We start from the raw sequence: 57,671 nt of genomic DNA on the forward strand, positions 1-57,671 counted from the left end.
TTATGGACGGCAACGGTCGCTGGGCCAAACAGCGGGGCTTGCCGCGCATCATGGGTCATCGCCGAGGTGTTGATACCCTCAAGGAACTGCTGCGCTGCTGCCGAGATTGGGGCATCGAAGCCTTGACGGCGTATGCCTTTTCGACAGAAAACTGGGGTCGTCCACTGGAAGAGGTGGACTTTTTAATGACTTTGTTTGAGCGGGTGCTGCGCCAGGAACTCCGCGAAATGATGGAAGAACAGGTGCGGATTCGGTTTGTGGGAGATCTGTCGAGGCTGCCTGCGTCGCTGCGGGCTGAGATTGAGCGGTCGATGGCAGAAACCAGCCAAAATCAAGGCATTCAGTTTTCTGTGGCAACGAACTATGGCGGGCGGCAGGAGATTGTGCAGGCTTGTCGAGCGATCGCCACTCAGGTCGAGCAGGGCAAACTGCACTCCGAAGACATTGACGAGGCGCTGTTTTCTCAGCATTTATATACACAGGGGACGGTCGATCCTGATCTGCTGATCCGCACCAGCGGCGAAATGCGAATCAGTAACTTCTTGCTGTGGCAGATGGCCTACGCCGAGATTTATATTACCGATACGCTGTGGCCCGACTTTGACCGGGCAGAGTTTCACCGGGCGCTGGTGGACTATCAACAGCGCGATCGCCGTTTTGGTCGTCTTTCTTCATAAGCACCCGCATCATAAGCTTCTGTAATAGATTGTTAATAGTTTTTAGTTTTTAGATCGTTTGCTGAGTTCACCTGTCCTACTGGCTTCCATCGCGCACTCGTTCACAGACAAATCGCCAACCAAACGCCCGCCGAGTCAGCGTCGGGGCAATTTGTTTTGATCTGCCATGCCGTAATTTTCTGGAGTGAACCATGTCAAACCTGCGCGGAATCCTTGGACGATTTTGGACAAATCTGAACTGGGAACTGGTGGATTTACTCACCAATCCAGCGAAAGTCACGCTCTTATTCGTCTTCTTGCTGGCGTTGCTGTGGGTTGTTCCCAAACTCATGCCCGGTTCAAAAAACTGGATTCGGCAGCGAAAATCTCTAAAGCGCCTGCTGATGGGCGCGTTGGTGCTGTATTGGCTGATGGTTTCGCCGCTGGGTGCTGCTGCGCTCACCTATCCACTGGTGACTGCCCTGCCATCGGATTCGGGGCAAACTGCCGATGCCATTGTGGTGTTGACGCGCAACCACCGAGATGAAGGACGACGCTATGAGACAGCTGTGGAACTCTACAAGCAAGGGCGATCGCCCCGGATCTTTGTAACAATGGAGCACAACATGGAGCAGATCGCGGAACTGCTTGAGCAACAAAACATTCCGTTGTCTGTTCTAGCAGCGACCCGGTGTGCCCGCACTACCAAGGACGAAGCCGAGTCAACGGCGACCATTTTGGGGCCCCAAGGCGTAGAGACGATTATCTTGATCACCGATCCGGCTCATCTGAAGCGAGCAACGTTGACCTTTGAGGGCTATGGCTTCTCGGTCATTCCCTATGCTGAAACTGCGCCCATTCCGTCTGCACGGCGATCGCTCTTGGCGCTGCGAGAATATCCCGCCCTGGTCAGCTACCTGTTGCTGGGACGGTTTCACCCAGATTCGCCCGATGCGCTGAAAAATCCGCCCGCTGAACTGCTGGAAAAAGTCCGGGAGCGGCGATGCGCGATCGCCCCAAACTAAGCCAGCTGTTGCACCAGCAGACTAAAGTTTTCGCCTTGCGCCGCTTAGAGCGCTGATTAACTGATTAATTAGATCGCTGATTAACTAGAGCGCCAATTACCGCGATGGGTTTGCAGAAGTCCGTCGCGTTTCCGTTTGCGTCGCCTTCGGCATCCTGCCTGCATCACAGCCTAATGCATCACCGCCAAACGCATCACGGCCCAACAAAAATTGCCTCATCCAGATCTCGACGGCTCAAAGAGTATTTGAACGATCGCATCAGATCCTGTCCGTTTTCGCCTGCACCAATGTAGCGAACGGCAATGGAGTCTACATCCATCACAATTTCTGCTTCCCACTGAGGCTTTTGTACATACCAGCAATGTAAATTGTCGCGATCTTGCTGGCAACCCTGGGAAATGAGCCACTGCTCAATTTCGGGCAGCGGATGATTGTAGAGCGGCGTATCGGCAGGGGGGAGGGACATAAGGGGGTGTGAGGTGTGGGGGATGAGAAACGAAAGGGACAAAGGGGATAAAAAGGCGAGAGAAATGCCTGCGTCAATCTATCACGGCATCACTCGTGGCTTCCGGGTCAAAGTCCACTGGCTCATCATGAGAGACTTCGGGGGGAGAGACCGCAGGGTGGGCTGTGGCCTGGTGAATAATTTCGACTAGGCGCTCAGACTTGAGGCTGGCGATGGTAAACTCGCCTCGCGAAACGCCCACCGCCAGCACCAGCAGCAGGCAGGCGACAAAGGTAACTCCTAGGATGAACAGGGCAAATAGCTCACCCGCAGACAGGGGGCGATCGCTCGGATCAAGATAAGCGCTTGATCGATAGCGGCGGGCTTCGGAAACGGGACGGTTGAAATTTGCTGGGGTCTGGATGACCGAAACGCGGGAATAGCCGTTTTTCAAGTCATAGGCGGCGCGGCGCTCTGGGCTGCTCAGCGTGGCGTAGGCCTCGTTGAGAGCGTGAAACTTGGCCGTAGCCACGTCGGGCGGCAGTTCCGTCGTATCTGGGTGGTAGAGCTTGCTCAAGTCTCGATAGGCGCGACGAATCTCTTGCACCGATGCCGTATGGCGCAGTCCCAAAACAGTGTAGTAGCTGGCGGATGGTGGCGTGGAATGGGTTGCATCGGGTGATTGCCCTGGCACTGTAAATCCTCCGGTTTTGGAGCAGCCCCTAATTTTTGGTTCGTATAGCTCTAGGACTTACGCACTTGCGATTAAACTTTTTGGGTTTTGGACGATTTCTCGCGGGCGCAGCCCGCGAGAAATCGTCCAACTGCGTAAGTCCTAAGCTCATATTTTTAACTAATTTTAACCAAATGTCTGGGCGATCGCGCTAGGGGAACGCTTTTGAAGCAGGTCACGGAACCACTGCTCCGTGCGATCGCCCATCGCCTGCATCGAGTAGTGGGCTTCGGCGCGGCGACGACAGGCCGCCCGATCGATTTGCCCCAGCTTGCCCACAGCCGCCACCAGTTCAGCAACCTGATCCGGCTCCACCAGCCAGCCCGTTTCTCCATTGGTGACAATCTCCGACGGGCCGCCCCGACGGTAGGCAATGACGGGTACGCCGCAGGCGAGCGCTTCCACAGCCACATTGCCAAACGCCTCGACCCATTTGGGAGTCATGACCAGTGCCCGACAGCGGCCCAAGTCTTGCTGCAATTCTTCGGTTGAAAGAAATCCCCGGTACTCGACCGGCGCATCAGGATAGCGCTGCTGGATTTGCTGCCAGTAGGTGGGATCGGGCATTGCCCCCCACACGGAGAGCGGAATTTGGGTTTGTGCGGCGAGGGCGATCGCATCTTCCAGTCCCTTTTCGGGAGCCAGTCGCCCCACCCAGCCCAGTCGATTCTCTGGCTCGGCACAAAACTCGTAGCGCGACAGATCCAGGCCGTTGCCCAGCACGCGGAATCCGCCCGCATCTGGAAAAGTATCCACCTGGGCGTGGCTGTGGGCAGCAAGCGTGCCCGGAAACGTGCGGGCAACTTGCTGAATGGCAGCATCCATCGCCGCCGACAGCGATCCCATGCTGATCAGATGCGCCACGGGACGCTGAAAAAAAGGCGTGAGGTACAGCGGCAGCCAGTCGTAGGCAAAGTTCACCAGCAAATCGAAGTCATACTGCACCTGACGGGCATAGTCCCACATATTGCCCAGCACAGACTCTGGCGGCAAGGTAATCGGATCGGTGTAGTGCTGGGTTTGGGCACTGGTTTGCAGCTTGCCAGGAATCTGGGCGATCGCCATTGATGCAGCATCACCCAACTCTGACAGTTGGGAACCCTGCGGCGCGACGATTTGCACCCGGTGGCCCCGCCGGGTCATCTCCATCGCCAGGTTGTACAGCGTCAATTCCACGCCGCCACCTAGCCCTGTGCCCAGCGGTGCAACTGGGGTGGAAAGAAACAGCAGCCGCAGAGCGGAACAGTCGGAAAGGATTTGGGAGGTCATGGGGACGTGGTGAGGAGCGATCGCGCTTGGTCGCAGTCTTGCTGAATTTGCGCCTTCAGCGCGTCGAGGGAATCAAACTTTTGCTCAGCGCGGAGAAATGCCTCTAGGCCGACCACCAGCGTTTTGCCGTACAGATCGCCTGCCCAGTCCAGCAGGTGAACTTCTACCTGGCACTGGCTACCGTCTACCGTTGGACGATAGCCCAGGTTCATCACGCCGGGTTGCGGCTGCCTTACTGAGTCTGCGGAGGGGAAGACTAGGGCGTTGGGAAAAGCCTCATTCTGAACCCAAACTCGAACCGCATACACACCCAGCCGGGGCAAAAACTTTTCTTCGGGCAGACGCAGATTTGCAGTGGGAAAGCCGAGCGATCGCCCCAACTGCTGCCCCTTCACCACTTCGCCGACGAGCATGTAGGGTCGCCCCAGCAGCCGCGCAGCGGGCCGCACAAGTCCTTGCTGCAAATAGTCGCGGATGGTGGAACTGCTGACTCGCTCGCCGTCCAGCGTATACATGGGCACGATGTGAACGGGAATGTCGTATCGAGCGGCGATCGCCCGCAAATCTTCCGCCGTGCCCGCCCGCTTGTGCCCAAAGCAAAAATTCTCGCCCACGCTAATTTCCTGCGCCACCAGCGATCGCACCAAAATCTGCTCGACAAATGCCTCGGGCGACAGACACGACAGGGCATGGTCAAACGGCAACCGCACCAGTTGCTCCACACCAAGCTGCTTGAGTTGCGCCACCTTCTCTGCCAGCGGAGTCAGCAGATCGCGACGCTTGCCCGTAAAAAACTCGCGGGGGTGGGGGTGGAACGTTACGACAGTGGGCACAGGGGCGATCGCGCTAGAACCCGCAGCGCAAGTTGCCCGAAACTGCTGCGCGGCCAGCCAAACAGGTTCAATCACAGTTTGATGTCCTGGGTGAACGCCGTCAAAGTTTCCCAGGGCAACGACTGTCGGGGTTTTTACCGTCTCTAAGCAGGAAGTAATCCACACGCTTTACATTCTGACATAGAGCGGTTGAGCGAGGTGGAACCTGGATTGTATCTGCTGCCAAAGGCTGGAGCTAATCCCGGACTCAGGCAGAAATGCTGGCTTGCGAAGCAGCAGGCTTGCCGTCAGTCGCGTCTGCTGATTCTGCGGATGCTGCTGCTTCCGCCAGCACGTCAATTTCTAGCCCTTCGTAGGCAACGATGCTGTTGGGAAAATGCTTGCGGGTGTCTTCCTGGATTCGATCCATAAACTCGTCGCTGTGCAGCGGGTCGTGGTGGAAAATTACGACTTTCTTCACGTTCGCTGCCTTCGCAACCTTCACCGCTTCCTGCCAGGTCGAGTGTCCCCAGCCAACCTTGCTAGATTTTTCGGAGTAATATTCTTCGTCGGTGTAGGTGGCATCGTAGATCATGACATCCGCGTTGCGACAGAGCCAGAGAACGTTTTCATCCAGCCGATCGGGAAAATGCTCGGTGTCAGTGATATAGGCAACCGCGCGATCGCCCCAGTTAACGCGATAGCCCACCGACTCGCCCGGATGGTTCAGCAGGGCGTTTTCTACCAGCACGTCCCCCACCTGCACCGACTCTCCAATCTCTAGATCGCAGAAGTTCATATCCGCCCCCATGATTTGCAGCGGCACGGGGAAGTTGGGATGCAGCATCTGGTCATTAAGCCGCTGCTCGATGGTGGAGCCGTTGGGGGCGATCGCCCCATAAATATTGAATTTGTTGCCCTTGACAAAGGCTGGCACAAAAAATGGAAAGCCCTGGATATGATCCCAGTGGGAATGGGTAAAGAACATATTGATCCGCAGCGGCATCTCTCGCAGCAAAGACTGCCCCAGCACCCGCAGCCCCGTGCCGCCATCAAAGATCAGCCGCTCTCCAGCGACGCGCATTTCCACGCAGGAAGTATTCCCCCCATAGCGCACCGTCTCTGCGCCGGGACAGGCAATACTGCCCCTCACACCCCAGAAATGGATCGTAAACTGGTTTTTCACGCTAGACATTTGTGGTTCTTACTGGACTGACATCGGCCTTGCTACACAAGACCTTCTCGTTGCGTGCGCTATCACCTATGAATGCTTCGGCTCTTGAGAGTTGGTAGTTTCTAGTTGTTCGGCATTTTGAGAATGCAGGTTCCAACAATATCAGTAGTATTAGCATCAGTAGTATCGGCAGTCTCGGCAATATCTGGCAAATATCCAGCAATACTCCTGTGCTACCTGCGCCAAAGTCTCAAAAAACAACTCACCCTGTTTGCGCCATAACTCTTCTTTTACCTTGAGCCATCAGGAGGTAGAGCTAGGCTCAACACACCATTCACCAACCTATGCCCTATTGTAAAGGGGAAAGACCGTCTGGCTGCATCCTTCATCCTAGAGTTCCCTCTTTATCATGACATTGCTCTAAATTTCACAAAAAATTTTGTTTACTCCAAATTCACAAGACCAAATTCACAAAAAACTTCCAACCTCAGCACAGCATCAGGATTCTGCCATTGCTGGCTGAAATTTGCGACCGGTTCGTTCATCATGATTCATTCAGCCGAAGCTGACATCCGCAATTCATAGAAAAAATTCAGATTCCACAACCTCTTGAAATTTGATTGAAATTTGTCAAGAAACAGATGCTGTTCTTAAACTGACCGATTATCGATCGCAGTTCCCTGCGGGGTAAGGTAGGCCCTGTCCCCAAGAGAAAAGGGGTTCATGACTACCTGCATACCCTACTCGTGTCAGAAACGCTGCGACTTCACTCCATCCTGGATTTGACCCCATACCTACCAGTTTGGTCTACAGACTAAGCTTGACTCCTTATTCAACCGATAATGTCCACTCCCGGAGATGGTGTAAGCCGTGGGCACAAGAGAGGTTATATTGCAGCGGCGTAATAGTGATGTAATGCTGGCGAATAGCCTGGACATCGGTCATCATTTGATTTAGCCATGTTCCGCTGGCTTCGCCGAGCCGAGTGGCTTTGCCGAACCGAGTTTGCGATGTGACCACTAGCTCTAGGTCTGGCTGCGGCACGTCTTCCAACAACTCGCCTGCCAGCCAATAGTAGGTTTTGCCCCTGGGGTCAATTCGCTTCTCAAACTGGTCAATGTAGCGCCGGAGTCCCTGTCGAGTTATAGCTACGCCCGCAATTTTTTCAACAGGCACAGCGGGCACATTGACATTCAGCAGCATCGGCTGAGGCAGCGGGTTGGCAGTCAGGTAAGCAACGAGCCGCTGGGCAAAGTTGGCAGCAGGCTGAAAATCTTTTGAGGAGAAGCTGGTGAGGCTGAAGGCAATGCCAGTCACACCTTCAATAACACCTTCCATCGCCGCCGAAACCGTCCCCGAATACAGCACATCTGTACCCAGATTGGAGCCGTGGTTGATGCCCGACAGCACCATGTCGGGGGGATTGTTGAGTAGCGCTCCCAGCGCCAGCTTTACGCAGTCAGACGGGGTGCCCGAACAGGCCCAGGCCGTGACGCTGGGCTGGAAAACGCCTTCAACCTGCTCTGCCCGAATCGGTTTGTGGAGGGTTAGCCCATGCCCAGTGGCCGACCGCTCTCGGTCGGGGCAGACGACGCTGATTTGATGCCCTGCTTGGGCAAGGGTGTTTGCCAGGGTGCGAATTCCTAAAGAAAAAATTCCGTCATCGTTGCTGATTAAGAGGTGCATAGTGGTTTGATTGAGGGTAGACCCATTCAGAATTATGAAAGCGATTGGCTGGCTTATCCATTACTATTCTTCCTCTGCTATTCTCCGCTTTCGCCATGCTTCTGCCATGCTGCTATCGTGGAGAGCAATTGTAAGGGATGAAGCTCGGTAAACTATCGGTAAACTAGGGTAAGAGGGATTTAGCGTCGTGCTGAGTAAGGCTCTTGAAGACTCTCGCGAAGAGATTGTTCTTCTGGATTGTTTCAGACGACTTTTCCCCGATCCTTTGTTAAATATCTTTTCCAGACAACCCGCCAGATAATCCGCCAGACAACCTGTATGACCACCCAGTTGGTAGAGCTAGAAACTCAGTTGACGACGTTGCAGCAAGAAGCCGAAGGGGCGATCGCCGCTGCTGCTTCCCTCGAAGATTTAGAACAACTCCGGATCAAGTATTTGGGCAAAAAGGGCAGTCTGTCGCAAGTGCTGGGCGGCATGGGGCGGCTGAGCGCTGAAGAGCGTCCCCGCATTGGGGCCCTGGCCAACGAGGTCAAGGAAGTCGTGCAGACGGGGCTGGATCAGAAAAAGGCGGCACTGCAAGCGGCCCAGATCGAAGCCCAACTGGCCGCTGAAACGCTGGACGTGACTATGCCCGGAACGTTCCGTCCCCAGGGGCGCAACCATCCCCTGACCAGTACTATCGACCGGGCGCTCGATATTTTTGTGGGTCTGGGCTATACCGTAGCCCAGGGCCCCGAAATGGAAACCGACTACTATAACTTTGAGGCCTTGAACACGCCCGCCGACCACCCAGCGCGGGACATGCAAGACACGTTCTATCTGCCGGATGGCAACCTGCTGCGAACCCATACGTCTTCGGTGCAGATTCGCTATATGGAGGCGAACGAACCGCCGATCCGCGTGGCCGCTCCGGGGCGGGTCTATCGGCGGGATACAGTGGATGCGACCCATTCAGCGGTGTTTCACCAGATTGAAATTCTAGCGGTGGATGAGGGACTGACCTTCACCGACCTACGCGGTACGATCAAGACTTTTCTGGAAGAAATGTTCGGCGAGATTGAGGTGCGCTTTCGCCCCAGTTTCTTCCCCTTCACAGAGCCATCGGCGGAGGTCGATGTGCGCTGGCGGGGACGCTGGCTCGAGGTGCTGGGCTGCGGCATGGTCGATCCCAACGTGCTAAAGGCGGTTGGTTATGATCCGGAAATTTACACGGGCTTTGCGGCCGGCTTCGGGGTGGAGCGGTTTGCGATGGTGCTGCACCAGATGACCGACATCCGCGACCTGTATAAGAGCGATCTGCGCTTTTTGCGGCAGTTTTAGTCTGGCAAGTCACGGTCTAAGTTGGCGGTTGAACCGTGCTTGCTCTGCCGAACTTGCGCCATCAAACTTGCGCCGTTGAACTTGTGCCGTCGAACTTGCTGTGCCTGCCATGCTGTCCAATTGTGCGGTCAGATTGTGCTGTTGCAGCGAGCTGTTGAAGTGGGCTGTTGAAGGGGGCTGCCAAAACATGGCGGCAGAATGTTACGTTTATTAACGTTGGGAGCGTAAATTTCTAAGACGACCATGCGTTTACTTCGAGCGTTGCTGGGTCTGGTATTTGGGCTGTGGGTGGGGCTGATGGGGCTGTCGCAGGGGGCGATCGCCGCCAGTTCTGCTGCCATCCGCGCCTACGACGACGTAGAAGCCACCACCAAAAACTTTGCAGGGCAACAGTTGATTCAAGCCGAATTTGCCAATGCTCAGCTGGCTGGAGCAGACTTCAGCGGTGCTGACCTGCGCGGGGCAGTGTTCAATGGCTCCACGCTTACGGGGGCCAATTTGCAAGGTGTAGACATGACCGATGGCATTGCTTACCTCAGCAATTTTGCAGGAGCCGACCTGAGCAATGCCGTGCTGACTTCTGCCATGCTGCTGAAAAGCAACTTCAAGGGCGCAAAGGTTGACGGGGCAGACTTTAGCTTCGCCATGCTGGATCGAGAGCAGGTGCTACAGCTCTGCAAAACGGCATCAGGCGTGAACCCTGTGACCGGAGCCGACACGAGAGAATCGCTGGGCTGCAAGTAAAATTCTCTAGCCGTCTTGAGCTTGCTATTCTACCGCATCCCTTGCCGACCAAATGCCCTTTAGCTTGGTCGATTGGGTGACTGAAAGAACCGCTGAAGATTGCTGCGGGGCTGGTTCTTTTGCAAAAACTGGGTTGCCGCGGCAGCCTCTAGCGGGCGACTGAAGAGATTGCCCTGCATTTCCTCGCACTGGAGCGATCGCAGCTTGGCAAGCTGGTCTACTGTTTCCACGCCTTCAGCGACGACGTTCAAGTTCAGCCCCTGGCCCAGGGCCACAATCGCCGCCACAATTGCCGCATCGTCTGGGTTGGCCGTCACATCTTTAACGAAGGATCGGTCAATTTTCAGCGTGTTGAGCGGAAATTGCTTCAGATAGCCCAGCGACGAGTAGCCTGTGCCAAAGTCGTCCATTGCAATCCGCACGCCCATATCCTGTAGCTCGTGCAGCAGTGTGGTGGTGAACTCCACATTCTGCATCGCAGCCGTCTCGGTAATCTCTAGCTCCAGACCGGTTGGCGGCAATCCCGTTTCTTCCAGGATGCTGGCGATCGCACTCACCAAGTTGGGCTGCTGAAACTGCCGCGCCGATAGATTTACCGCCACCCGCAGCGGGCCGAGGCCGGCTTCCTGCCACTGCTTGTTTTGCAGACAGGCTGTGCGGAGAACCCAAAACCCGATGGGAACGATCAGCCCATTTTCTTCTGCCAAACCAATAAAGGTCTGGGGTGAAATTAGCCCAAGTTTGGGATGAGTCCAGCGCAGCAGCGCCTCCATCTGAATGATTTCGCCCGTAAAGACATTGACTTGGGGCTGATAGTGGAGGGTAAATTCCTGCCGTTCTAGCGCGTAGTGCAGGCTGCTGTCGAGGGCGAGGCGCTCTGTAGACTGGCTGGTAATCGCGGGCGTATAGAACTGATGATTATCGCGTCCGTGCCCTTTGGCCACGTAGAGCGCGGCATCGGCATTTTTCAGCAGGGTTTGGGCATCGGTTCCGTGCTCTGGAAACAGGGCAATGCCCATGCTGCATGTGATATGTAGCTCGTGGTTATCGACGTAGAAGGGGGGGCGCAGGTTCTCCGAGATGCGTTCAGCAATCCGACTGGCATCCTGGGGTGACTTCAGATTGGGCAGCAGCAGGGTAAATTCGTCGCCGCCCCAGCGGGCGATGGTGTCTTCTTCGCGCAGGCAGTAGGTGAGGCGCTGTGTGGCTTGTTCCAGCAGGCAATCGCCCACGGCATGGCCCAGCGTGTCGTTGATGGTCTTGAACCGATCCAGATCTAGAAAAACGACGGCAAACGGCTCCTGTCCACGGCGGGAACGGGCCAGCATGAGATACAGATGGCGGTTGAACATCATCCGGTTGGGCAGACCCGTCAGCGCGTCATGAAAGGCCTGGTAGCGCATTTTCTCTTCAGTACGCTGACGCTTGATCGCGCCCCCCAAACTGGCGGCGATCGCCCGCAGGCTCGATTCGTCGCTTGCAGACCATTGCCGCTCAGCACGACAGTCGTCTAGCCCGATATACCCCCAAAGCTCATCTTCGATAAAAATCGGCACCATCAGCGAAGACAGAACGCGAATCGCTGCTAGCACATTCTGCTCTAACTTGGGAAACTCTCGCGCGATTCCCCCCACAGACTTGCCCAGCAGAAACTGCTTATACCAGCGGTCTAGCCCGTGGGCGGCGTAGGGCTGATTTTGCCAGTCGGCCAGGCAAGGGGGTGTGCCTTCGTGAACCCATTCATAGCGGACGCTCATGGCCATTTCACCCGTCTCTATGTGGGGATGATTTTCGGCAATAAACACCCGATCAACCCGGGCCATCGTGCCCAGAATGGCGATCGCTTGGGAGATGGCCGTCGATAAATCCTCATGGGTGAGCAGGCAGTTCGCAGCCTGGGCAACCCCCTGCAACAGATTGTCGCGGTTCAGCAGTTCCAGTTCTGCCCGCTTGCGTCGGGTGATATTTTCCACAGTTCCTTCAAACCGAATCAGGTTTCCCGCCGCATCGTAGAGCGCTCGCGCCGATTCCGAAATCCAGATAATACTGCCATCCTTTCGATAGACCTCCAACTCGAACCCTTGAACCGTGCCCTCCGTTTGCATCAGCCGCACAAACTCTGCCCGACGCTGCGGATCTACATAGAGTTGCTGCTCGATATTGGTCAAATTCGCCATCAGGTCGGCGGGCGACTCGTAGCCATACAGCCTTGCCAGCATCGGGTTGACCATCAGATATTGCCCATCGGGCGTGCTTTGAAAAATCCCCTCCACCGCGTTTTCAAAAATGCCCCGATATTTGGCTTCGGCGGCTTGCAGGGCCGCATCTGCCCGCGCCTGCTCGATGGCGATGCCCGCTAGCGGCGCAGCAATTTCCAGAAGTGACCAGTCTGCGGCGGTTGGAGTACGTGGTGTCCCGCTGTGGATCGCGATGCTGCCCAAGACGCTGCCCTGGGAGGAGAGAATAGGCAGCGACCAGCAGGACACCAGCCCAAACGAACGAGCAAAGTCTCGATAGTCTTCCCAGAGGGGGTCTTGGTGGAGGTCAGGGGTAATCACGGGCGATCGCCGATACATGGCCGTGCCGCAAGACCCCGCACTGGGGCCGATTTCCGCCCCTTTAAGCTGTTCAACATAAGCATCGGGCAGGCTGTTGGTTACACCGCCTTCGATCCGTTGCCCTGCTGCATCCAGCAGCAAAATTGAGCCAATCAGCCCGTCCGCTTGAGATTCCATCACCTGGAGCAGTAGTTTCAGCGTTTCTGTCAGGTCAGCACCCGTCGCAATTTTTTCCAGAACCCGCTTTTGCCCTGCCAGCAGTTGTTCTGACTGTTTGCGCTCGGTGATGTCGCGGGAAACGGCAATGATTTCTTGAACCTGTTGCGTTGTCGGATCGTGTAGCGCTTTACTGCGCGTTTCAAACCAGACGTAGTGACCGTCAGCATGACGGACGCGATAGACCACCGGCCCGCTACTCACCAGCGGAGACTGGGGAAGATCTGTTTTGAGCAGACTCTCTCGGTCTTGGGGATGCAGCAGCTCCGCGAGCGATCGCCCTACTAAATCCTCTGGACGATAGCCCAGCAGCGCTTGGCAAGCTGGGGAAGCATAGCGATAGGTGCCATCGGGCGCATGGCCAGAAATCAGGTCGGTTGCATGTTCGGTCAGCAGCCGATAGCGAGACTCGCTCTGACGCAGGGCCGCCGCCGCCTGGGCCCGCTCCAAGGCCAGGGAAACGGCCGCCGCCGCCGCCCGCAGCAAATCTACCTCTGCCGCTGTCCAGGTTCGCGCCTCTACACAGTTTGAAAAGCCGATAAACCCAAAAAACTCGCCATTCACCAGCAGCGGCAACACCAGCAGCGACAGCACGCCCTGCGGCTCTAGCACGGTCCGCTCCGAGGCAGACAGTTCCGCGACAATGCCTGCGTAGGGTCGTCCTTCGGAGAGGATCTGTTCAAACTGGGTGGAATAGTCAAGATAGCGCAGCCCTTGCAGCAGTGGTCGGTCGATGTTGGGAGAGATTCCCTCGGCGCACCATTCATGCACATAGTGCATCCGCAAATTGCCGTCCGAGTCGCGGCTGTTTTCAAACACGTAGACCCGACTTGTGCCAGCAATCTGTCCTAAGCGCTGGGAGACGAGGGCATAAATTTCTGCTGGATTGTCCAGCAAGAGCAACTGCTGCTGCACGTCTACTAGCGTTGCAAGGTATTGTTCTCGCTGGGCCAAGGCTTCTTCGGCCTGCTTGCGCTCGGTGGTGTCATCGTAGGAGCCAAGAATGCCAATAATCTTGCCGTCGGCATCTCGAATGGGCACCTTGCTGGCATCCTGCCAGATCTCGCGACCGTCGGCCAGCACCTTTTTGCAAACCATGTGCAGTTTGGCCTGTCCAGTTGCCAGCACTTCGCGATCGCTCTTTACATAGCGCTCGGCCTGGTCGGCGGGCCAGAGGTCATGGTCAGATTTTCCCACCAAGTCTTCTGGACGCTCGAATCCGGCGGACTGGGCAAAGTTGCGGTTGCCGCCGCGATAGATGAGATTGCAGTCTTTCCAGAAAACGTGCTGGGGAATATTGTCGATAATCAGCCGCAGAAACGCCTCTTGTTCCCGCAGGGCCCGCTCAGTGCGCTTGCGCTGGGTAATATTTCGCACGCTGACAATGAAAATTGGGTCAGCGGCTTGGCAACCCACCGGGCTGTTTAACGAACAGGCAAACAGATTGCCCAGCCGGTTGTCCAAGATTTGATTGCTGCTCTGAAGCGATTCTGCACCGCAGTCAGCAATGCGAGCCTCAAAATGGCGCTCCTCGCCTTGCAGCAGCAGGCTGTATTCCAGGGTTTGCACGGTTCCGGTTTGCGCTGCCTGGGCGATCGCCCGCATCATCGACTGCGCGACCGCAGTGGGCAACAGTTCGTCAATCTGCCGACCTAGCTGATCGCTTGAAGGACACACCAAATCATCGTCTTGCTCGGTTTGAATATGCAGACAAGTGCCCTGTCGATCAACGATAAACAGCATTTCTGGCAGCGCCCTCAGCAGGTTGCGGTTAAGAGTTTCGCTCTGGCGCAGCGCATCTTCGGCCTGCTTGCGGCTGGTGATGTCTTCTACAATGGCAAAGGTAAATTGCAGCGCCCCTTGCTCATCGCGCACAGCACAGACCGTCAGGTTTGCCCAAAAGATGCTCCCGTCCTTGCGAATGTAGCGCTTTTCAATCTGGTAGTGATTGCGCTGCCCTTCGATCATGTCTTGTAGCAGGGCCAAGTCGATCTCCAAATCTTCTGGATGGCTGTAGTCCTTGAAGTTCAGGCTGTAGAACTCTTCTCGGCTATAGCCAAAGATCTGGGTCGAGGCCGCGTTGACATCAATAATGCGACCATCCAGCGCCGTCATGCCAATACTAATGTTGGCGTGTTCAAAAACGGCGCGAAATCGGGACTCATTTTGCCGCAGGGTTGCTTCCGTTTGGCGAAACTGGATTGCTGTACCTAGCTGAGCAGCGATCGCCCTCATCAGTTGTAAGACTTGAGAATCTTCGGCCCGTGCTTCTCGACTGGCAAACACCAGCACTGCCAACGGGCGATCGCTCTCCATCACAGGCACCGCCAGCGCCGATCGCCAGTTTGGAACTCCGTTTAGAGCGATGTTTTGAGGAATGTTTGGAGCCAAGTTTGGAGCCAGGTTTGGAGCTACGGCTGGATTGGGCTGCGTCGCAGGCACAGGCGATTCCTCTCGCGCCTCCGGAGGCTGCGTCGTCAGATCCACAACCCACTCCGCCTGCCGATGGTTCCGCGCCCGCTCCAGCAGCGCCACCCCTGCACATCCCAACAGGTCTGCGACTGGCAGATTTGTAACTGGCAGGTTTGTAACTGGCGCATCTACAGTCAGCGCATCTGGCTCTACCGAACCGTCCTGCACTGCCAGCGGACTGATCCAACTCGCCGCCCATCCCTGCTGTGCTAGAGGGTCTTGGGGAAACCAGCAGACTCCCAGCCCCCACTCGCCCGCTTCACAGACCTGCTGGAGAAAACAGCGCAAATGAGCAGCAAACTCTTCATGTCGAGTTTTCAGAATCCAGCTTTGTGGGTCAAACGAAGCCGCTAAGCGATGAAGCGCTTCTGTCCCTTTATCCAGTTTTGTAGTCGGCTCTGTAGGCGGCTCTATGGTCGGTTCTATTTCACCAAAGCTTTCAGTTTTCTGTCCTTCACCTACGCTACAGGAAACACCTGTCTCAGGAAGTAAGCGCCGCGACTGATCAGGCATCATCATGACAGATAAGGCTGGGATAAGAGACCCCTGTAAGGTGTTGCTGCATACACGGTGCAGATACAACGCAAAACCGTCCCCTCTATTATTTAAAGATGCGCTCAGTCACCCAGATTTGTATCGCTGAGCCAGAAAGGTTAAGGATCTATTTTTCTTTGTAGCCAGATTTTGTAGCCAGATTTTGTACCCAGAAACCTTCGCTAAAAGCGCCAGGATTATCTGCAAGCCTAACGGCACGAGCAATCCCTCCGCAACTGAAACATTGCGGAGAGAACAGTTCGATTGGCAATCCCTTCCGTTTTGCGGGGTGAAATTTTACTTGGCAGCCTTCTGATGGCGATCGCGCTTCTTCTAGTCCAAGCGGTGGCTTGGGAGACGCATTGGGATAGCCTTGCTACGCCGAGCCAGAGTTAAATATGACGTACCGGGCCCAGATATTGCCTGAGATAGGGCGAGAACACTTCGTAAATCAGCGTAATCGGGTGTCCGTGATGCCAGAAGAGATAGTGCCGCCCCCAAAACGGCCCCGCTTCGCCAAACGCCAGTTCCAAACTTGGCGAATGCCCATAGTAAATTCCCTGCACATCTCGGTATAGCTCGGTGCGGAGCCGCGTCAGGTTGACCCAGATCCCCAGCGAACGATTTTGCAGATATTCATCGACATGTTCAGCGTTCCACCAGGAAGTCGCATAGGCGAGGCGCTGCCCTGATGCTGTGCGGAGCCACACCTGTCGCCGCACCCGCGGCCCTGGCACTACGGAAAGTTGCTCCGGCGCGAAGTCATGATCCATGCCCACCAGCGACATATCAATTACGTCCACCTCGGTTGGTTCGCCCGTTAGCAATTGCAAGTGGCGGGTAGGGGAACCGTCTCCCAGCAGCAGCATTTGCCACGCCGGAGCCAGTTGGTGGTGGGGCAAGCCTTTTTGCACGACATCTTCTCCACCTTGCCAGAGCGGATTTAAGGCGTGCCAGGCGGTGGGCAGGGTTGGGCGTTGGGAAGGCTTGATGGCTGGAGTCAAGGCGCGTTAAGGGTAGGAGTGGGGGAGGTACGGGCTAGGAAAGCTGAACAACGACCGGCCGGCTAGCTGCCAAATAGTTAGCACTGCTGTCAACCCGTGACGATGGCGCTGGCTCCAGTGCAGTTGCCTCCTGAGACAATCGCCAGTGGCTGCCCAAGCGCAGTCGTTTACAAAACTTTAAGCTTGTACTTGCATCATAACGTGAATTGCAGAGGCGATGGACAGACGGAAATGCCCCAACCCTTTTCGTTCTTCGCTCTTCGTTCTTCGCTCTTCGTTCTTCGTTCTTCGCTCTTCGCTCTTCGCTCTTCGTTCTTCGCTCTTCGCTCTTCGTTCTTCGTTTTTTCTTCTCCCTTCTTCCTAAAGGGCGATCGCCAATCCATCTGCCCTGGGTTCCGAAGCGGCAATCAGGGTGCTGCCGTGCTTTAGAATGATTTGCCCTTTACCAAACAGGCTGACTTCGGCGCTGAGCTGGATGGCGTGATGGCGATCGCCCAACGCTCGTACCACAGAAGGCGGCACGGCCTGTTCCAGCAGCACTTGGTTGTCCCGCAGAAACCGCCAGCGGGGAGCATCTAGCGCCGCTTGGGGGTTCATGCCGTAGTCGGTCAAGTTCACCACCACCTGCACATGGCCTTGGGGCTGCATGGGTGCGCCCATTACGCCGAAGGGGCCGAGCGGCTGTCCGTTGCGGGTCAAAAAGCCAGGGATAATCGTGTGAAACGGGCGCTTGCTGGGGGCATAGTCGTTGGGGTGTCCGGGTTCCAGCGTGAAGCCCGCGCCGCGATTATGCAGGGCGATGCCCGTATCGGGGATTAGGATGCCGCTGCCAAAGCCTTCGTAGTTGGACTGGATAAAGGACACCATCAGGTCGGGTTCGGCGGCGACGAGGAACACCGTGCCGCCTTTGGGGATGCCGGGTTTTGCCAGGGGCAGGGCGGTGTTGGATATCAGGGAACGGCGATCGCCCGCGTAGTCTTTGTCCAGCAGCCGCGCTGGGTCAAATTCCAGACTGCGCGGATCGGCGACATAGCGATAGGCATCGGCAAAGGCCAGCTTCATGGCCTCGATTTGCCAATGGAAACTGTCAGCCGAATCGCGGGGATAGCGCCCCAAATCAACGCCTTCCAGGATGTTGAGCGCCATCAGCGCGGCGATGCCCTGGCCATTGGGCGGCAGTTCCCACACCGTCAGGTCGCGGTAGGTCGTCGAAATCGGCGCAACCCAGTCGGCGGTATGACTTTCCAGATCTGCCAGCGTCAAAAATCCGCCCGTGCTGGCAGCAAAGCGGGTGAGGTTCTGGGCCAACTCGCCGGTGTAAAATGCCTCGCCGCCGGATTGGGCGATCGCCCGCAGGGTTCTGGCATGGCCCTCGCTGCGCCAGATTTCGCCTGCCCTAGGAGCGCGATCGCCCGCAAAAAACACTCGCTTAAACGGTTCAAACTCCTTCCCTTGTAGCGGCAAAAACACCCGCTCTGCCCGTTGCCATGCCCGCGCTGTCTCTGGCGACACCGGAAAGCCCTGCTCCGCATATCGAATCGCGGGTTCAAACAATTGCTCGAAGGGGAGCTTGCCCCACCGCTGCCAGAGCGATCGCCAGCCCGACACCGCCCCCGGCACCGTCACCGCCCGCCAGTCGCACGGTGGCACTGTCGCCAAGTCGCCAAAGTCTTCCCGCGCCAGCCCTTGGGGACTCCGCCCCGACGCATTCAGCCCGTGCAGTTGCCCGTCCCACACCATCGCAAACGCATCCGACCCGATGCCGTTGGAGGTGGGTTCTACAACCGTCAGGGCGATCGCCATCGCCAGCGCCGCATCCACCGCATTTCCCCCCGCCCAGATCATCTCCGCCCCCGCCATCGTGGCTAGCGGCTGACTCGTCGCCATCGCGCATCGCTGCCCCAGAATGACGCGACGACTGGAGGGATAGGGATAGTGGGTAAGGGTCATATAAGAGCCTAAACGAGAGCCTAAACGTAGGAAGGAGAGTTATCAGGTTAATAGCCTGATCAGGCAGAGAGCCGTCAGATAGTAGTAATACCGCATTTTCTTGCATCGTAAAGAACTCACTGCCCCAACGAGAAGGCGTTTTCCTGACCATCCCACCAGTTCCAAAAACGCTGTAGGGTAATGGAGCGCCCCAAAAAGACCCCTCTCTTCCCTCTTCGTTCTTCCCTCTTTGTTCTTCCCTCTTCGTTCTTCCCTCTCCCCCCTTCCCATGACAGGCACGCTCTACGGCGTGGGCGCTGGCCCCGGCGACCCAGAACTCATTTCTGTGAAAGGACTGCGGCTGTTGCAGTCGTCGCCTGTGGTGGCGTTTCCGGCGGGGCTGGGGGGCAAGCAGGGCGTGGCGCAGCAGATTGTGGCACAGTGGCTTCGGCCAGACCAGGTGCAATTGGCGCTGGGCTTTCCCTATGTGCAGGACGAGGCGACCCTGAGGCAAGCCTGGGAAAACGCCGCCGCACAGGTCTGGAACTATTTGCAGCGGGGCGACGACGTGGTGTTTGTGTCGGAAGGGGATGTCAGCTTTTACAGCACCTTTACCTATTTGGCGCAGACCGTGATGCAGCAACATCCCGAAGCGCAAGTAGAGACGATTCCTGGCATCTGCTCTCCAATGGCGGCGGCGGCGGCGCTGGGTCTGCCGCTGACCGTGCGAGCCGAGCGGCTGGTGGTGCTGCCCGCTTTATACACGGTTGCAGATTTGGAAACGGCGCTGGATACGGCGGATGTATTGGTTTTAATGAAAGTGAGTTCAGTGTACGAACAAGTCTGGCCTGTGCTGGAGCGGCGCGGTCTGCTTCAGCACAGTTACGTGGTCGAGCGGGCCAGCCAGCCGACGCAAGTGATCCATGCCGACTTGCGCGATCGCCCTTCCCTAAAGCTGCCCTATTTTTCGCTGCTGTTGGTGAAGTGTGGCAGAGATTAGCGATTGCCGACCCCCGCTCCGACCTCCCTACGCTAAAATTTCAGAGGCTTTCGACGAAGCGCGTATGACCTATTACTCTGCTGAACCCTATCCCGAAAATTGGCTACAGCGGTGGTCGCAGGAGCCACTGTTCTGGGCGGCGCTGGCTTCAGTCGGGGCGCATCTGTTGCTGTGGGCGTTTTTGCCGTTTTTGCCAGGGCAAAAGCTGCCGACCGAGCGGCAAGTGCAGCGTCCTGTGTCGCTGGTGCAACTGACACCGGAGGAACTGAGCCGCGTTCCCAGCTTTGCCCAGCCAAATTTGGAATTGCCCACCTTCTCGAATCCGTCTACGACGCTGCCCCAGCCCGCTCCGGGGTCGTCCTTTAGCCTGTCGCCGCTGCCGGGGCAAACGGGGCGATCGCCCTCTGCCCTGCCGCCCTTTTTCGTGCCGCCTGCGCCGCCCCTGCCGCCGCTGTCGTCCTTGAGTCCTCGCTACAGCGCTACCAGTCGCCCCCGGACGACGCTGCCGCCCCGCTCGACCTTTACGCTGCCCCCTTCGTCCGCGCCGTCGTCGATTCCGTCGATTGTGCCCTCGCCGTCTCCGTCCATTCCATCGCTAGACCCAGAGTTTTCCACCGATGGGCCCTCGCTGCGGCTGCCCGCTGGCTCCCAAAACAATTCGCCTCTGTTCCCCACGCTGCCGTCGGTAATTGCCAGCCCCTCGCCTGCGCCGTCGATTGCGGCCTCGCCCAGCCCGACAGCCTCGCCCAGCCCTGCGGCTTCGCCGACGGTCGAGACCTCCCCAGCGCCCAGTCCGGCGGCTTCTCCGGCGGCTCCCAGTTCTCCAGCGGCTTCGCCAACCCCGACCGCGCCTGCCCTGTCGCCTGCTCAGCAGCTCGCAGCCCTCCAGCGCGATCGCCCAGAACTGTTTGCCTACAATCCTCAGGGGACGAAGCCCGATGAGGCGAATCTAGCCTACATTGCCTGGTTTGATCAGCTTGGTGTGGAAATTCCCGATCCCGACGCGGTGCGTCCCCGCGAGATTGCGGTCGAACTGCCGCTGAATGCCTGCCTGCTTCAGCTAGAGCTAGATGAAGACAAAGTGCCATCGGCAGTGGTTGGTGTGGTGGTAGATGCCGAAGGCAAACAGGTGCAACCGCCGACGCTGCTGCGGAGTTCTGGCTATGGCATCTTGAACGCCGATGCAATCGCCGTCGTGCGGACTCGCCAAATTGAAAACACCACGGGCGAAACTCGTCCCTATCTGTTTGAAGTGAAATACTCGCAGGAGAATGAGCGCTGCCCCGATCTGCCTGCGCCCACTCCGTCGCCTGCCAGCTAGAAGGGAGGCAAGTGCATGGTAGAGGCAGCGTTTTTGGAACACCTGCGGGCGATCGCCCCCCGGCTGAACGCGCTGATGGATCGGTTTACCGAGGCGCGGGTGCTGGTGGTAGGCGACCTGACGCTAGACGAGTTTCTGACGGGGCAGGTGGAGCGACTGTCGCGGGAGGCTCCGGTGCTGATCCTGCGGCATGAGGAAACGCGACAGATTCCAGGCGGCGGCGCAAATGCAGTCTATAACTTGGCGAAGCTGGGGGCCCAGGTCAAGTCGGTGGGGCTGGTGGGCAAGGACGAGCAAGGCGCGGTGCTGCGGCGCATTTTTGAGGCGGCAGGCATCGACACAGGCGGTATTTTGCTGGATGGCGATCGCCCTACTGTCACCAAAACGCGCATTTCGGGCCATGCCCGTCAGTCCGTGACGCAGCAGATCGTGCGGGTCGATCGCAAGTCCGACGCGCCCGCCGACCCAGACTTGCAGTTGGCACTGGCGGACTATATTCGGCAGCACCTGAATACGGTAGATGCGGTGGTTTGTTCGGACTATGGCGATGGCGTGCTGAGTGCCCCGGTGATCGAAGCAGCCTTGCAGCACTCGCTAACAGTGGTAGACACCCAAATCGACCTGCACCGCTTTGCTGGAGCTACGGTTTTCACGCCCAACCTGCCGGAAGCAGAAAAAGCCGTAGGCTATGGGATTACAGGGGGCGATTTGCGAAGCGCTCCCTCCAGCAATCGCCTTGCCCAAGCGGGAGCCGATCTGTTGCGTCTGACCCGTGCCCAGCACATGCTAATCACTCGCGGCGAGGAGGGCATGAGCCTATTTAGCCAGGACGGTTCCCAGCACCATGTTCCTGCGTTTAACCGGACAGATGTGTTCGACGTGACGGGCGCGGGGGATACGGTGGTGGCGGCGCTGACGCTGGGGCTAATCGTCGGCGCAACGCCCGTAGAAGCGGCAATCCTGGGCAACCTGGCCGCCAGCATTGTCGTCCGTCAATTTGGTACAGCTACGACCAGTGTGGCGGAAATGAAAGCTGCCCTCCGGAGCCTGGTGGAAGCCAGCAAGTAACCCGCCAAGAATCGAAAGATTTCTGTAGCCTGTTGGGATCTGCCCTCAAGTGATGCGATAGAGTGTAAGCACTTGAGTTGCCGTCTGCGGAGTCACCGTCTGCGGAGGGACAATCGCACCCATGAAGTGCGATGAGGCAAATTCTCGTGCCCATTGGGATTGCGGAAAAAGGTTTAGCTGGTTACCTTTTAAGGGTTCTCTCAAGTAAGATTGCTTCGGATTCGCATTACGCTGCGCCATGTCTTCTATCTTTCCTACCACTCGTCGTCGCCAGCGGCAATTTGGGCTTGCCAAACTGCTGGGTGTTGCCCTCGTACTGGGGCTCGGCTATCTTGCGCTCAGGGAGGTCAGGGCTTTGCTGCGAGAGCCAGAGGCGGTGCTGGTGTTGGGTGGGTCAACGGCGCGAGAACAGTTTGCGGCAGAGTTTGCTCAAAAGCACCCCGATTTGCCCGTTTGGATTTCGTCGGGCAGCAATCCAGAATATGCGGAATGGGTGTTTAAGGAAGCCGGAATCGAGCGCGATCGCCTCCGGTTGGACTATCGAGCAGTCGATACCCTCACCAACTTCACAACGCTGGTGGATGAGTTTGAATCCCAGGGCATCAGCAGCATTTACCTAATCACGTCTGACTACCACATGCGCCGCGCCTGGGTGATTGGCAAAATTGTCTTGGGCAGCCGGGGTATCGAGTTTAAGCCAGTGGAAGTGCCTTCAACGCAGCCTGCCGAAACGACTGACAAGGTGGTGCGCGATGCCGCCAGAGCTATTCTGTGGGTGACGACGGGGCACACAGGGGCAACCCTGGGCCGCTATTTTCGAGACTAGCTTTCCCCACTAGCTTAGCCTTGCTCTCAACGGCTACGTCGCCATGTCCTGCACTAGCACGTAGGGCTGCAAGATCAGCGCGTTAAACCGCTTGTTGCGGCTGCTACTCCAGGATTTGATTTGCTCAGGGCTGGGCTTTTGGATTAGCCCTTCGTCAATCCACCGCTGCACTAGTGTGGTGTGATCCGAGGCGATCGCCACGCCCACATCCAGCAAGTCTAGACCCGCGCCCACCAGCACCAGCGCATTTCGCTCCGCATGGGGCATGAGCCAGTCCCACTCTGCCTCGCCCATCGTGCCCGCCAGTTCTGCCCGCAAATCCTGCATTCCGACAACCCTCGCTACTCAACATGGTTGGTCTAGTTCTATAGACCGCAGTTCGATAAGATTCCCCTAAAATCAGGCGGTTCCCTTACAAAAACTCTATAGACCTTACCGAGATCTGCCGCAAAGTACAAATCATGTCACGTTCGTCGCGCAACATCCCGCAATACAAGGCCACTACACCCTAAAACTGACGTGGACGCAGAGGCGCAAACCCGCAGCCGCAAGCCAGAAGCCGTTAGGTATTTTAAGCCTTAATTCCTAGCCCTTAATTCCCAGCCCTGACTAATTTTTAGTCCAGTCTAGGTTTATTTATAATTCTTAACATAAATTTACCGCCCTAGGTCATGCATCGCATGAATTGTGTCTACACAGTGCTGCGTGACCCGCTCTAGGGCAGAGCGATCGCCCGCGGGCGGCTGAATGGGCTGTCCTATTCGCACTGTAATGGGCACTGGGCGGGGAAATCGACTGCCCTTGGGGAGAATTGCTTCTGTACCCCAGAGGCTAACGGGCAGCAGGGGAGCCTGCACCTTGGACGCAATCATCGCCGCACCCAGTTTGGCTTCGGGAATACGGCCGTCGGGAGTGCGCGTGCCAGATAGGAAAATTCCCACCGACCAGCCCTGCTCAAGCTGATGCAGGGCCGCTCGAATGGCGCTGCGGTCCGCCGAACCCCGCTTCACCGGATAGGCTCCGTAGAGGGCGATCGCCTGCTTTAGCACGGGCACGCGAAACAGTTCTTCCTTGGCCATGTAGGAGACGGGCCGCCGCACACAGCACGACAGCAGCGGCGGGTCAAAGTCACTGGCATGGTTTGCCACCACAACCAGCGGCCCGCGTGGGGGCACGTTTTCTATGCCATACACCCGACCGCGAAAGTAAAACCGCAGCATCGGTGCCACCACCGACCACTTGAACAGGTGGTAGAGAGCGAGGCTGGCCAGGGGTTCGCGATCGCGCATTTCAGGATGGTTGGGATGGTTGGGATGACGGAGGGTTTAACGGCATCACGCGGCCACGCGCTCAATATCGGCGATCGCCCCCACGTTTTCCAGCGCTACGTCCGGGCAGGTGCGCTTGATGATGCCCGTCAGCACCTTACCAGGGCCCACTTCGATAACCCGCTCGATACCTGCCTGGGAAAGCTGGAGGGAGATTTCGCGCCAGCGGACGGAACCCGTCATCTGCCGATCGAGGCGGTCTTTTAGCACCGCAGCATCGGTGGCGGGCGTGGGGTCTACGTTCGACAAGACGGGGACTTGGGCCGTCTGAAACGCCACGCTATCCAGCACGGTGCGAAATTCTGCTGCTGCCTCTGCCATCAGGGGCGAGTGGAATGCGCCGCTGACGTTGAGCTTGACGGCCCGCTTGCACTTGACCCCAGACATGATGGCTTCGACAGCGCTCGGCGTTCCCGAAATCACCACCTGACCCTCGTTGTTGTCGTTTGCCAGCACGACATCCGGCGTTTGGGCGATCGCCGCTTCGAGCTGCGCCCGGTCAAACCCCAGCAGCGCCGCCATCATCCCTTCGGACGCGCTATCCATGAGCGCAGCCCGGCGCTTCACCAGCCGCAAGCCCGACTCAAACTCAAACACCTGCGCCGCGTACAGCGCCACATATTCACCCAAACTGTGACCCGCCACCAGCGAAGGTTGTAGCCCTTTTTCCCGCAGCAAATCTACCAGGATACTCTCAATTGTGTAGAGGCAGGGCTGGGTGTAGAGCGTTTTGGACACCTTGTCGTCTTCGCTCTGGCAAATCTCTGGCACCGACCAGCCCAAAATCTCCGCCGCCTGCTCAAACCGCTGCTGAGCGGCGGGCAGGTCAAACAGGCCAGCCCCCATGCCGATTGCCTGCGACCCTTGCCCAGGAAAGACCCACGCTGTCTTTGTCATATTTCAACGCCTAGTGATCAAAACTGTGATCAAATCTCTAATCGTCTAACCTTGCGCCCCAGCGAAACACCGCCGCGCCCCAGGTCAGTCCTGCGCCAAAGCCCGCTGTGGCGATAATGTCATCAGGCTTGATATCGCCCCGCCGCACGGCCTCATCTAGCGCCAGGGGAATAGACGCAGCGGAAGTGTTGCCGTAGCGGGCCATATTGCTGATGACCTTTTCGCTGGGAATGCCCAAACGCTCCGCAACGGCATCAAGGATTCGCTGGTTTGCCTGATGCATCACCAGCCAGTCAATCTGATCGACTGTCAGTTCAGCGCGAAATAGCGCCTTCTCGATGACTTCAGGAACCCGCTTGACGGCAAAACGGTACACCTCCTGACCGTTCATCGTGATGGGCTGAAATGTGCCCTGGGCGATCGCCACTCCGTCCACCAGTTCTCTATCCTGCCCCTGATAGGCCAGGTTCAGGCAGTGGTTCAGGGTGCCATCGCTGCGGAGTTCAAACCCCAACAGGCGATCGCGCTCACTCGCTTCCATCACCACCGCGCCCGCCCCATCGCCAAACAGAACACAAGTGCGGCGATCGCTCCAATCCACCCAGCGCGACAGCACATCTGCGCCAATGATCAGCGCCCTACGATACACGCCATTTTGGATGAACTGCGCCGCCGTCACCAGCCCAAACACAAAGCCCGAACAGGCCGCCGTCAGGTCAAAGGCTGTCGCCTGCGTTGCGCCCAAGTCGTGCTGAATCTGGCTAGCAGAGCCGAACAGATCATCGGGGGTAGAGGTCGCCAGCACGATCAGATCAATCTCTGAGGCAAACACCCCTGCCATATCCAGAGCATTCTGAGCCGCCTGAGTGGCGATCGCCCGCAGAGAGCCTGCCGCATCTGCCAGTCGCCGCTGCCGAATGCCTGTGCGAGAGGCTATCCATTCATCCGAAGTGTCCACCACTCGGCTCAGGGCTTCGTTATCGAGGTAGCGCTCCGGCACTGAAGAGCCGCTGCCCGTAATCGCCACCCCCGCTCCAACTCGTTGCGCCATTATTCAACACTCTCTGGTTGTTCACCGCCGTGCGACAGCGACGATTGCCCATCTGCGACTGCCAGTTCTGGCGATTCATACTGCGCCCGAATCCGGACCAAAACGCCATGATCGACCGCCTCCTTCGCCATCCGAATCGCATTGAAGATCGAAGGAGACTGAGAACTGCCGTGGCTGATAATGCAGATGCCCGCTACACCTAGCAGCAGTGCCCCCCCATGCTCAGCATGATCCATCCGCTGTTTAATGCGGCGCAGGTTCGGCTTGAGAATTGCAGTACCCAGCTTGCCGTTTAAACCCTGAGGCAATTCCTCGCGGACAATTTGCAGCATGACGCTGCCCACCGCCTCGGCAAACTTTAGCAGCACATTGCCCACAAAGCCGTCGCACACCACTACATCAAAATCGCCCGACAGCACATCGCGGCCTTCTGCGTTGCCAATAAAGGCAATGCGCGAATTTTCTTGCAGCATTTGATGGGCACGAACTGCCAGATCGTTGCCCTTAGAAGACTCTTCGCCAATATTTAGCAGTCCGACCTTGGGTTCTGGAATGCCGAGGACGTACTTGGAATAAACCGACCCCATCACGGCGAACTGTTCCAAAAACTTGGGCCGACAGTCCACATTTGCGCCCACGTCCAGAATCAGCACGGGCTTAGCCGTCATCGTTGGCAGCACCGCCCCAATCGCTGGCCGATCAATCCCCGGCAGCCGCCCTAGCCGCAGCAGCGCTGCCGCCATCGCCGCACCCGAATGCCCCGCAGACACCACCGCATCGGCCCTGCCTTGACGCACCAAATCCATCGCCACATTAATAGAAGCGTTGGGTTTGCGACGAATCGCCGTCAGCGGCTCCTCGTGCATTTCCACCATGTCTTCCGTTGGCACAATTTCCAAACCGGGAGGCACGCTATGGTGCTTGAGTGCTTCCTGAATCTGATCGGGCTTGCCGACCAGCAGAATATCTGCATCTAACTCTGCCTGGGCCCGCAGGGAACCCAAAACAATCTCCACCGGGGCAAAGTCCCCGCCCATTGCATCAACGGCAATCCGTGCTCGAGTTGAACCCATCGATCAACGTTATAGAAACCTCACAAATTTTATCAGATGGACTCTACCGGAAACCGGAGCAAGTCAGCGGAGTGCCCTGAATTCTTTGCCCTGAGTCTTCACACACCTGATCAGCGCATTAGGGTGCATTTAGGAGGTGCATTAGTTTCAGGTGCATTAGCTCAAAGATGCGAGAGACAGGCGCAACGGAGACGCAAGATTACTCCACTTCACCCGGCGGCACGATCCGCTGGAACAGGTAGCCCGTTCCGCGTGCCGTGAGGATGAGTTCGGGGTTGCTGGGGTCGTCTTCGAGCTTAGCCCGCAGTCGAGAAATGTGAACATCGACCACGCGGGTATCGACATGGCGCTCTGGCGTGTAGCCCCACACTTCTTGCAGGATTTCGGAGCGGGAGAAGGGTTCGCCCGATCGCCCAACGAGCAGCTCCAACAGGCTGAACTCCATGCCGGTCAGCCGAATCCGCTCGTCGCCCTTGTAGACTTGGCGCTTGTTGGTATCAATCCGAATCGTGTTGATTTGGATAACACCGGAACTGGGAATACCCGTCGTACCCGTTTTTTCTACCCGGCGCAGCACCGAGCGGATGCGGGCCTCTAGCTCCTTGGGCGAGAAGGGTTTGACCACGTAGTCGTCTGCACCCAGTTCTAGCCCGGTGATGCGGTCAGCAACGTCGCCCAGGGCCGTCAGCATAATGATCGGTACGTCGGACTCTTTGCGAAGCTCCTGGCAAACCCCGTAGCCGTCGAGCTTGGGCATCATGACATCCAGCACAACCAGATCTGGATCGGAATGGCGGAAGGTTTCTAGCGCTTCTTCGCCATCGGCGGCCGTGACAACATCGTAGCCAATCATGGAGAGACGAGTTTCGAGAATGCGTCGGATGCTGGCTTCGTCGTCAACGACCAGAATTTTTTCTTTGTGATTCTCCAATTTAGTCAACACTCCTTGAAGCGATTATTTTTGATAGTTAATTCTTCCCAGACTATCATTAACAATAGTAGCCTATGCGCCTATCTTGAGCGCGTGAGATTCCCAATCTCCCTACATTTCAGAGTTTTTTAACATTTCTTGCGAATTCTAAGATAGTAATAAATCTACGAAAGATTCTGCCTCGTTTTACATTAAGAAACATTAATCTCGAACGGTTTCAAATTGTCTTTGTGGAGTTGGGCTTATGTTGAAAATTGCCGCCTTGGAAGGAGGCCGTTAGGATGTCCCCCTTCCAGATTGAGCCGGGATGGAAACCATGCCCCCCTCAATCATGTCAAGAATGTTGAGATGGAGAACGGAACTTTGATTCTTTGGGACTGGCGATCGCCCTTTTGATGGAGGTGAAAGTCGGCGGAAGCAGGCGGACAATCCGTTTTCTTGGGTGTATTGATTGAGTAAATCACTGAATTCACTAAACTTTATTCTTGCGCTGCCCAGGTCTGCCGCTATGCCCAAGCCTCGAACAAGCTATGTCTGTAATGAGTGTGGCGCAGACTCGCCGCAATATTTTGGCAAATGTCCCTTTTGCGGAAGCTGGAATTCGCTGGTGGAGCAGACGGTTGCACCAGCCAGCAGCGCTAAAACTGCGATGGGAGCCGTGAGCCGATCGCCCAAACGGGCCAGCGCCAATTCCAAGGGCGAACCAAGGGCGATCGCCGCGCTTACCCTCCCCGAAATTTCCGACCATCCCCAGACCCGCATTGCCTCCGGCTACGGCGAACTGGATCGGGTGCTGGGCGGTGGCATTGTGCCTGGTTCCCTGGTGCTGGTGGGCGGCGATCCGGGTATCGGCAAATCTACCCTACTGCTGCAAGTGGCCAATCAGCTTGCGGCGCAGCACCGGGTTCTCTACGTTTGCGCCGAAGAGTCGGGGCAGCAGGTAAAGCTGCGGGCGCAACGGCTGGGCGTGGGGAGCGGGGTGAAAATAGGAGAAGAAAGAAAAGAGAAAACTCAAGACCCTGTCACCCTGTCGCTCCAGCAGTCCAACGCCTCAACATCCCACTCCCTTTATCTTTTGCCGGAAATCGACCTGGAGACGATTCTGTCTGAACTGGAGTCGCTGCGGCCGACGGTGGCGGTGATCGACAGTATCCAGGCGCTCTATTTTGCCACGCTCAATTCGGCTCCGGGGTCGGTGTCGCAGGTGAGAGAGTGTACGTCGGCGCTGATGCAACTGGCAAAGCGGGAGCATATCACGCTGTTCATCGTCGGGCACGTTACCAAGGAAGGGGCGATCGCCGGGCCGAAGGTGCTGGAGCATCTCGTAGACACGGTGCTGTATTTTGAGGGCGATCGCTTTGCCAGCCACCGCCTCTTGCGCTCGGTGAAAAACCGCTTTGGCGCAACGAATGAGCTGGGCGTGTTTGAAATGGTGGATCGCGGGCTGGAGGAAGTGCAAAATCCCTCGGCGCTGTTTTTGAGCGATCGCGATGCAGAAACCCCCGGCACGGCCACCATTGTCGCCTGTGAGGGCACGCGCCCGCTGGTGGTGGAGCTACAGGCGCTGGCCAGCCCGACGAGCTATCCGTCGCCGCGCCGCACCGCCACAGGCATTGAATACAACCGCCTGCTGCAAATTCTCGCCGTGCTAGAAAAGCGCGTGGGCATTCCTCTGTCGAAGCTAGATGCCTACGTTGCCTCCTCCGGCGGCATCAACGTGGCCGAACCGGCCGCCGACCTGGGTGTGGCGATCGCCGTGGCCGCCAGTTTCCGCGATCGCGTGGTTGACCCCGGCACGGTGCTGATTGGCGAAGTGGGGCTGGGCGGCCAGGTGCGCCCCGTCTCGCAGATGGAGCTACGGCTGAAGGAAGCGGCCAAGCTGGGCTTCAAACGGGCGATCGTGCCCGCCAGTCAGGCGGAGCATCCGGGACTGGGACTCGACATTATTCCCGTGGCGCGGGTGGTGGATGCGATCGCGGTCGCCCTGACCAGCGGCAGCAAAAACACCAAAGACGCAGGCTAACGCAGCCCCCTGCCAAACCCTAGACAAACCCAAACCCGAATACCACAATTAGAAGAAAACTGTAGAAAAACTAAGCTAACTCGCCCAGCCTGCACCCCACGCCCCATCATGACCCAAGACGATCTGCTGGAACTGATCGACCGTGCCCACCAGGAACAGTGGGAAACCCTGGATTTGGCAGGGAATGACCTGACCGAGCTGCCGCCGGAAATCGTTCAACTCACCAGCCTGCAACATCTTGACCTTAGTTGCAACGAGTTCAGCCAACTGCCTCTGGAAATCGTTCAACTCACCAGCCTGCAACATCTTGACCTTAGTGGCAACCAGCTCAGCCAACTGCCTCTGGAAATTGGTCAACTCACCAGCCTGCAACATCTTGACCTCAGTTGCAACGAGTTCAGCCAACTGCCTCTGGAAATTGGTCAACTCACCAGCCTGCAATATCTTGACCTCAGCTACAACCAGCTCAGCCAACTGCCTCTGGAAATCGTTCAACTCACCAGCCTGCAATATCTTGACCTCAGTTACAACCAGCTCAGCCAACTGCCTCTGGAAATTGGTCAACTCACCAGCCTGCAACAGCTCGTCCTCAGTGGCAACGAGTTCAGCCAACTGCCTCTGGAAATTGGTCAACTCACCAGCCTGCAATATCTTGACCTCAGCTACAACCAGCTCAGCCAACTGCCGCCGGAAATCACTCAACTCACCAACCTGCAACAGCTATACCTTAGTGAAAACCAGTTCAGCCAACTGCCTCTGGTAATCATTCAACTCACTAGTCTGCAACTGCTTAACCTCAGTGGCAACGAGTTTAGCCAACTGCCGCCGGAGATTGGTCAACTCACCAGCCTGCAAAATCTTGACCTCAGTTACAACCAGCTCCGTCAACTACCACCGGAGATTGGTCAACTCGATAGTCTGAAAGAGCTTAACCTCAGTTTCAACCAGCTCAGCCAACTGCCACCGGAAATTGGTCAGCTTATCGGCTTGCAACAACTTAACCTCAATTACAACGAGTTCGACCAACTGCCGCCGGAAATTGTTCAACTCATTAATGCATATCAGCTTGAGATCAGTGACCACTAGCTCAACCAACCGCCGACGGAAATTAGTCAGATCATCAGCGCACAACAGCGTGTTGATGACTATCACAGAGACGACGCAGATTTGATGGAGATGACAAAGCAGATGTCGCTCAGATTAAGTTTGGGCGTAATCGGCAGCGCCTGCAACTGCTCAACTGCTGATGCTGCAAATCTGGCTCCAGACCCAGCGCCTCCAGCGGAATCATGCCCAGCAGTGCATCCTGTCTGCCGGGTAGTCAATCCGGCTTGTAGATGGGTGGGCGATCCGGCTTGTAGATGGGTGGGCGATCGCCAAATCTTGACATTTCCCGACATTTTTTAGGCTCTGTGACCAAAATCGCAGGTTTTCTTAAGCTTTCACGTTGCAATTGCTACGTTGTGCGCTAAATCAGGACGTTATGGTGTCAGGGCACATCAATCACGGCGGATCGCGGCGCGGACTCTCTCAAGCGCTAGTTTTGGGGCTGATGGAACAGCGCGATCTGCCAATTCTCTGCGGCTTTGGAGGACATCGCAATGCACAGCGCAAGCAGCAACAGTGCCAACAGCCTGAGTGTGGACGTAGGCAAAGACGCGAACCGAGATGCAATGCCTGCGGGACAAGCCCTGCTAATGGGAGAATCCGCTTCCAAAAAGGGCAAGAAGAAAAAGAAAAAGAAGAGTCTCGCGCCAGAGAAGCGGGCAAATCTCTCCAGTTCAAACGCGCTTTATCGCCCCTCTGAGCAGGAGGGTATTTCTAAACTCTCCAGCAAAAAATACGAAAAGGAACTGGCTCGGTTGCAGCTTGAACTGGTCAAGATGCAGTACTGGGTGAAGCACACAGGCGCTCGGATTGTGATTTTGTTTGAGGGGCGCGACGCAGCGGGCAAGGGCGGCACGATCAAACGCATCACCGAGCCGCTCAACCCGCGCGGTTGTCGTGTGGTGGCGTTGAGTACACCGAGCGATCGCGAAAAGACCGAGTGGTATTTTCAGCGCTATGTCGCCCATCTGCCTGCGGCGGGCGAGATCGTCTGCTTTGACCGCAGTTGGTATAACCGGGCGGGCGTAGAGCGGGTGATGGGCTTCTGCACGGATGAGGAATACCAGGAATTTATGCGCTCTTGTCCAGAGTTCGAGCGGATGCTGGTGCGCTCCGGCATCATTTTGCTGAAGTACTGGTTTTCCGTCAGCGATGAGGAGCAGGAGCGGCGGTTTCAGTCGCGGACGCTCGACCCGGCGCGGCGCTGGAAGCTGAGTCCGATGGATCTAGAATCGCGCGATCGCTGGGTGGAATATTCCCAGGCCAAAGATGCAATGTTTGCCAAGACCAATATTCCCGAAGCGCCGTGGTTCACGGTCGAAGCGGACGACAAAAAGCGGGCCCGGCTCAACTGCCTGCACCATGTCCTGTCCAAGATTCCCTATGTGGACATGACACCGGAGCAAATGGAACTGCCGCCCCGCCAGATTGCGCCCCACGACTACGTGCGATCGCCCCGCAACGAGCAGTTCTTCGTGCCCCACGTTTACTAGCAGCGATGATCGACGCACGCGCCTATCGTCTTGAATGCAGATTCAAGTTCAATGCCAATTCAATGCTAATTCAATGTCAATGCCTTTCTAATTGCCTTCTAATTGCCTTTCTGATTTTTCTGCAACCGTTCAGCCCCCAGAAACCAGCAGAGACGCTCTGGGGCTGAAGAGATTTCCCGCCCCGTTGACTGTTCAACCCACCTTCAAACAAACCAAGGTACATTGCTGTATGAGTGCTAACGAGCTACGGTTTCAAACCATCTGTCAAATCACCGAACGCCAGCCCGTCGCCCCCAAGGTGCCCAGCCGCCTAGAAGACCTGTGGGCGGTGGACGTGTTCACCCTCAACAAAATGCAGGCCTGCCTGCCCAAGGAAGTGTTTCGCTCGCTAAAACACACCATCCAGACGGGCGGCAAGCTGGATGTGTCAATTTCAGGTATCGTGGCCGCCGCCATGAAGGACTGGGCCATCTCCAAAGGCGCGCTCTACTACGCCCACGTCTTTTATCCGATGACCAACATCACGGCGGAAAAGCACGATGCCTTCATTTCGCTGCAATCCGACGGCACGGCCATCACTGAATTTACAGGCAAGGTGCTGGTGCAGGGCGAACCCGATGGCTCCTCCTTCCCCAACGGCGGCATCCGCTCCACCTTTGAGGCACGGGGCTACACGGCCTGGGATGTCACCAGTCCCGCCTACATCATGGAAACGGACAACGGCGCGACCCTCTGCATCCCCACGGTGTTCATTTCCTGGACGGGCGAGGCGCTGGACAAGAAAACGCCGCTGCTGCGGTCGAATGCGGCCATGAGCAAGGCGGCCACTCGCCTCTTGAAACTGCTCGGCCATACCGACGTGGCTCCGGTGAATTCTAGCTGCGGTGCAGAGCAAGAATATTTCCTGGTGGATGCCCACTTTGCCCACAGCCGTCCTGACCTGCTGCTGGCGGGGCGCACCCTGTTTGGCCGGCCCGCCGCCAAGGGACAGCAGTTTGATGACCACTACTTTGGCGCGATTCCTGAACGGGTGCAGGTGTTCATGCAGGACGTGGAGGAAAAGATGTATCGGTTGGGCATTCCGGCCAAGACGCGACACAACGAGGTGGCTCCGGGTCAGTTTGAAATTGCGCCCTATTTTGAGGCGGCGAACGTGGCCAGCGACCACCAGCAGTTGACCATGACCCTGCTGCGAAACACGGCGAAGAAGCACGGGTTTGTCTGTTTGCTGCATGAAAAGCCGTTTGCAGGCATCAACGGCTCTGGCAAGCACGTCAACTGGTCGGTGGGCAACGCCACCCAGGGCAATCTGCTCGATCCGGGCGACACGCCCCACGCCAACCTACAATTTTTGCTGTTTTGCGGCGCGGTGATTCGCGGGGTGCATCAGTATGGGCCGCTGCTGCGGGCTGTTGTGGCGACGGCCAGCAACGACCACCGCCTGGGCGCAAACGAAGCGCCGCCTGCGATTATCTCGGTGTATCTGGGGTCGCAGCTTGAAGATGTGTACGAGCAAATCAAGAATGGCGATGTGCAGGGGTCGATGCGTCCTGGTCTGATGAACCTGGGCATCGACACGCTGCCGGAGTTTCCCAAAGATCCGGGCGATCGCAACCGCACCTCTCCCTTTGCCTTCACGGGCAACCGCTTCGAGTTTCGTGCTGTCGGGTCAAACCAGTCTGTTTCGGGGCCGCTGGTGGCGATGAACACGATCCTCACCGACTCCCTCACTTGGGTTGCCGATCGGCTAGAGTCCGAGCTGGCCGAGGGGAAATCCCTCGATGCCGCTGCTTATAACATCCTCAAGGAGGTGATGGAGCAGCACGGTGCGGTGGTATTTGGTGGCGACGGCTACTCTGCTGAGTGGCACCGAATCGCGGTGGAGGAGCGGGGCTTGCTAAACCTGCCCACGACGGCCGACGCGCTGCCCATGCTGAAAACAGAATCCATCAGGGAACTGTTTGTCAAAACGGGGGTGCTGTCGGAGAAGGAACTAGAAAGCCGGTTTGAAACCTATTCGGAGCAATATATCCGCGTTATCGAGATGGAAGCCAAGCTGGTGATTAGCATGACCAAGACGCTGATTTATCCCGCCGTGCTGCGCCATCTGTCAGAGATTGCGGGGGCGATCGCCAGTCTGAAGACCATCGGGCTGCCCTTTGAAACCGCCAACGTCGAGCTAATCTCTGACCTGACCAGCAAAATGATGACCACCGTCGGTGAACTCAGCAGCGCCCTTGCTGTTCATGACTTCGCCACCACCGAGGAGCATATGCAGTATTGCGCTAAAACCCTGCGCCCGATTATGGATCGGGTGCGGAGCTATGCCGATGCGCTGGAGGACGAGGTCGCCGACGACCTGTGGCCCCTGCCCAAGTATCAGGAAATGCTGTTCATCAAGTAGCGTTATCAAGTAGCGTCATCAAGTAGCGCTTTCTCCTGCCCCTGCTGTGCCCGATTCAGCCAGGGTGCGAGATGGGCAAGTTGCGGGCAATCCAAGTGCAAGGCGTTTGCCTAGACAACGCCTCCCAGGGGAACCGGGACTTCGACGAGAAGCGCGAGACGACTCCTAACCGAGACAACTCCCGATCGAGACTACTCCTAACAGTGACAAAAGGCGCACTTCTCTTCCAAGAATGTGCGCCTTTTCCCTGAATGTGGTCGAATTTAGTCGCCTATAGCGAGCTTTGGAGTCTCGAACCGCGATCGCCCGAATCCCTGGCTTCGGGAACGCTGGGGACACCTCCCTTAGGATGCCTCTAGGACTCCTCCTTTGAGGCTTCGGCCAGGTAGGCCACAGCAGGCAGCCCCTCCTGCGACACGGGCTGATTAAATAGCACCATCGTCGTCGTCTGGTTTTCCTCGAAACCGATGCGCGAGTAGAAGCGCTGCTCGTTGGTGGTCATTAGGTAAACCCGCTCAGCGCGGTTGACGTGGGGATGCATCAGCACCGTTTCCACCATCTTGCGGCCCAGCCCTGCGCCCTGATAGTCGGGGTGAATCACCACGTCCCAAATGGTGGCGCGATATACACCGTCGGAGGTGGCGCGAGAGAACCCGATGAGGCGATCGCCATCCCAGGCCGTCACAACTGGGTTGCTGTGGGCGATCGCCGTGGCCAGGTCTTCGATGCGGCGGTTTTGCGCCCAGAATGCCGTCACGTTAAACAAATCCTGAAGCTGGTGCAGGTCGATTTCGCGGGCCGCAGCGGTCTGGGCAGAGGAGTCGTGTATACAAAACTGAACGTGGCTGCAATCCATTTCGGCAAAACTCCTTGATTCCCTTAGGTCAAATTACGTCCGATAACATCCAATTACGTCAAACAGGTCGAGCAGGTGAAGAACGTTGGCAGCATGTCCGGCTGCCTCAAGGTTTCGATAGAACAGGTTAATCAACAGGCTGGCAAAATCAAATCCCAGACAAGTTTCGCAGCGCTTTCTTGCCGGAGTGACATCGCTGCCCATACATTACGGCATGTAACTCAAAACGTGCCTCACCCGGCCAGACGAATGCTACCCGGTAATCCGGTCGCGTAAATGGGCTGAAACGCCTGATAAAAGTGCGATCGCCCCCTTACTGCCCTCTCAAAATCACCCCAAAAAAGCATCCATTCGTTGGGAATTCATGACAGAATGACCCGTCAGGAGGCTTGGGTTCTAGGGATTTGCTTTAAAGATCTGTTTTCAGGAATTCCGGTTTCGGGGAGCTATTTCCGCATTTCGTCCGTCTATCTACACTCAAGTCACATCCCAGCCCTTGGCCAAAACTCCCAAACTTTCAGTTTCTAGTGTTCGAGAGACCTCATGGCAATCCAGCAGCTTCTTCAGTCGATCTCATCCCGCTCTCGCCGTTTCCTGAGCCGGGCCAGGCGGACATCGCTTGTGCTGGCGCTGGTCTTGGGCTGGAGCCTCAGCTTGGGTTGGGGATTGTCGCAGGTGGGTGGGTCGCAGGAAACGGAGCGGGCGATCGCCGCTACCCCTCCGGCAAACACGGTCGAAATCGGCACCGTCGATGTCGTGCCCACCCAACTCCAGCTTGGACAGCGACTCTATTTCCAGAACTGCTCCGGCTGCCATTTTGCCCCGCCGCCGGAGGTGATGCCGCTGCAATCCTGGGCGGCCATTCTGCAAACGCCCCAGCACTATGGCGTGGTGATTACCCCATTGCAAGACCCAGCCCGTCGCATCATGTGGAACTATGTGCGTGCCTCTTCGCGCTCCATCGTGCAAAACGAAACCGTTCCCTCTCGGTTTGCCCAGTCCCGCTATATGAGAGCGCTCCATCCTGGCGTAGAACTGCCCGAACCCCTCTCCTTTGGCTCATGCATCAGTTGCCATCCCGCCGCCATCGATTTCAACTTCCGTCGCCTCAGCCCAGAATGGCAGGCAAGGGAATAGCCTCATCTGCTAAATCCTGCCTAACTAGGGCTTGACCCTAAAACATTACCAGCCTTTCGGTCTGCACCCTGCAATCTGCGCGAAGGTTGGCATTTTTGTGGGGGGCATTTTTATTTGGGTTTAGGTTTATTTGGGTTTAGGGTTCAGCTTTATTTAGGATTCAGATAGGGAGTATAAATACTTAAAAAAGCCGCCGATTCCTACAAGTCCAGGCTAATCTGTAATTAAAGTTCATAAAACAGAGCAATGGTTCAAAAAAAATTACGAATCATCACAGATTTTGATGGGCCCATCATGGACGTGTCGGAGCGCTATTACCAGGTCTATCAGGTTTGCCTGGAGCAGGTGCGCCGTCCGGGACAGACGGTCAAGCGATTGTCTAAGGCGGAGTTTTGGCAACTCAAGCGATCGCAGGTGCCAGAGCGCCAAATTGGTCAAATGTCTGGGCTGGACGAGCTACAGGCTCAAGACTTTGCCCGGATGCGGCGAAACACGGTTCATACGCCTCCTTACCTGAGCTACGACACACCTGTTTCAGGCGCAATAGAAACTCTGGAGCGCATTCAGCAGGCAGGTATTGATCTGGCCGTGATGACCATGCGACGCACCAGTGAACTAGACGAGGCCTTTCAGCGGTGTGATTTGGGGCGATTTTTTAAGGGCGATCGCCGCTACTGTCTCAGCGATGATTACGTCAAAACGACCGATGTACAAGACAAGCCCCTGCTGATGCAGCGGGCCCTCAACGAGCTGCCTCCCGCAGAAAACTGGATGGTCGGCGATACAGAAGCCGACATTGCGGCTGCAAAATCCCACGGCATTCCCGTTGTGTCAGTCCTTAGCGGCATCCGCGATCGCACTCAGCTCAGCAAACACCAGCCCGACTGGATTGTCCACAACTTCGCCGAGGCACTCGAAATAATTTTGCAACATGCAGGTCGGGAAAGCGCAGGTCGGGAAAGTACAGCCTGGCAAAATGTAGGCAGTAGCGACACCTACTTTAATGCTGGAAATCGCTAGCGCAGGAAGCTGCTGATCAGCCAAAGGATAACCAGGGCAATGAGCGCAGCGGCGCTGGACTCACCCAGGCTAATTTGGGCGAGCTGAGGGGCGATCGCCTGCACCAGCGCCATCCCCAGCAGCACGCCCAACAACAGCCCCGCCAGCGACAGCAGAAACGCCCGCCCAAACTTATGCTCTTTGCGGTTCAAAAAGAAAATACTAATGCCCACACCCAGTGCCAGCGCCAGAGACGGTGAGCTAAGGCCGAGCAGCCCTGCCCCTAGCAGCAATCCACCTGGCCAAAGAATATCGGCGCGGCTGGGTGTGTCAATCCATTGCTGAAGCCAGTTGGGAGAAGGGTTGGGCGCAGCAGGCGCGAAATCTGGCGGTGGCTCTGCCGTCCGCTCAGGAAAGCGAATTCGATCGGGCACCTTGATCTTGCCCTCCTGTCGCTGTCGCAGCCGATCCATCAGGATTGCATCGTAGGATGCTTCAATCGCCTCTAGTGTGCGTGAGTCGCCCTCATGCTCCTGGGTCAAACGCGCCTTCGCCGCCTGAATCTCTTCAAACGTCGCCGTTTCGTCTACGCCCAGTCTTTCGTAGTGGCTCATGTCCTCCATTCGTGCCCTCCAGCCGAATCCCCACGATAATTGATTATGAATCGTCGTTTATGATGAATAGTATCAGTCGCAGCCTTAGTGCAAAAAATTGACGGAGCTTAATATTACAATCAGTTTCGTCTCAGAAATGATTAGCAACGAGGTTCAGGCAGCAGTCAGCAGCAGACAAAAGGATCAAGTCGAGAACTTGTACTCAGCCAGTTCTCCTTCATCCAGTTTCCAAATCTCAGGCTTAGGTACAGTTCGATCATGATCGTTTGACCTTGAGTTCTGAACGCTAGGTTTAGTCAAGCACTCCTGCTGAGTCTATGCTGCTGACGAACACTTGAGTTGCTCCACGCTAACAATTCCCAGTCATCTATTCAGTTACCGATTACAGGCTACCTGTCCCAGAGCCACTCGTTGAAGTCAAGCACCCAATGGTCAAACAATTACCGGCTACCACCTATGGTTTAACACAGAGTTTCAGGATGTCACTGAACTTCGAGATACCACTTAAACTACATAAACTATAGCTCTTGAATCAACTGCTCCTGAGTTCACCACTCCTAAACCCACGTTAAGCTCAACTTCTGAGTTGAACGGTAGCGCTCTGACTGGCGATCGCCCTGGTTTTTGTGCTTAAACTGATTAGGTTGAGTTTTAAACTCCACCTGCCTCTCCTCTCCCCCACCTTCCCTTAGTGTAGCTACCCACTCACACCTTACAGGTGCCCTTACAATACAGGTCTCTTTTCTTTGAGGCAATTTCTGGCAAGCCCATGCTCATCCAGGGTCAACTTCGATACTCATTGGATAATTAACAAAGTTTTTTCTACGCTTAAGTTAGGACTATTTGCAACTATTACAGATTTCTATGCGGATACGGTTTTTTGGGAGTGCTTAATGTAGATGGGCATAGCGAGGGGCTGGCATTGGAGCTTACCATCAGCAACAACAACTTAGTCCCCTTTGCACTTTACCCTTTATTCGCTTTTCATCTAAAAGTTCCTCTTTAGACTTTACATTTACAATTTCACTCAACGTCCCTCTATTCATCGACCCAAGGTTACAGTCATGGCTTCAGCCAAGATTCTTGTCGTTGACGATGACCGTCACATTCGTACACTGGTACATCGTTTTCTCTCTACCCACAGCTATCAGGTCGAATCCGCCGAAGATGGCAAAGGGGCAATGGCGATTTTTGAACAGTTCAATCCCGACTTGGTGATCTTGGATGTCAACCTGCCAGACGCAACAGGCTACACGCTTTGTCAGGAGATGCAGAGCCGGACGGGTGTGTTTGTGTTGATGCTGACGAGTCGCGCTGATGAGGCGGATAAAATCCACGGATTTTCTAAAGGCGCGGATGACTATCTCACCAAGCCGTTTGGTTTGGCGGAGCTAGAGGTGCGTGTAAAGGCGATTCTGAAACGACAGCGCCCGGTCACGGCGGCAGAGCAGCAGTGCCTCACGTTTAATGGGCTATCTATCGATCCAGTGCGGCGCGAAGTGACGCTCAACAGCGAAATGGTGCCGCTGACGGCGCTGGAGTTTGATTTGCTGCATTTTTTAGCGAGTCATCCCGGTCGCGTATGGCGACGAGCGGAACTGATCCAAAAAGTGTGGGATTACGAGTATGTGGGTGATCAACGGGTGGTTGACGTTCACATTGGGCAAATCCGCAAGAAAATCGAAATTGACACTCAGCAACCCAATCTAATCCAAACTGTGCGTGGTGTGGGCTATAAGTTTGAGGCCCCTGACACCGCTGGGGAAGAGGCTGCTTCCTAGCCTTCGTCTGAGTCGCTGTTTTCGTGAAGTCGCAGAATTAGAATTGCAGGGCTTGGGAAGAGTGTGGGGCGATCGCCCTACACTCTTCGCGCTTGCGTAGGGGATAGGGAAGAGGGAAGAGTTCTACAGTATTTTCTGGACTGTAGAGGTATGGACTAGCCTGGGAAAGTTTATGGGTTTCCTGGCTCCTATTCGTGTCTAAAATGCTGGATAGTCTTTACTTTCAGCTTTCTTTAATGAAGAAGCGATGAGTGGGAGTTAATCCGAAAGTGTTTTGTGGAACTCTAAAGAAGTCTAGAATTGTCTATCGTTGGCGGGATTCAGGGAAAATTGGCTGGTATTGGGGCACGAACGTTAGTATTTACTTTTGTGACTTTTTTAGGGTTTTGTTTAACCCATGCCTAAACGTGTCTGGTTAAGGGTCGGATTATGAAAATCTCCGCTGGTGATAAGGCTGGAGATAGTCGAGGCGTGTAATTACTCAGCGGGTTTGAATGGCTGAGAAGTCATTGTGGATATTGCGTGAGGGCGATCGCCCCTGGCTTGCCGAAACTTTATGCAAAGGAGATGAGTGGTAAGGAACCGAATGCCAGACTATCCGGAACCCAGGAAGCCACTGCTAGGTGGGGACTTAGAGTCTAATCAGGCTGAGCCGGGGCTAGCAGCGCATCAGCAAATTGCAGATCTGCTGGCAGAAAATAGGCGGCTGCGGCATGAACTGGTCGAGCGAGAGTGCAGCTTGCGGCAGCGTCAGCAGGCCGACGCAACTCAGCAGGAGAATCAGCGGTTCATTCAGCAGATTTTGGAAACCACGCCCAATCTGCTCTATCTCTATGCCGTAGACGCGAAGCGAATTCGATTTATCAATCGCCGGGTTTCCGAGATGCTGGGCTATCCTGCCCATCAGGTCTACGAAATGGATTCGGAAGCATTGCGATCGCTCGTCCATCCATCCGACTTGCCCTTGCTCCGCAGCAGCATCCAGGAATTGCAGCAAGACATTGCGGGGCAAGGAGTAGAGGTGACATTTCGGCTGCGTCATGCCGGTGGCGAGTGGCGCTGGCTGCAATCTCGCCAGACTGTCTTTAGCCGAGATGAAGCGGGTAACCTGGTGCAACTGCTGGGCACGGCGCAGGATATTACCAGCCGCAAACAGACTCAGGAAGCGCTCGCCCAGAGCGAACAGCGGTTTCGCTCCCTGGTTTCGCATTTGCCGGGAGTGGTGTTTCGCTCCCGCTATGACCCTCAGCGCGAGGCAGAGTTTGGCTGGGTGATAGAGTTTATGAGCGAGGCGATCGCCGACTTGACGGGCTATCCCGCAGCAGATTTTTTGAACAACCAGGGGCGGCACTACGCCAGCATCGTGCATCCCGAAGACCGCGATTGCCTGTTGCAAGTTGCCCTGAACCACGCTCAGGCAGGTCAGCCCTACACCCTGGAATATCGGCTGATTCACCGAGACGGCAGCCTTCGCTGGGTCTACGAAAAAACGCAGGTGGTCGAAGAAGCCCAGGGCCTCGTCATAGAAGGCGTACTGCTGGACATTACTGAGCGCCGCCTGGCCGAAGCGGCGCTAGAGCGGCAGCTCCGAAAGATCCTCCTGCTCCAGCAAATTACCGAGGAGATTCGCCAAAGCCTCGATCCTCAGCAGATTTTCCAGACCGCCGCAACTCAAGTAGGACAGACGTTTCGCGTTAGCCGGGTGCTGATTCATACCTACATAGCAGAGCCGGAGCCAGAAATTCCCATCGTGGCGACCTATCTGGAGCCAGCGTATGAGTTTGAGCATGTGATGAAATCGGTACCGATTACAGGCAACCTCCACGCTCAAACCATGATGGCGCAGGATCAGGCAGTAGCTTCTGGGGATGTATTGTGTGAACCTCTGCTGAGCAATCTGCATCCGCTGCTGCAAGCGTTGAAGATCCGATCTATGCTGGCAGTTCGCACTTCCTACAAAGGCGAGCCGAACGGCGCGATTTGTATACACCAGTGCGATCGCCTGCGGCGCTGGAGCGAAGACGAAATTGACCTGCTGGAGGCAGTTGCAGCCCAACTGGGAATTGCCCTGGCCCAAGCCCAACTGCTGGAGCAGGAAACCCAGCAGCGCCAGGAACTGATGATCAAAAACAAGGCGCTAGAACAGGCTCGGCGCGATGCCGAAACTGCCAACCGGGCCAAGAGCGAGTTCCTAGCCACCATGAGCCACGAAATTCGCACGCCCATGAATGCGGTCATTGGCATGTCGTCTCTGCTGTTGAGTACGCCCCTTACGCCTCAGCAAGAGGAATTTGCCCAGACCATCAGCAGCAGCGGCGAAACGCTTCTGAAAATCATTAACGACATTCTGGATTTCTCCAAAATCGAGTCGGGCAAGCTAGAGCTAGATCTGGAAACCTTTAACCTGCGACAGTGCGTGGAGTGTGCCATTGACCTGGTCATGCCAAAGGCGTTGGAGAAAGACCTGGAGGTGGGCTGCCTGTTTGAGCCGGAGGTGCCCGATTGGGTGATTGGCGACTCGACCCGCGTGCAGCAAGTGCTGGTCAATCTGCTAAGCAATGCCGTGAAGTTTACGTCGCAGGGCGAGGTGACGGTGATGGTCAGTGCCCGCTGCCTCCATCTGGACACCGTGCCGGGAGATGCTGACCTGCCGACCTGCACGATTCGGCTGGCGGTTAGGGATACAGGCATTGGCATCCCCGCAGATCGGCTCGATCGTCTGTTTCAGCCCTTCTTGCAGGGCGATTCTTCCATCAACCGTACCTACGGCGGGACGGGGTTGGGATTGGCCATCAGCCAGCGCCTCGCGGAGCGCATGGGCGGTCGGCTGTGGCTAGAGAGCGAAGCGGGCGTTGGCTCCACGTTCTATTTTTCGTTTGTCACTCGATCCGGTGCTGGAGCCAGCGTGTCGGTTGACCATCGCAGCCCGTTTGAGGGGCGATCGCTCTTATTGGTAGACAGCCAGACCATTCACCGCGAAAATTTAGTTCATCAGGCAGAATTTTTGGGGCTGCGGGTCGTGGCGGTAGGCAGCAGCGATGCGGCGCTCCACTATCTCCGGCAGAATGTACAGAAGGGCGATCGCCCAGATCTGATCGTGCTAGAAGCCCACCTTTCTACTGATTCCGGCAGCGCGTTAGCTGATGAAATCTCCCAACTGCCAGGTTGCGAAACCATTCCGCTTGTATTCCTGACTCGTCTCGATTGTTCTCTTCAGTCGGCTCGCTACGCCCTGACCCATTCCACCGGGGCGATCGCTATCCCACGGTTGGCCAAGCCCGTTAAACAGTCTCAGTTTTATGCCATGTTAAGCAACTATTTCGATGCCACTCCACAGTCTGCCGTAGCGCATTCTGGCGGCTCTCCCGCGGGTGATGATTTAATGCCAGATTCGCTGTCAGAGTCGGGTTTGGACGACGATACTGCCTCAGAAAAAACGAGTGACCTACGAATTCTCATCGCCGAAGACAACCTGGTGAACCAGAAAGTGCTGCTGAGAATGCTTCAGCAGCTAGGCTACAGCGCAGATGTCGTGTCCGATGGAACCGAAGTAGTCGAAGCCGTTTTGCGCCAAACCTACGATGTTGTGCTGATGGACGTGCAAATGCCGAAGGTAGATGGCATCATGGCGACCCGAATGTTGCGCGATCGCCTGCCGTCTGAGAAGTTGCCCTACATCGTCGCGGTCACGGCAAACGCTATGATGGGCGATCGCGAAGATTGCCTGATTTCGGGCATGGACGATTACATCAGTAAACCGATTCGGCTCGATCAGCTCTCTGCCCTGCTGAAGAAATGCCCCCGACGGGCGATCGCCCAACCCGCCTCCCAGTCTTCTCCCCTGGATGCCCGGTTCATCAACAGCTTCATCGCGGACATGGGCGACCAGGCCGCCGCGATTTTTACAGAACTGATCGACTGCTACCTCACCGAAGCGCCCAAGATGGTCGCCAGCATCCGCAACGCAGGCGCTATGCTCGACACTGCTGCCATCATGCGGACGGCTCATACCTTCAAGTCCAGCAGCGCCGTGGTGGGAGCCACCCGCCTCTCAAAGTTGTGTCGCTATCTAGAAGACACCGCTCACCAAAGCACCCCCGATGAAATTACCGCTCAGATCGACAAGCTGGTCGCAGAATATGAACAGGTTAGCGCGGCCCTGAGGGCGGAACGTCAACGCCTAACACCGGGCTAAAGCGCGGGCCCACGTACATCCACGCCAGTCCGTCGGGGTCGAGGCTCTGCGTCCAGGCGGAGAAATCTTCTTGATACTTGCGGCGGCTGAGGGTGGTGCGGCTGGTGCCGAGTCGCCGAGCCAGCGCCGTCGCCGTCCAGCCCGATTTCTGGCTTGCCGCGTCAGCAGTCAAATCCACATAGAGTTGCCAAATGATCACCGCAATCAAATAGGCAACGAAAATGACTGCTTCCGGCCGCTGCCACAGATCGGATTGGGGCGCTTCCTCTGATAACACTGCGGATGCAAGATCTGGCGGCACTGCGGATGGCCGTGCAGATGGAACATCTGGCGGCACTGCGGATGGCACTGCAATCGGAGACATTTCACCCGATGAGGCAACCGGGCCCGCTTCAAATGGACCCTCTTCAAAAAGGGGGTCGCCAGGGGGTGGGAAGACGTTCAAGCTTTCATCCAGATCGATGGAATCAGTTGCAGGGTCGGGATGCCCCTGAGAGTCGGGCGTTTGAGTCGCAGACATGGGGGAAAGTGCTGGGGAAAGAGCGGCAGGCTGGGACGGAAGATCGGTAGTTGGTTCAGAAATGGGTTCAGGAATGGATTCAGAAATGGGTTCAGGAATAGATATTCCGCCCTCGTCTTGCCTCCATGCTACCGAGTTATGGGGCGCAGATTGTGTCCAGTTTGTCTGTGTCCAGTTCCTCTGCGGTTCCTGAGATGGGGAGGTTTCTGGCGAAGAATGCTGGGGTGCGTCTGGCGCGAGGGCGATCGCCACTGTCGGAATATAGGGAATATTGAGCTGGCGAATCACCTGATGCACCAACTGAGTCACGGTCGCTTCTGCTACCGGGTGCGATGCCAAAAGCTGAATTTCCAGCCGAATTTCGTGCCGCACCACAGTTGCCGTCACGCCGTAAGGTTTCAGCACATGGTTGAGCAGACTGGTTAACACGGTTGGGTCGCCGGATCGGGCTAATCGCAGGATTTCCTCAGAAGCCATAGGGAGGGTTAGGGAGAGGGAAGAGGAAAGAGGGAAGAACGAAGAGGGAAGAACGAAGAGGGAAGCTGCTGACGACTTCTAGATTTATCACATCCGGGGCAATGCTCAGTGTGTCATGCTCCAGCCGCAATGCCTGAAACCTCGTCGCGCCCGTGCTGCGGCGCAGCAACCTCCACCCCTTAAACTAGGGCATCCTAGATAGGGAGGCGATGCCGTTATGCTCCATTCCCCTGCCCCCCTCAACCTTGTGATTCCCTATGTTAGTCGTTGCGCTGTTTGTCTTTGTAGTGTGGATTGCGTCGGTGTGCCTGCATGAGTTTGGGCACGCGCTGGTGGCCTACTGGGGGGGCGATCGCTCGGTCAAAGACAAAGGCTATCTGACCCTGAATCCGCTGAAGTATACCGACGTGGGCACCAGCTTGGTGATGCCGCTGATTTTTTTGATGCTGGGCGGCATTCCCCTCCCCGGCGCAGCGGTATATATCGACTCGTCCAAACTGCGGGGGCGGCTTTGGAAAAGTGCGGTATCGCTCGCGGGGCCGCTGATGACGGCGCTGGTAGCGCTGGTGCTGGCGCTTCCATTTTGGCTGGACTGGGCACCCGCCAGCCCAACGGGTGGCTGGAGCCTGCCTGACCTGCTGCGATCGCCCCTCCCATTCAGTTGGCTCTGGCCCGCTCTGGCGTTTTTGGTCACGCTAGAAGTTGCAGGGGTGCTGATCAACCTGCTGCCCGTACCGCCGCTGGATGGCTACGGAATTTTAGAACCCTGGCTGCCCGAAACCCTGCGTCACCAGGTCAATCGCTGGAGTCGATATAGCATGATTGCGCTGTTTGGGATTTTGTGGACCGTGCCAGCGGCAAACCGGGCGCTGTGGGACGGGGTAGACGCGATCGCCAGTTGGCTGGGCGTGCCTGCGGAGTTGTCCTGGCTGGGCTATTCGCTCTTTCGGCAGTGGGGCACGATTTTGCTGCTGGGGGCACTGGTTGTTGCCGCGATCGTCATGCGGCGATCGCCCCAGTTTCAAAATTCGGCTCACTATTGGGGCGGCAGCCCAGGAAAACGCGACCCCAGCCTGGATCGATTTCACGCCTCAGCCCAGTATTTGAATTATTTGGTCGAGCAGCAGCGCTATGACCGGGCGATCGCCCTCTGCGACCAGGCCATCAAAGGTGCGCCCCACCGCTACGAACCCTGGCAGACCAAGGGCAATATCTTCCTAAAGGCAGAGCGCTACGCCGAAGCCCTCGCTGCCTACGACCAGGCGATCGCCCTAGAGCCGGACTTCTATGGCGGATACCACGGGCGGGCCCTAGCCCTCCAGCAGTTGCAACAGCCGCAAGACGCACTGGACTCTTTTGACGAAGCGCTGCGACGATACGAGGCTGACCCCAGCCTCTGGAGCGATCGCGGCTCTCTGCTCTACGAACTTCAGCGCTATGAAGACACCATCGACTGCTATACCCACGCGATCGCCCTGGAGCCAGACAACGCCCTATTCCACTACAACCTGGCTTGCTGTCATGCGCTGCTAGGGGACTCTGAAACAGCGCTGCACTACTTGAACCGGGCGATCGCGCTGAATGACCTGTATCGGGCGATCGCCAAAACCGATCCCGACTTCAACACCCTCCACCAAAACCCAACCTTCCAATCCCTGATGCTCGGCACCTAGCAAAACCGCCCAAAAATCCAAAATCCAAACCCTAAAATCCCAAACCTCAACTTTTCTTGTCTCCACCTTTTAAGATTCAATGATGCATTCCGGGAATGATGTGGGCAACCTAGTGGCGTGTAATGCTAGCTGGAAAGACCATGGCAAGAGATGCAGGCAACACCCGGAGAACCGCTCGTCGAATTAACGTAGGGCCAAACCCCAGAGTCTTCCGAGATTCACTGAGCAGCAGCGATCGCAATGACTTCTTCCGCTTCGTGGTTCGAGCGCGAAGCAGCTTTGATGGCGAAGTCTTTAACATTCCCAGAAACTCTAATTTCAACTTTCAGCTTCAAAACGCAAATGGCCGAGTCATCGCCCGCTCAACCCGTCCCAATCGGCAGCCTGAAAACATCAACCTGAACCTCGATCCAGGTACCTACTTTGCCCGCGTTTTCTGGCGCAAGGGGCAGGGGGCCTACCGGATGCGCCTCAGCCTCACGCCCGATACAGCCGGAGAAACCCTGGACACCGCCCGCGACCTCGGCAACCTCACGAGTTCCACAGGCGTTGATGAATACATTGGACGCTCTGACCCTGCGGACATCTACCGCTTTACGATAGACGAGCGATTGACCGTCGGCGCAACCCTCACGCCCTTCAGCGCTGGGGCCGAAATCTCGCTCCTGGATGCCAGCGGCAACGTGCTTACGGGCACCTCTGGCAGCGGCACAGAAGCCCGCAGTCTCCAGCGCGTGCTTGATCCAGGCACCTACTTTGTCCGAACTACCCCCGTTCCAGGCGGCAATACACGCTATAACCTGACGCTGAACGCCGGCCCCGCCCCCGACCAAGGCGGCAACGACTTTGGCAGCGCCTCGGCATTTCCTGGGTTTGGCTTCTTTCCAGCGTCGATTCAGGAGTATGTGGGCAACAGCGACCCGGTTGACTACTACACCTTTACTACAACCATCGGAGGCGATCTGAAGATCGACCTCACCAACATTGCCCCGACCGCCGACCTCAACATCACCCTGTTTGACCAGTTCCAGCAGCTGCTAGCTTTCCGGGGCGGCGCTGGGCCCGGTGGCAACGAGCAGATTATCTTCAGGGACGCTCAACCCGGTCAGTATTTTGTGTTAGTGCAGACCGCCGGGCCAGGCAATAACTCCACCTACAGGCTGACAGCCGTCCTCACGCCCGAAGACAAATTCGGCGACGACTTTGCGGATGCAACCTCCATTACCGACCCGCTCTCACCAGGCATCCTGACCCCGCTGAGTAATGACCTGGATAATCCCAGCATCTATCAGGACTTTGTGGGGGCAGGCGATGTCGATGTGTTCCGGTTTACGCTGACCGAACCTAAGAACTTCTTTGCGACCCGCCTCAAGGACTTTACTGGCAATATCACCTTGCAGCTCTTCCAGGCAGGAAACCCAACCCCGCTCTCCGGGGGCGGTTCGGCCCTACGGGGGGCGCTTGGCCCAGGCACCTACTTCCTGCGCGTTTTGGCCGGTGGCCCCACCGATGCCTCGACCTACACCCTGGAGGCTGCTTTCGGCGAGCGTACGAGCGGTATTATCGTCCGCGACGTAAACCCAGGGGCGCTCGATGCTAACGCTGACTTCCTGACCGACGTGAATGGCGTGCTGTTCTTCGCCGGAACAGACGGGACTCTGGGGGCACCCGTCGGGCTATGGCGCAGTGAAGGCACGCTGAACACAACCGTCAAAGTTGGCTCGTTTGGCAGTATCACTGGCATCGCAAACGTCAACGGTACAGTCTACATTGCAGGTAGCACAGTCCAGACAGGTAATGAATTGTGGAAGTGGCAGCCGACGGGCGGTCCGTTGGGTACGCTGTCGCTGGTGGCAGACATTGCTCCTGGTTCAGGGCTGTCGTCGTCTCCAACTAATCTGACCGCAGCTGGAAACAACCTCTTCTTCTTGGCGACTCCTACAGGTGACATCTTTGCTCAACAACTTTACTTCACCAATGGTGGTGCACCCGTGTCGCTTCCAAATTCAGGTGGCAGTCCTAGAGACTTGGTCTACGTACAGGCGACAGACACAATCTACTACACTGCGGATGTGCAAGGGGTTCCTGGCAGACTCCTGTTCCGTGTTAGCAATGCTTCGACGGCTAACCCTGTTGCAGAACCGCTTCAGACCTTGGGTAGTGGGTCTTCAGCTTTTGCCCCGCGCTTTGTACGCAGCCTGAAAGTAGTGGGCAGTGATGTGTTCTTTGTTTCGAGTGAAGCTGTCAACACTGATAACGTGGAACTGCGGCGGATTGCTGCGAATGGTAATGTATTTACGTATGACGTAGATGGTGATCCAAGCAATGGCTCGCTGGGTTCCGGAAACATAGATGTAGCAGTTGTAACATCTGGCGGGCAAAGCTACGCTTACTTCACTGCTTTTGATGTTGGTGCGGTTGCTGACCAGTTGCTCCGTGTGAACCTGGCTACTAGCGTTATTGAGCGAGTTTCAACCAACATTTCTGGGTCATTTGTTGCTAGCAACCTGACGGTGTTTAACGACAAGGTGTACTTCGTTGCGGAGACTTCCAGCGAAGGGACGGAACTGTGGGTGACTGACCCAGCAGCGACGTTACAGGTGACTGCGCTAGAGTTAGTTCCTGGAGCAGGTAGTTCGTCGCCTGCTAGCCTGGTAGTGGCTGGCGGTACGCTGTACTTTACGGCAGACAATGGCACGACGGGCACCGAACTCTATCGCCTGAACGAAACGACTGGCTTGCCAGAACTGGCGCTGGACATCAACCCTGGGCCTACATCGTCGAACCCCGACAACCTGATTGCAGCAGGAAGCTTGGCATCGGGTCTAGGGCAACTGTTCTTTGTGGCAGACGATGGCGTGAATGGACGGGAAGTGTGGACGGTGTAGGAACGTGGCTCGACCGTTTGCTTGATTTGCTGGGTCTGCTTGGTAACTAGAGACAAGGGGTTTCGGCCCCTTGTTTTTTTGTCTTTTTTGGTGGAAGCCAGTTGATGGGTCAGAATTCAGTCCGCACAAGCACCGAGCCGATTGTGAGCGGCTGATAAAGTTCAACAAAATCACCGAACACTCCAGACTGTGCTGAAGGCAACACTGGTCGTTGGCAGTGCATCAGGAGTGTCGGAGTGATCAGCCATTCTCAACGAACGGACAGATTTCGTGAAGTCGGGCCAGCTCCCTTTCGCAGTCGAGAGTCCGGTAGAACGGTGTATTCCGGGCGGCTGGGCGGCAGGAACCCGCTGGATATCATTCCGCTGCGGGTGGCTCGTCGCAGCCGGGTGACGCTGGACCTGTCTGAACTGAGCGCGGGCGCGATCGCCCAGTGGTTAGATGGGAAAGGAAAAGCAGTGGGGCGATCGCACGTCCTATCCACCCCTGAGTCAGTGGTGCCCAAAGTCACCTTCAAACCCGGAACCTATTATCTGAAGCTGTCGGTCAGATCGGGCGTTTCGTCCTATCGGCTGAGTCTGGCGATCGCCTCTCGTCCCCGTTCTGCCCAAAAGTCCCTGCGATCTTTTTCAGACCATGCGGGCGATCGCTTTGCCCTGAAAGTGTTGACGCTGACCAACGACTATCGCCGCCAATACGGGCTGCCTCCACTGCGGCTGAATCCGGTATTGAGTGCGATCGCCCAAGCCCACAGCCAGGACATGGCCAGCAACGACTTTTTTGACCATTTTGGCTCAAACGGCTCCACCGTCTTTGACCGCTTTTTGCAGGGGGGCTATGCCTACCGCAGCGGCGGCGAAAACATTGCCGCAGGTTTCAGCACACCAAAAAGCGTGGTGAACGCCTGGATCAAGAGTCCGGGCCACCGAGCCAATTTGCTCACGCCGTTCTTCCAGGAGATGGGCGTTGGGTTTGTACATTTGCCCAGCGACCCCGGCAAGATCAAGCTGCGCTATTACTGGACTCAGGATTTTGGCGTGCCCGCACCCTGAGGATCAGTGATATGAAGACTTCGAGCGCGTTGCGTAGAAACAGCCGACCCTACACTGCGCCAGCGCTCTGGCTAGTAAAAATGGCAAACAGTCGATAGAACAGGTTCATGCTGACAATCAGTAGGGGAAACGCAACCCCTGCCAGCGCAACCCAGTTCACCAAACGCCCAGACAGCATTCCCGTCCAGCGCTTGGCTTTGCTGGTGCTGGCTCTGGAAGCTCCCACCAGGCGACTGGCAGAGGCGAGCAAGAACGAGCCACCCATTCCCAGGGCGACGCTTGCCCAAAACCAGGGATTGGTCTGGGAGAAGGAGATGTGATTAAACCCAATGGCGGGCATCAGCCCAAAGGCAATGAGTTCCAGCGTCAGCCAGATGCCTAGACAGGTGAAAAAGTCGCGCCGTGCGCCTTCGCTCAGGGACAGGTGTTGCATGGGTCAAGGGGAAGAATTGGATCGGGAAGCGGTTGTGATTTTGGATTGGCGATTTTGGATTGCTGAACCAAGGGTTTGTGAGGCTCTTTTTTGACTGTACGCCACGGCGAGAAAATAATCTAGCTGGGCAGTCGCGTTAGTGTTGCAGAGCCATATCGCGTTAGCGTTGCGGAGCCATATTGCCGAAATAGCGCCGATACAGCCCGTAGCTCAGCGCCACCCGGTTGCCGTGAAGATGCACCAGTCCCATGCTGCGGAGCTTGAAGGCCTGCATCTGTTCCACTTCGACGGGCGCAGAGGACTTGGCTACTTGGTCAAACGTTGCCGCCAAGTCGGGATGCTCCTGAAGCTGACGCAGCAGGCGATGCAGATGGTTGGCGTAAATGCCCGAATCGGTCGGAGCCGTTTGCCAAAACTCGTCCAAGGTCAGGTCTTGCCGCGCCAGGTGGTAGAGCGCGCGATGCACCAGGTAGGGATGCCCGCCAACCAGTTCTTGCAGGCGCTCCAGGTCAGCATCTGCAAGCGATAGCCCATAGCGCTGTGCCAAATCCATCACCTGCACCGGAGTGAATTCTTGTAGCTCCACCGCCAGCCCTACGTTGAAGGGCGATTGATTAATATCTAGCGGCAGATAAACCTCTGTGGAATGCACGATCACCAGTCGCAGGTGCTGCCAAAGGGGGTTGCCGCTGTCGCCGTAGGCCGCCTCTTCATACCAGGCCCGCAGCAGCGCAAAAAAGTCGTGGGCGATTTGCGGATGCAGAAACACGTCATCCACCCGATCGAGCGCCAGAACCAGCGGCGCATTCAGGTCTGGCAGCAGGCAGTCTTCAAAATAGGCGGTGCAGTTGCCCTTGCTGCCAAAGGTGGGACTCCAGTATTCATCAACCCGATGGGGCAGCCGTAGCTTGCGGGTGATCAGCGCACAAAACCAGCGGAGAAATCCGTCCAGGTCGTTCAGCGCCTGACTGTCGGCTTGCTGCAAGCTGAGGGCGACGGTGTGGATTGGGCTGTTGCCCCCTTCCGACAAGCGCCGCGCCTGCTCCAACACGCGCACCATCAGCGAAGTCTTGCCCATCTGGCTGGGGGCTTTGATACGGATCAGCGCACCCGGTCGCAAAATCTCGTCATAGCAGCGGGTTTCCGACGGGGGGCGATCGACATACACCGGAGAATTGAGCGCTACTAGCCCTACTGGGGGGTCGAGATCCTGCGGACGAACCGTGGAGGCTTGAGTAGGGGCTTGATTGGGAGGGGCGATCGCGCTCCTGTCTGCTGTCGAGGGGACGGGAGCCACGCCGTTTTGCAACGCAGCCGAACCATTCGACTGGGCAGCCCGCTGCGACAGCACTGCGACGAGATTCGTCTTGCTCACGCGCTCCCCCAGGCTCGAGGAGAGCAACTGCCACAGCTTTGGCCCGACATCGTGCTTGATATATTCCGGCGTGTAGCCTGTTTCTTCGGCGATCTCGTCATACTTAAAGCCGTGCCATGCGCCCTTTAGCACGGCCACCTCGATATTTTTCAAATGGCGGGACGCGGCCGCCAACACCGCTGCATCGGCAGCCTGAAGCGCGGTTTCAAACAGGATGGGTTGGTTGCCGCTGGATGCTCGGTTGGCATCTGGCAATGGCTCATTCATGGGCGTTTTAGATCACGGCTTCCCGGCTCTGAGCCTAGCCTAATGCAAGAATAAAAACTCAGAGGCTCACGATTGAGATCGTCTACACAAGTTCGTTTATTTTACTCCTTCCCTGCGGCGTGGATTTGCCCCTGGTATACCATTCAGACTATGTTGCGCCCCTGCCCGACAGCCATCGCTTTCCGATGGAAAAGTTCCGGCGGCTTTCGGAGCTTTTGGTCGCAGATGGCGTGGCCCATCCCAGCCAGTTTCACACGCCAGACCTGCCCCCGGTGGACTGGCTGGAGCTGGTGCATACGCCCGATTATGTGCAGCAATACTGCACCGGCACGCTGGATGCGCGGGCACAGCGGCGAATCGGGCTGCCCTGGAGTCCGGCGCTGGCAAACCGCACCTGCATCGCCGTAGGCGGCACGGTGTTAACCGCAAAGCTAGCGCTGGAGTGTGGGCTGGCGTGTAATACAGCGGGCGGCACGCACCACGCCTTTCCCAGCTTTGGGTCGGGGTTTTGCATTTTCAACGACATGGCGATCGCCACTCGCGTCTTGCAACACCTGGGGCTAGTGAAAAAGGTGCTGATCGTCGATCTAGACGTGCATCAGGGCGACGGCACGGCGGTCATTTTTCAGAACGACCCCAGCGTGTTCACCTTTTCCATGCACTGCGAAGTGAACTTTCCTGGCACCAAGCAGCAGAGCGACCTGGACGTGCCGCTGCCGGAGGGCATGGAAGACGACGACTATCTGCGGACGCTGGCGGACTACTTGCCCGATTTGCTGTCGCAGGTGCGCCCCGACTTGGTGTTGTTTGACGCAGGCGTGGATACCCATGTGGGCGATCGCCTCGGCAAGCTAGCCCTGACAGATAGCGGCCTCTATCGCCGCGAAATGCAGGTACTCAGCACTTGCGTCGCTCAGGGATATCCCGTCGCCTGCGTCATCGGCGGCGGCTATGCCAATGATTTCAACGCGCTGGTGTATCGCCACTCGCTGGTGCATCGCGCCGCCAGCGAGGTGTTTCGGCAATATCGGCTGTAATTACGCCTCTCCGAAGGTGGTGAAGTGCCAGCCCTTGCGCTGGTCGCCTGTGATGTCAAACACCACATGCTTGACGATGGTGTATTCCTCCAGCGCGTAGTGCGACATATCTTTGCCAACGCCGCTCTGCTTAAAGCCGCCGTGGGGCATTTCGCTGGCAATGGGCAGGTGGTCGTTAATCCATACGGTTCCGGCTTGCAGCGCCTTAGCCATCCGCATGGCCCGCTGCACGTTCAGCGTCCAGCAGCTTGCAGCCAGTCCATAGGGCGTGTCGTTGGCGAGTTCAATAGCCTCTTCTTCCGTCGAAAAGCGCTTCACCACCGCCACCGGGCCAAAGATTTCCTCACAGACGCAGTTGGCAGTTTGCGGCGGGTCTACGATGATTGTCGGTGGGAAGTAGAAACCCTGGTCGGGCACGTCGCCGCAGGTAATCACCTGAAGGCCCTGCTGCTTGGCCTCTTCAACGTAGCCCTTCACCTTGTTCAACTGGGCCTGGCTGGAGAGGGGGCCGATGTCCGTGCCTTCGGCAAAGGGGTCGCCGACTTTTACCTGCTTCGACAGTTCCGTAAACCGCGCCAGGAATGCGTCGAAGACTGACTCGTGGACATACATCCGGGTGGCGGCGGTGCAGTCTTGCCCGGAGTTAACGTAGGCTCCGACGACTGCGCCGTGGGCGGCGGCTTCGATGTCGGCATCGTCAAATACGACAAACGGCGCTTTGCCGCCGAGTTCTAGGGTGACGCGCTTGATCATAGGGCTGGCCAGTTCCGCGATGCGCTTGCCGGTGCGGGTGCTGCCCGTAAAGCTGATCATGCCGATATCGGGGTGGGTGCAGATGGCTTCGCCGACCTCTACGCCGCCTGTGACGATGTTGATCAGTCCGGCGGGCAGTCCCGCTTCCAGGGCGATTTTAGCCAGTTCAATGGTCGTCGTGGGCGTGTTGGGGGCGGGCTTGAGGACGATCGCATTGCCAGCGGCGATCGCCGGAGCAATTTTCCACACCGCCATCATCAGCGGATAGTTCCACGGGGTGATCGCGCCTACCACGCCGATCGGCTCCCGCCGCAGCAGACTGGTGTAGCCGCCGACGTATTCCCCAGCGGCCGCGCCCTCTTGCCGCCGCACCACTGACGCAAAGTAGCGAATATTGTCAATTGAGAAGGGAATATCGCCGTTAATCGTCAGCTTCAGCGCCTTACCTGCATTTTTGCTTTCCAGGTGGGAGAGTTCTTCGCTTTTGGCTTCCAGCAGGTCGGCAAATTTCATCATGGCGGCACAGCGCTCGCCGTAGGACAGCGCGGCCCAACCGGGTTGGGCGGCTTTCGCCGCTGCCACGGCCCGGTCTACGTCTGCGGCGGTGCCCATCGCCACGGTTGCAAAAGCTTCGCCCGTGGCGGGGTCAATCAAGTCCTGGCTGCCGCTGTTGACCAGCTCATTGCCAATCACCATCGGGTAGTGGATTAACTTTTCTGTCGTAGAAACCATAAAAACCTCGGTTCGGGGTAAGAATCCCACAAGCTTGTCAATTGCGTTGCGTTGGCCATCTTGCGCGAACGGGACGGGGCGCGATCGCCCCATTGGTCGAGCGATCGCCCCATTGAATCCTTCCGCCAGCTTTGCCAATCTGTCCTGCCAATCTGTACAGATAAACGATCGCGACTCGCGGCGGAGTCTAGCTGTATACCACCCTAATATTTGTGGGCAAAAGTGGGGGGCGAACGTCATATTTTTTGAGACGTTGACTCTACCCCAGCGCAGTTCCTTTGCTTGTGTTCTCTGAAGCAGGCTCCTGATTTCGTCCCGCGATAGAATGCGCTGGCATCTTTGAACGTACAGGAGCCGATCAAGCGGTATGGCAGCCAATCCTTCAAAAGCTGAGGCCCAGCGGCTCGACGCTGCAAACGCAAAAACCGCTGCCTGGAAAAAATGGGGCCCCTATCTCAGCGAGCGGCAGTGGGGCACCGTCCGCGAAGACTACAGCCAGACGGGCGATGCCTGGGGCTATTTCAGCCACGACCAGGCGCGATCGCGGGCCTATCGCTGGGGCGAAGACGGGCTAGGCGGCATTTCTGACGATCGGCAGCAGGTTTGCTTTGGGCTGGCGCTGTGGAACGGGCAGGATGCGATTCTGAAAGAGCGGCTGTTTGGGCTAACCAACAGCGAGGGCAACCACGGCGAAGACGTGAAGGAGTATTACTTCTACCTGGACAGCACGCCGACGCATTCCTACATGAAGTTTCTCTACAAATATCCGCAGGCGGCGTTCCCCTACATGGATTTGGTGGAGACCAATCGCCACCGCAGCCGCCTGGAGATGGAATATGAGCTAATTGACACAGGCATATTTGATGAGCAGCGCTACTTTGACGTGTTTGTGGAATACGCTAAGGCGACCCCAGAGGAACTGCTGATCAAAATCACAGTCCACAATCGCGGGCCCGAAGCCGCCACGCTGCACGTTTTGCCGACGCTGTGGTTTCGCAATACCTGGGATTGGTTTCCCGAACCGCCACCCAAGCCCCAGATTCATCAGGTGAACGAGCAGGCGATCGCCGCTCTGCATCCAGACCTGGGAACGCGCTACCTGTATGGCGATCGCCCCGTTCCTGCCCTGTTTACGGAAAACGAAACCAACCGAGAGCGCGTGTTTGGTTTGCCCAACGCCTCGCCCTATGTCAAAGATGCGTTTCATCGCTATGTAATCAACGGCGAAGCGGATGCTGTGAACCCTGAAAAAACAGGCACTAAATCTGCATTCCACTACGTTCTCAAAATTCCAGCCGGAGGCGCGGAGGTGATCCGGCTGAAACTGGGCGATCGCCCGCCAGAGTCAGCATCACTCGAATTTGGCTCCGCGTTTGACGAACTTGTGCAAACTCGCATCACCGAAGCAGACGAGTTCTATGCCGAGATCATTCCCGAATTTATGTCGGACGATCAGCAAAACGTCATGCGGCAGGCGTTCGCGGGGATGCTCTGGACAAAGCAGTATTACTATTACCCCGTGCGGGCCTGGCTGCATGACGAAATCTTGCCGCCCGACTGCAAAACGCGGATTCCCTTGCGGAACCATGAGTGGTTTCATCTGGAGAGCGCTGATATCTTATCCATGCCCGACAAATGGGAATATCCGTGGTTTGCCGCGTGGGATCTGGCGTTCCATACGCTGGTGCTGGCAGCGGTGGATATGGCGTTTGCCAAAGACCAACTGCGCTTGATGACCCATCAGGTTTATCTGCATCCCAATGGGCAAATTCCCGCCTACGAG

Annotated in this window: 43 protein-coding genes (2 of these 43 cut by a window edge); 21 read left to right on the top strand and 22 right to left on the bottom strand. The window is 56.8% G+C overall.

Features of this window, described 5'->3' with window-relative positions:
- A protein-coding gene (locus tag IGS16_RS11035; RefSeq protein ID WP_297085402.1) for an isoprenyl transferase crosses the window boundary here: on the top strand, nt 1-677 show its 3' portion. The gene continues 79 nt to the left of window position 1, outside the view; the window shows 677 of its 756 coding nt (coding positions 80-756); its start codon lies beyond the left edge, outside the window; it ends in the stop codon at nt 675-677.
- Nucleotides 678-868: 191 nt separating this feature from the next.
- Entirely contained in the window at nt 869-1,681 is an 813-nt protein-coding gene (locus tag IGS16_RS11040) for a YdcF family protein (protein ID WP_297085403.1), read from the top strand.
- 193 nt (nt 1,682-1,874) lie between these two features.
- Here the strand turns inward: IGS16_RS11040 and IGS16_RS11045 are convergent, their stop codons facing one another.
- The 6 genes from IGS16_RS11045 to surE form a co-directional block, all read right to left on the bottom strand.
- Entirely contained in the window at nt 1,875-2,147 is a 273-nt protein-coding gene (locus IGS16_RS11045; protein WP_068508055.1) for a DUF3143 domain-containing protein, read from the bottom strand.
- Nucleotides 2,148-2,220: 73 nt separating this feature from the next.
- Entirely contained in the window at nt 2,221-2,820 is a 600-nt protein-coding gene (locus IGS16_RS11050; protein WP_297085405.1) for a J domain-containing protein, read from the bottom strand.
- A 165-nt stretch (nt 2,821-2,985) separates the two neighbouring features.
- Entirely contained in the window at nt 2,986-4,128 is a 1,143-nt protein-coding gene (locus IGS16_RS11055) for a glycosyltransferase family 4 protein (RefSeq protein WP_297085407.1), read from the bottom strand.
- Nucleotides 4,125-5,126 (bottom strand): bifunctional riboflavin kinase/FAD synthetase, encoded by a 1,002-nt coding sequence (locus tag IGS16_RS11060; protein ID WP_297085409.1) that lies wholly within the window; start codon nt 5,124-5,126, stop codon nt 4,125-4,127. Before IGS16_RS11060 ends, IGS16_RS11055 begins: the two co-directional genes overlap by 4 nt.
- Nucleotides 5,127-5,208: 82 nt before the next feature.
- Nucleotides 5,209-6,135, bottom strand: a complete 927-nt coding sequence (locus tag IGS16_RS11065; protein WP_297085411.1) for an MBL fold metallo-hydrolase — start codon at nt 6,133-6,135, stop codon at nt 5,209-5,211.
- Between the two features lie 807 nt (nt 6,136-6,942).
- Nucleotides 6,943-7,800, bottom strand: coding sequence for a 5'/3'-nucleotidase SurE (gene surE / locus IGS16_RS11070; RefSeq protein WP_297085413.1), 858 nt, complete (start codon nt 7,798-7,800; stop codon nt 6,943-6,945).
- Between the two features lie 318 nt (nt 7,801-8,118).
- On the opposite strand from surE, the gene pheS reads away from it, so the two are divergent.
- Together pheS and IGS16_RS11080 are read left to right on the top strand one after the other, a co-directional pair.
- Complete coding sequence (gene pheS / locus IGS16_RS11075; RefSeq protein ID WP_172355415.1) at nt 8,119-9,120, top strand: phenylalanine--tRNA ligase subunit alpha; 1,002 nt, start codon at nt 8,119-8,121, stop codon at nt 9,118-9,120.
- A gap of 243 nt (nt 9,121-9,363) precedes the next feature.
- Entirely contained in the window at nt 9,364-9,864 is a 501-nt protein-coding gene (locus tag IGS16_RS11080; RefSeq protein ID WP_297085414.1) for a pentapeptide repeat-containing protein, read from the top strand.
- Between the two features lie 59 nt (nt 9,865-9,923).
- On the opposite strand, the gene IGS16_RS11085 is transcribed toward IGS16_RS11080, so the two are convergent.
- The 3 genes from IGS16_RS11085 to IGS16_RS11095 form a co-directional block, all read right to left on the bottom strand.
- Nucleotides 9,924-15,626: a PAS domain S-box protein gene (locus tag IGS16_RS11085; RefSeq protein WP_297085415.1), complete on the bottom strand. Its 5,703-nt coding sequence runs from the start codon at nt 15,624-15,626 to the stop codon at nt 9,924-9,926.
- Between the two features lie 410 nt (nt 15,627-16,036).
- A complete protein-coding gene (locus tag IGS16_RS11090; protein WP_297085417.1) occupies nt 16,037-16,648 on the bottom strand; it encodes a chorismate lyase in 612 nt (203 codons plus the stop codon).
- A gap of 360 nt (nt 16,649-17,008) precedes the next feature.
- Nucleotides 17,009-18,598 carry a gamma-glutamyltransferase family protein gene (locus IGS16_RS11095; protein WP_297085419.1) on the bottom strand — a complete coding sequence of 530 codons (1,590 nt, stop codon included), beginning with the start codon at nt 18,596-18,598 and terminating at the stop codon, nt 17,009-17,011.
- Nucleotides 18,599-18,866: 268 nt separating this feature from the next.
- Between IGS16_RS11095 and IGS16_RS11100 the strand changes: the two genes are divergently transcribed.
- The 4 genes from IGS16_RS11100 to IGS16_RS11115 all read left to right on the top strand — a co-directional run bounded on the left by IGS16_RS11100 (nt 18,867) and on the right by IGS16_RS11115 (nt 22,792).
- Nucleotides 18,867-19,577 carry a precorrin-2 C(20)-methyltransferase gene (locus tag IGS16_RS11100; RefSeq protein WP_297085421.1) on the top strand — a complete coding sequence of 237 codons (711 nt, stop codon included), beginning with the start codon at nt 18,867-18,869 and terminating at the stop codon, nt 19,575-19,577.
- A gap of 64 nt (nt 19,578-19,641) precedes the next feature.
- The gene (locus tag IGS16_RS11105; RefSeq protein ID WP_297085423.1) at nt 19,642-20,898 is read left to right on the top strand and encodes a hypothetical protein; all 1,257 of its coding nucleotides are present in this window, start codon (nt 19,642-19,644) and stop codon (nt 20,896-20,898) included.
- 15 nt (nt 20,899-20,913) lie between these two features.
- Entirely contained in the window at nt 20,914-21,966 is a 1,053-nt protein-coding gene (locus IGS16_RS11110) for a bifunctional heptose 7-phosphate kinase/heptose 1-phosphate adenyltransferase (protein ID WP_297085425.1), read from the top strand.
- A 238-nt stretch (nt 21,967-22,204) separates the two neighbouring features.
- Complete coding sequence (locus tag IGS16_RS11115) at nt 22,205-22,792, top strand: YdcF family protein (protein ID WP_297085427.1); 588 nt, start codon at nt 22,205-22,207, stop codon at nt 22,790-22,792.
- A gap of 33 nt (nt 22,793-22,825) precedes the next feature.
- Here the strand turns inward: IGS16_RS11115 and IGS16_RS11120 are convergent, their stop codons facing one another.
- From IGS16_RS11120 to rpaB, 6 genes are all read right to left on the bottom strand, one after another.
- Nucleotides 22,826-23,119 carry a DUF2288 domain-containing protein gene (locus tag IGS16_RS11120; protein ID WP_297085428.1) on the bottom strand — a complete coding sequence of 98 codons (294 nt, stop codon included), beginning with the start codon at nt 23,117-23,119 and terminating at the stop codon, nt 22,826-22,828.
- 329 nt (nt 23,120-23,448) lie between these two features.
- On the bottom strand, nt 23,449-24,081 hold the full coding sequence (locus IGS16_RS11125) for a 1-acyl-sn-glycerol-3-phosphate acyltransferase (protein WP_297085430.1): 633 nt from the start codon (nt 24,079-24,081) through the stop codon (nt 23,449-23,451).
- A gap of 45 nt (nt 24,082-24,126) precedes the next feature.
- A complete protein-coding gene (gene fabD, locus IGS16_RS11130) occupies nt 24,127-25,017 on the bottom strand; it encodes an ACP S-malonyltransferase (RefSeq protein WP_297085432.1) in 891 nt (296 codons plus the stop codon).
- Nucleotides 25,018-25,054: 37 nt separating this feature from the next.
- Nucleotides 25,055-26,068 carry a beta-ketoacyl-ACP synthase III gene (locus tag IGS16_RS11135; RefSeq protein WP_297085434.1) on the bottom strand — a complete coding sequence of 338 codons (1,014 nt, stop codon included), beginning with the start codon at nt 26,066-26,068 and terminating at the stop codon, nt 25,055-25,057.
- The gene (gene plsX / locus IGS16_RS11140; RefSeq protein ID WP_297085436.1) at nt 26,068-27,141 is read right to left on the bottom strand and encodes a phosphate acyltransferase PlsX; all 1,074 of its coding nucleotides are present in this window, start codon (nt 27,139-27,141) and stop codon (nt 26,068-26,070) included. Before plsX ends, IGS16_RS11135 begins: the two co-directional genes overlap by 1 nt.
- 199 nt (nt 27,142-27,340) lie before the next feature.
- Nucleotides 27,341-28,072 carry a response regulator transcription factor RpaB gene (gene rpaB / locus IGS16_RS11145; protein ID WP_197673308.1) on the bottom strand — a complete coding sequence of 244 codons (732 nt, stop codon included), beginning with the start codon at nt 28,070-28,072 and terminating at the stop codon, nt 27,341-27,343.
- 508 nt (nt 28,073-28,580) lie between these two features.
- Here rpaB and radA point away from each other — a divergent pair.
- The gene (gene radA, locus IGS16_RS11150; protein WP_297085438.1) at nt 28,581-30,095 is read left to right on the top strand and encodes a DNA repair protein RadA; all 1,515 of its coding nucleotides are present in this window, start codon (nt 28,581-28,583) and stop codon (nt 30,093-30,095) included.
- 108 nt (nt 30,096-30,203) lie between these two features.
- On the top strand, nt 30,204-31,181 hold the full coding sequence (locus tag IGS16_RS11155; RefSeq protein ID WP_297085440.1) for a leucine-rich repeat domain-containing protein: 978 nt from the start codon (nt 30,204-30,206) through the stop codon (nt 31,179-31,181).
- Between the two features lie 62 nt (nt 31,182-31,243).
- Here IGS16_RS11155 and IGS16_RS11160 read toward each other — a convergent pair whose 3' ends face one another.
- Nucleotides 31,244-31,495 carry a hypothetical protein gene (locus IGS16_RS11160; protein WP_297085442.1) on the bottom strand — a complete coding sequence of 84 codons (252 nt, stop codon included), beginning with the start codon at nt 31,493-31,495 and terminating at the stop codon, nt 31,244-31,246.
- A gap of 273 nt (nt 31,496-31,768) precedes the next feature.
- On the opposite strand from IGS16_RS11160, the gene ppk2 reads away from it, so the two are divergent.
- Both ppk2 and IGS16_RS11170 read left to right on the top strand, forming a co-directional pair.
- Nucleotides 31,769-32,695 carry a polyphosphate kinase 2 gene (gene ppk2 / locus IGS16_RS11165; RefSeq protein ID WP_367185777.1) on the top strand — a complete coding sequence of 309 codons (927 nt, stop codon included), beginning with the start codon at nt 31,769-31,771 and terminating at the stop codon, nt 32,693-32,695.
- Nucleotides 32,696-32,924: 229 nt separating this feature from the next.
- On the top strand, nt 32,925-35,099 hold the full coding sequence (locus tag IGS16_RS11170) for a glutamine synthetase III (protein ID WP_297085445.1): 2,175 nt from the start codon (nt 32,925-32,927) through the stop codon (nt 35,097-35,099).
- A 355-nt stretch (nt 35,100-35,454) separates the two neighbouring features.
- On the opposite strand, the gene IGS16_RS11175 is transcribed toward IGS16_RS11170, so the two are convergent.
- A complete protein-coding gene (locus IGS16_RS11175; protein WP_068508102.1) occupies nt 35,455-35,955 on the bottom strand; it encodes a GNAT family N-acetyltransferase in 501 nt (166 codons plus the stop codon).
- A gap of 543 nt (nt 35,956-36,498) precedes the next feature.
- On the opposite strand from IGS16_RS11175, the gene IGS16_RS11180 reads away from it, so the two are divergent.
- Both IGS16_RS11180 and IGS16_RS11185 read left to right on the top strand, forming a co-directional pair.
- A complete protein-coding gene (locus IGS16_RS11180; RefSeq protein WP_297085448.1) occupies nt 36,499-37,092 on the top strand; it encodes a diheme cytochrome C in 594 nt (197 codons plus the stop codon).
- A 246-nt stretch (nt 37,093-37,338) separates the two neighbouring features.
- Nucleotides 37,339-38,112: an HAD family hydrolase gene (locus tag IGS16_RS11185; RefSeq protein WP_297085450.1), complete on the top strand. Its 774-nt coding sequence runs from the start codon at nt 37,339-37,341 to the stop codon at nt 38,110-38,112.
- Here IGS16_RS11185 and IGS16_RS11190 read toward each other — a convergent pair.
- Entirely contained in the window at nt 38,109-38,705 is a 597-nt protein-coding gene (locus IGS16_RS11190) for a CPP1-like family protein (RefSeq protein ID WP_297085452.1), read from the bottom strand. The two genes, IGS16_RS11185 and IGS16_RS11190, sit on opposite strands and share 4 nt — an antisense overlap.
- A 1,064-nt stretch (nt 38,706-39,769) precedes the next feature.
- On the opposite strand from IGS16_RS11190, the gene IGS16_RS11195 reads away from it, so the two are divergent.
- Both IGS16_RS11195 and IGS16_RS11200 read left to right on the top strand, forming a co-directional pair.
- Nucleotides 39,770-40,486 (top strand): response regulator transcription factor, encoded by a 717-nt coding sequence (locus tag IGS16_RS11195; protein WP_172355373.1) that lies wholly within the window; start codon nt 39,770-39,772, stop codon nt 40,484-40,486.
- Nucleotides 40,487-41,072: 586 nt separating this feature from the next.
- Entirely contained in the window at nt 41,073-44,681 is a 3,609-nt protein-coding gene (locus IGS16_RS11200) for a PAS domain-containing protein (RefSeq protein ID WP_297085454.1), read from the top strand.
- Here the strand turns inward: IGS16_RS11200 and IGS16_RS11205 are convergent.
- Complete coding sequence (locus IGS16_RS11205; RefSeq protein ID WP_297085456.1) at nt 44,635-45,678, bottom strand: hypothetical protein; 1,044 nt, start codon at nt 45,676-45,678, stop codon at nt 44,635-44,637. The two genes, IGS16_RS11200 and IGS16_RS11205, sit on opposite strands and share 47 nt — an antisense overlap.
- Before the next feature lie 257 nt (nt 45,679-45,935).
- Here IGS16_RS11205 and IGS16_RS11210 point away from each other — a divergent pair, with 257 nt between their 5' ends.
- The 3 genes from IGS16_RS11210 (at nt 45,936) to IGS16_RS11220 (ending at nt 51,291) form a co-directional block, all read left to right on the top strand.
- Nucleotides 45,936-47,351, top strand: coding sequence for a tetratricopeptide repeat protein (locus IGS16_RS11210; protein WP_297085458.1), 1,416 nt, complete (start codon nt 45,936-45,938; stop codon nt 47,349-47,351).
- A 140-nt stretch (nt 47,352-47,491) separates the two neighbouring features.
- Nucleotides 47,492-50,239, top strand: a complete 2,748-nt coding sequence (locus IGS16_RS11215) for a pre-peptidase C-terminal domain-containing protein (protein ID WP_297085460.1) — start codon at nt 47,492-47,494, stop codon at nt 50,237-50,239.
- A 317-nt stretch (nt 50,240-50,556) separates the two neighbouring features.
- Nucleotides 50,557-51,291: a CAP domain-containing protein gene (locus IGS16_RS11220; protein WP_297085461.1), complete on the top strand. Its 735-nt coding sequence runs from the start codon at nt 50,557-50,559 to the stop codon at nt 51,289-51,291.
- Nucleotides 51,292-51,340: 49 nt separating this feature from the next.
- Here IGS16_RS11220 and IGS16_RS11225 read toward each other — a convergent pair whose 3' ends face one another.
- Entirely contained in the window at nt 51,341-51,724 is a 384-nt protein-coding gene (locus tag IGS16_RS11225) for a hypothetical protein (RefSeq protein WP_297085463.1), read from the bottom strand.
- A 160-nt stretch (nt 51,725-51,884) separates the two neighbouring features.
- Nucleotides 51,885-53,366 (bottom strand): AAA-like domain-containing protein, encoded by a 1,482-nt coding sequence (locus IGS16_RS11230; RefSeq protein WP_297085465.1) that lies wholly within the window; start codon nt 53,364-53,366, stop codon nt 51,885-51,887.
- A 119-nt stretch (nt 53,367-53,485) separates the two neighbouring features.
- Here IGS16_RS11230 and IGS16_RS11235 point away from each other — a divergent pair, with 119 nt between their 5' ends.
- Nucleotides 53,486-54,403 carry a histone deacetylase gene (locus tag IGS16_RS11235; RefSeq protein ID WP_297085467.1) on the top strand — a complete coding sequence of 306 codons (918 nt, stop codon included), beginning with the start codon at nt 53,486-53,488 and terminating at the stop codon, nt 54,401-54,403.
- Here IGS16_RS11235 and IGS16_RS11240 read toward each other — a convergent pair whose 3' ends face one another.
- Nucleotides 54,404-55,888 (bottom strand): aminobutyraldehyde dehydrogenase, encoded by a 1,485-nt coding sequence (locus IGS16_RS11240; RefSeq protein WP_297085468.1) that lies wholly within the window; start codon nt 55,886-55,888, stop codon nt 54,404-54,406. It lies immediately after the preceding gene.
- A 367-nt stretch (nt 55,889-56,255) separates the two neighbouring features.
- Here IGS16_RS11240 and IGS16_RS11245 point away from each other — a divergent pair, with 367 nt between their 5' ends.
- Nucleotides 56,256-57,671, top strand: the 5' portion of a protein-coding gene (locus IGS16_RS11245) for a glucosidase (protein WP_297085470.1). 1,305 nt of this gene lie beyond the right edge of the window; only the first 1,416 of its 2,721 coding nucleotides appear in the window; the start codon lies at nt 56,256-56,258; the stop codon falls past the right edge of the window.

Source organism: Thermoleptolyngbya sp. C42_A2020_037 (genome assembly GCF_015272455.1).
GTDB lineage: Bacteria > Cyanobacteriota > Cyanobacteriia > Elainellales > Elainellaceae > Thermoleptolyngbya.

What these genes read in the sequence shown, in the direction of transcription:
- IGS16_RS11040 (WP_297085403.1), top strand. Translation starts at nt 869, where the DNA reads ATGTCAAACCTGCGCGGAATCCTTGGACGATTTTGGACAAATCTGAAC.
- IGS16_RS11045 (WP_068508055.1), bottom strand. Translation starts at nt 2,147, where the DNA reads ATGTCCCTCCCCCCTGCCGATACGCCGCTCTACAATCATCCGCTGCCC.
- IGS16_RS11055 (WP_297085407.1), bottom strand. Translation starts at nt 4,128, where the DNA reads ATGACCTCCCAAATCCTTTCCGACTGTTCCGCTCTGCGGCTGCTGTTT.
- IGS16_RS11065 (WP_297085411.1), bottom strand. Translation starts at nt 6,135, where the DNA reads ATGTCTAGCGTGAAAAACCAGTTTACGATCCATTTCTGGGGTGTGAGG.
- surE (WP_297085413.1), bottom strand. Translation starts at nt 7,800, where the DNA reads ATGCACCTCTTAATCAGCAACGATGACGGAATTTTTTCTTTAGGAATT.
- pheS (WP_172355415.1), top strand. Translation starts at nt 8,119, where the DNA reads ATGACCACCCAGTTGGTAGAGCTAGAAACTCAGTTGACGACGTTGCAG.
- IGS16_RS11080 (WP_297085414.1), top strand. Translation starts at nt 9,364, where the DNA reads ATGCGTTTACTTCGAGCGTTGCTGGGTCTGGTATTTGGGCTGTGGGTG.
- IGS16_RS11085 (WP_297085415.1), bottom strand. Translation starts at nt 15,626, where the DNA reads ATGATGCCTGATCAGTCGCGGCGCTTACTTCCTGAGACAGGTGTTTCC.
- IGS16_RS11095 (WP_297085419.1), bottom strand. Translation starts at nt 18,598, where the DNA reads ATGACCCTTACCCACTATCCCTATCCCTCCAGTCGTCGCGTCATTCTG.
- IGS16_RS11100 (WP_297085421.1), top strand. Translation starts at nt 18,867, where the DNA reads ATGACAGGCACGCTCTACGGCGTGGGCGCTGGCCCCGGCGACCCAGAA.
- IGS16_RS11105 (WP_297085423.1), top strand. Translation starts at nt 19,642, where the DNA reads ATGACCTATTACTCTGCTGAACCCTATCCCGAAAATTGGCTACAGCGG.
- IGS16_RS11110 (WP_297085425.1), top strand. Translation starts at nt 20,914, where the DNA reads ATGGTAGAGGCAGCGTTTTTGGAACACCTGCGGGCGATCGCCCCCCGG.
- IGS16_RS11115 (WP_297085427.1), top strand. Translation starts at nt 22,205, where the DNA reads ATGTCTTCTATCTTTCCTACCACTCGTCGTCGCCAGCGGCAATTTGGG.
- IGS16_RS11120 (WP_297085428.1), bottom strand. Translation starts at nt 23,119, where the DNA reads ATGCAGGATTTGCGGGCAGAACTGGCGGGCACGATGGGCGAGGCAGAG.
- IGS16_RS11125 (WP_297085430.1), bottom strand. Translation starts at nt 24,081, where the DNA reads ATGCGCGATCGCGAACCCCTGGCCAGCCTCGCTCTCTACCACCTGTTC.
- fabD (WP_297085432.1), bottom strand. Translation starts at nt 25,017, where the DNA reads ATGACAAAGACAGCGTGGGTCTTTCCTGGGCAAGGGTCGCAGGCAATC.
- IGS16_RS11135 (WP_297085434.1), bottom strand. Translation starts at nt 26,068, where the DNA reads ATGGCGCAACGAGTTGGAGCGGGGGTGGCGATTACGGGCAGCGGCTCT.
- plsX (WP_297085436.1), bottom strand. Translation starts at nt 27,141, where the DNA reads ATGGGTTCAACTCGAGCACGGATTGCCGTTGATGCAATGGGCGGGGAC.
- radA (WP_297085438.1), top strand. Translation starts at nt 28,581, where the DNA reads ATGCCCAAGCCTCGAACAAGCTATGTCTGTAATGAGTGTGGCGCAGAC.
- IGS16_RS11155 (WP_297085440.1), top strand. Translation starts at nt 30,204, where the DNA reads ATGACCCAAGACGATCTGCTGGAACTGATCGACCGTGCCCACCAGGAA.
- IGS16_RS11160 (WP_297085442.1), bottom strand. Translation starts at nt 31,495, where the DNA reads ATGTCGGGAAATGTCAAGATTTGGCGATCGCCCACCCATCTACAAGCC.
- ppk2 (WP_367185777.1), top strand. Translation starts at nt 31,769, where the DNA reads ATGCCTGCGGGACAAGCCCTGCTAATGGGAGAATCCGCTTCCAAAAAG.
- IGS16_RS11170 (WP_297085445.1), top strand. Translation starts at nt 32,925, where the DNA reads ATGAGTGCTAACGAGCTACGGTTTCAAACCATCTGTCAAATCACCGAA.
- IGS16_RS11175 (WP_068508102.1), bottom strand. Translation starts at nt 35,955, where the DNA reads ATGGATTGCAGCCACGTTCAGTTTTGTATACACGACTCCTCTGCCCAG.
- IGS16_RS11180 (WP_297085448.1), top strand. Translation starts at nt 36,499, where the DNA reads ATGGCAATCCAGCAGCTTCTTCAGTCGATCTCATCCCGCTCTCGCCGT.
- IGS16_RS11185 (WP_297085450.1), top strand. Translation starts at nt 37,339, where the DNA reads ATGGTTCAAAAAAAATTACGAATCATCACAGATTTTGATGGGCCCATC.
- IGS16_RS11190 (WP_297085452.1), bottom strand. Translation starts at nt 38,705, where the DNA reads ATGAGCCACTACGAAAGACTGGGCGTAGACGAAACGGCGACGTTTGAA.
- IGS16_RS11195 (WP_172355373.1), top strand. Translation starts at nt 39,770, where the DNA reads ATGGCTTCAGCCAAGATTCTTGTCGTTGACGATGACCGTCACATTCGT.
- IGS16_RS11200 (WP_297085454.1), top strand. Translation starts at nt 41,073, where the DNA reads ATGCCAGACTATCCGGAACCCAGGAAGCCACTGCTAGGTGGGGACTTA.
- IGS16_RS11205 (WP_297085456.1), bottom strand. Translation starts at nt 45,678, where the DNA reads ATGGCTTCTGAGGAAATCCTGCGATTAGCCCGATCCGGCGACCCAACC.
- IGS16_RS11210 (WP_297085458.1), top strand. Translation starts at nt 45,936, where the DNA reads ATGTTAGTCGTTGCGCTGTTTGTCTTTGTAGTGTGGATTGCGTCGGTG.
- IGS16_RS11215 (WP_297085460.1), top strand. Translation starts at nt 47,492, where the DNA reads ATGGCAAGAGATGCAGGCAACACCCGGAGAACCGCTCGTCGAATTAAC.
- IGS16_RS11225 (WP_297085463.1), bottom strand. Translation starts at nt 51,724, where the DNA reads ATGCAACACCTGTCCCTGAGCGAAGGCGCACGGCGCGACTTTTTCACC.
- IGS16_RS11230 (WP_297085465.1), bottom strand. Translation starts at nt 53,366, where the DNA reads ATGAATGAGCCATTGCCAGATGCCAACCGAGCATCCAGCGGCAACCAA.
- IGS16_RS11240 (WP_297085468.1), bottom strand. Translation starts at nt 55,888, where the DNA reads ATGGTTTCTACGACAGAAAAGTTAATCCACTACCCGATGGTGATTGGC.